Source organism: Halorussus litoreus, from assembly GCF_003382685.1.
Lineage (GTDB): Archaea > Halobacteriota > Halobacteria > Halobacteriales > Haladaptataceae > Halorussus > Halorussus litoreus.
This window is the reverse complement of sequence record NZ_QLVG01000051.1, coordinates 1-44,040: the sequence shown is the minus strand read 5'-3', so window position 1 is coordinate 44,040 and position 44,040 is coordinate 1. Positions and strand designations below refer to the sequence as shown.

Annotated in this window: 42 protein-coding genes; 24 read left to right on the top strand and 18 right to left on the bottom strand. The window is 66.2% G+C overall.

The window, feature by feature from the left end; all coding sequences use genetic code 11:
* Window positions 1-110 precede the first annotated feature (110 nt).
* Window positions 111-554, top strand: a complete 444-nt coding sequence (locus tag DPQ64_RS15240) for a pyridoxamine 5'-phosphate oxidase family protein (RefSeq protein WP_115865175.1) — start codon at window positions 111-113, stop codon at window positions 552-554.
* A gap of 77 nt (window positions 555-631) precedes the next feature.
* On the opposite strand, the gene DPQ64_RS15235 is transcribed toward DPQ64_RS15240, so the two are convergent.
* Window positions 632-1,801, bottom strand: a complete 1,170-nt coding sequence (locus DPQ64_RS15235; RefSeq protein WP_115865174.1) for a Vms1/Ankzf1 family peptidyl-tRNA hydrolase — start codon at window positions 1,799-1,801, stop codon at window positions 632-634.
* A gap of 536 nt (window positions 1,802-2,337) precedes the next feature.
* Here DPQ64_RS15235 and DPQ64_RS15230 point away from each other — a divergent pair.
* Window positions 2,338-2,595, top strand: a complete 258-nt coding sequence (locus tag DPQ64_RS15230; RefSeq protein WP_115865173.1) for a hypothetical protein — start codon at window positions 2,338-2,340, stop codon at window positions 2,593-2,595.
* Here the strand turns inward: DPQ64_RS15230 and DPQ64_RS15225 are convergent, their stop codons facing one another.
* Both DPQ64_RS15225 and DPQ64_RS18925 read right to left on the bottom strand, forming a co-directional pair.
* A complete protein-coding gene (locus DPQ64_RS15225; protein WP_115865172.1) occupies window positions 2,596-2,997 on the bottom strand; it encodes a hypothetical protein in 402 nt (133 codons plus the stop codon). It lies immediately after the preceding gene.
* A 25-nt stretch (window positions 2,998-3,022) separates the two neighbouring features.
* Complete coding sequence (locus DPQ64_RS18925; RefSeq protein ID WP_157971742.1) at window positions 3,023-3,202, bottom strand: hypothetical protein; 180 nt, start codon at window positions 3,200-3,202, stop codon at window positions 3,023-3,025.
* Between DPQ64_RS18925 and DPQ64_RS15220 the strand changes: the two genes are divergently transcribed.
* From DPQ64_RS15220 to DPQ64_RS15200, 5 genes are all read left to right on the top strand, one after another.
* A complete protein-coding gene (locus tag DPQ64_RS15220; protein WP_157971741.1) occupies window positions 3,201-3,587 on the top strand; it encodes a hypothetical protein in 387 nt (128 codons plus the stop codon). The two genes, DPQ64_RS18925 and DPQ64_RS15220, sit on opposite strands and share 2 nt — an antisense overlap.
* A 78-nt stretch (window positions 3,588-3,665) precedes the next feature.
* Window positions 3,666-4,031 (top strand): rhodanese-like domain-containing protein, encoded by a 366-nt coding sequence (locus tag DPQ64_RS15215; RefSeq protein ID WP_115865170.1) that lies wholly within the window; start codon window positions 3,666-3,668, stop codon window positions 4,029-4,031.
* Between the two features lie 347 nt (window positions 4,032-4,378).
* Window positions 4,379-4,639 carry a hypothetical protein gene (locus tag DPQ64_RS15210; RefSeq protein ID WP_115865169.1) on the top strand — a complete coding sequence of 87 codons (261 nt, stop codon included), beginning with the start codon at window positions 4,379-4,381 and terminating at the stop codon, window positions 4,637-4,639.
* Between the two features lie 98 nt (window positions 4,640-4,737).
* Window positions 4,738-6,897, top strand: a complete 2,160-nt coding sequence (locus tag DPQ64_RS15205) for a CapA family protein (RefSeq protein WP_115865168.1) — start codon at window positions 4,738-4,740, stop codon at window positions 6,895-6,897.
* 653 nt (window positions 6,898-7,550) lie between these two features.
* Window positions 7,551-8,246, top strand: a complete 696-nt coding sequence (locus tag DPQ64_RS15200; RefSeq protein WP_115865167.1) for a glycosyltransferase — start codon at window positions 7,551-7,553, stop codon at window positions 8,244-8,246.
* A gap of 517 nt (window positions 8,247-8,763) precedes the next feature.
* Here the strand turns inward: DPQ64_RS15200 and DPQ64_RS15195 are convergent.
* Window positions 8,764-9,117, bottom strand: a complete 354-nt coding sequence (locus tag DPQ64_RS15195) for a YoaK family protein (protein ID WP_115865166.1) — start codon at window positions 9,115-9,117, stop codon at window positions 8,764-8,766.
* A complete protein-coding gene (locus DPQ64_RS15190; RefSeq protein WP_115865165.1) occupies window positions 9,118-10,167 on the bottom strand; it encodes a zinc-binding dehydrogenase in 1,050 nt (349 codons plus the stop codon).
* A 368-nt stretch (window positions 10,168-10,535) separates the two neighbouring features.
* Here DPQ64_RS15190 and gpmI point away from each other — a divergent pair, with 368 nt between their 5' ends.
* The gene (gpmI, locus tag DPQ64_RS15185) at window positions 10,536-12,167 is read left to right on the top strand and encodes a 2,3-bisphosphoglycerate-independent phosphoglycerate mutase (RefSeq protein WP_115865164.1); all 1,632 of its coding nucleotides are present in this window, start codon (window positions 10,536-10,538) and stop codon (window positions 12,165-12,167) included.
* A 182-nt stretch (window positions 12,168-12,349) separates the two neighbouring features.
* On the top strand, window positions 12,350-13,306 hold the full coding sequence (locus DPQ64_RS15180; protein ID WP_115865163.1) for a diacylglycerol/lipid kinase family protein: 957 nt from the start codon (window positions 12,350-12,352) through the stop codon (window positions 13,304-13,306).
* Window positions 13,307-13,339: 33 nt separating this feature from the next.
* On the opposite strand, the gene DPQ64_RS15175 is transcribed toward DPQ64_RS15180, so the two are convergent.
* Window positions 13,340-13,561 carry a hypothetical protein gene (locus DPQ64_RS15175; protein ID WP_115865162.1) on the bottom strand — a complete coding sequence of 74 codons (222 nt, stop codon included), beginning with the start codon at window positions 13,559-13,561 and terminating at the stop codon, window positions 13,340-13,342.
* Between the two features lie 75 nt (window positions 13,562-13,636).
* Window positions 13,637-14,533 (bottom strand): hypothetical protein, encoded by an 897-nt coding sequence (locus DPQ64_RS15170; RefSeq protein ID WP_157971740.1) that lies wholly within the window; start codon window positions 14,531-14,533, stop codon window positions 13,637-13,639.
* Between the two features lie 1,124 nt (window positions 14,534-15,657).
* Here DPQ64_RS15170 and DPQ64_RS15165 point away from each other — a divergent pair.
* Window positions 15,658-16,296 carry a twin-arginine translocation signal domain-containing protein gene (locus DPQ64_RS15165; RefSeq protein WP_115865160.1) on the top strand — a complete coding sequence of 213 codons (639 nt, stop codon included), beginning with the start codon at window positions 15,658-15,660 and terminating at the stop codon, window positions 16,294-16,296.
* A gap of 69 nt (window positions 16,297-16,365) precedes the next feature.
* On the opposite strand, the gene DPQ64_RS15160 is transcribed toward DPQ64_RS15165, so the two are convergent.
* Window positions 16,366-16,899 (bottom strand): DUF5815 family protein, encoded by a 534-nt coding sequence (locus tag DPQ64_RS15160; RefSeq protein ID WP_115865159.1) that lies wholly within the window; start codon window positions 16,897-16,899, stop codon window positions 16,366-16,368.
* Between the two features lie 267 nt (window positions 16,900-17,166).
* On the opposite strand from DPQ64_RS15160, the gene DPQ64_RS15155 reads away from it, so the two are divergent.
* Window positions 17,167-17,523, top strand: a complete 357-nt coding sequence (locus DPQ64_RS15155; RefSeq protein ID WP_115865158.1) for a DUF5802 family protein — start codon at window positions 17,167-17,169, stop codon at window positions 17,521-17,523.
* A gap of 262 nt (window positions 17,524-17,785) precedes the next feature.
* Here DPQ64_RS15155 and carB read toward each other — a convergent pair whose 3' ends face one another.
* Window positions 17,786-21,112, bottom strand: coding sequence for a carbamoyl-phosphate synthase large subunit (carB, locus tag DPQ64_RS15150; protein WP_115865157.1), 3,327 nt, complete (start codon window positions 21,110-21,112; stop codon window positions 17,786-17,788).
* Between the two features lie 652 nt (window positions 21,113-21,764).
* Between carB and DPQ64_RS15145 the strand changes: the two genes are divergently transcribed.
* The gene (locus DPQ64_RS15145) at window positions 21,765-22,388 is read left to right on the top strand and encodes an NUDIX hydrolase (protein ID WP_115865156.1); all 624 of its coding nucleotides are present in this window, start codon (window positions 21,765-21,767) and stop codon (window positions 22,386-22,388) included.
* A gap of 37 nt (window positions 22,389-22,425) precedes the next feature.
* Here the strand turns inward: DPQ64_RS15145 and DPQ64_RS15140 are convergent, their stop codons facing one another.
* Complete coding sequence (locus DPQ64_RS15140) at window positions 22,426-23,085, bottom strand: MogA/MoaB family molybdenum cofactor biosynthesis protein (RefSeq protein WP_115865155.1); 660 nt, start codon at window positions 23,083-23,085, stop codon at window positions 22,426-22,428.
* 209 nt (window positions 23,086-23,294) lie between these two features.
* On the opposite strand from DPQ64_RS15140, the gene DPQ64_RS15135 reads away from it, so the two are divergent.
* Window positions 23,295-24,551, top strand: coding sequence for a DNA double-strand break repair nuclease NurA (locus DPQ64_RS15135; RefSeq protein WP_115865154.1), 1,257 nt, complete (start codon window positions 23,295-23,297; stop codon window positions 24,549-24,551).
* 585 nt (window positions 24,552-25,136) lie between these two features.
* Here the strand turns inward: DPQ64_RS15135 and DPQ64_RS15130 are convergent.
* The gene (locus DPQ64_RS15130) at window positions 25,137-25,487 is read right to left on the bottom strand and encodes a DUF7113 family protein (protein ID WP_115865153.1); all 351 of its coding nucleotides are present in this window, start codon (window positions 25,485-25,487) and stop codon (window positions 25,137-25,139) included.
* Window positions 25,488-25,568: 81 nt separating this feature from the next.
* On the opposite strand from DPQ64_RS15130, the gene DPQ64_RS15125 reads away from it, so the two are divergent.
* Complete coding sequence (locus DPQ64_RS15125; protein WP_115865152.1) at window positions 25,569-27,557, top strand: ATP-binding protein; 1,989 nt, start codon at window positions 25,569-25,571, stop codon at window positions 27,555-27,557.
* 69 nt (window positions 27,558-27,626) lie between these two features.
* Window positions 27,627-28,055 carry a universal stress protein gene (locus DPQ64_RS15120; RefSeq protein ID WP_115865151.1) on the top strand — a complete coding sequence of 143 codons (429 nt, stop codon included), beginning with the start codon at window positions 27,627-27,629 and terminating at the stop codon, window positions 28,053-28,055.
* A 64-nt stretch (window positions 28,056-28,119) separates the two neighbouring features.
* On the opposite strand, the gene DPQ64_RS15115 is transcribed toward DPQ64_RS15120, so the two are convergent.
* Window positions 28,120-29,661 (bottom strand): KaiC domain-containing protein, encoded by a 1,542-nt coding sequence (locus DPQ64_RS15115; protein ID WP_115865150.1) that lies wholly within the window; start codon window positions 29,659-29,661, stop codon window positions 28,120-28,122.
* A gap of 116 nt (window positions 29,662-29,777) precedes the next feature.
* Here DPQ64_RS15115 and DPQ64_RS15110 point away from each other — a divergent pair, with 116 nt between their 5' ends.
* The 4 genes from DPQ64_RS15110 to DPQ64_RS15095 all read left to right on the top strand — a co-directional run bounded on the left by DPQ64_RS15110 (window position 29,778) and on the right by DPQ64_RS15095 (window position 32,907).
* The gene (locus tag DPQ64_RS15110) at window positions 29,778-30,599 is read left to right on the top strand and encodes an NAD(+)/NADH kinase (protein ID WP_115865149.1); all 822 of its coding nucleotides are present in this window, start codon (window positions 29,778-29,780) and stop codon (window positions 30,597-30,599) included.
* A gap of 87 nt (window positions 30,600-30,686) precedes the next feature.
* Window positions 30,687-31,616 carry a GTP cyclohydrolase MptA gene (gene mptA / locus DPQ64_RS15105; RefSeq protein WP_115865148.1) on the top strand — a complete coding sequence of 310 codons (930 nt, stop codon included), beginning with the start codon at window positions 30,687-30,689 and terminating at the stop codon, window positions 31,614-31,616.
* 141 nt (window positions 31,617-31,757) lie between these two features.
* A complete protein-coding gene (locus DPQ64_RS15100; protein ID WP_115865147.1) occupies window positions 31,758-31,961 on the top strand; it encodes a hypothetical protein in 204 nt (67 codons plus the stop codon).
* 289 nt (window positions 31,962-32,250) lie between these two features.
* Window positions 32,251-32,907, top strand: a complete 657-nt coding sequence (locus DPQ64_RS15095) for an HAD family hydrolase (protein WP_115865146.1) — start codon at window positions 32,251-32,253, stop codon at window positions 32,905-32,907.
* A gap of 272 nt (window positions 32,908-33,179) precedes the next feature.
* On the opposite strand, the gene DPQ64_RS15090 is transcribed toward DPQ64_RS15095, so the two are convergent.
* Entirely contained in the window at window positions 33,180-33,584 is a 405-nt protein-coding gene (locus DPQ64_RS15090) for a hypothetical protein (RefSeq protein ID WP_115865145.1), read from the bottom strand.
* Window positions 33,585-33,627: 43 nt separating this feature from the next.
* A complete protein-coding gene (locus DPQ64_RS15085) occupies window positions 33,628-34,080 on the bottom strand; it encodes a DUF2240 family protein (protein WP_115865144.1) in 453 nt (150 codons plus the stop codon).
* A 686-nt stretch (window positions 34,081-34,766) separates the two neighbouring features.
* Between DPQ64_RS15085 and DPQ64_RS15080 the strand changes: the two genes are divergently transcribed.
* Window positions 34,767-35,693, top strand: a complete 927-nt coding sequence (locus DPQ64_RS15080; RefSeq protein WP_115865143.1) for an HFX_2341 family transcriptional regulator — start codon at window positions 34,767-34,769, stop codon at window positions 35,691-35,693.
* Window positions 35,694-35,801: 108 nt separating this feature from the next.
* Here DPQ64_RS15080 and DPQ64_RS15075 read toward each other — a convergent pair whose 3' ends face one another.
* From DPQ64_RS15075 to DPQ64_RS15065, 3 genes are all read right to left on the bottom strand, one after another.
* On the bottom strand, window positions 35,802-37,019 hold the full coding sequence (locus DPQ64_RS15075; RefSeq protein WP_115865142.1) for an outer membrane protein assembly factor BamB family protein: 1,218 nt from the start codon (window positions 37,017-37,019) through the stop codon (window positions 35,802-35,804).
* Between the two features lie 72 nt (window positions 37,020-37,091).
* Window positions 37,092-37,805, bottom strand: coding sequence for a DUF1405 domain-containing protein (locus DPQ64_RS15070; RefSeq protein WP_115865141.1), 714 nt, complete (start codon window positions 37,803-37,805; stop codon window positions 37,092-37,094).
* Window positions 37,806-37,924: 119 nt separating this feature from the next.
* Window positions 37,925-39,745, bottom strand: coding sequence for a formate/nitrite transporter family protein (locus DPQ64_RS15065; RefSeq protein WP_115865140.1), 1,821 nt, complete (start codon window positions 39,743-39,745; stop codon window positions 37,925-37,927).
* 167 nt (window positions 39,746-39,912) lie between these two features.
* On the opposite strand from DPQ64_RS15065, the gene pdxS reads away from it, so the two are divergent.
* From pdxS to DPQ64_RS15050, 3 genes are all read left to right on the top strand, one after another.
* On the top strand, window positions 39,913-40,821 hold the full coding sequence (pdxS, locus tag DPQ64_RS15060) for a pyridoxal 5'-phosphate synthase lyase subunit PdxS (RefSeq protein WP_115865139.1): 909 nt from the start codon (window positions 39,913-39,915) through the stop codon (window positions 40,819-40,821).
* Between the two features lie 104 nt (window positions 40,822-40,925).
* Window positions 40,926-41,114, top strand: a complete 189-nt coding sequence (locus DPQ64_RS15055; RefSeq protein WP_115865138.1) for a hypothetical protein — start codon at window positions 40,926-40,928, stop codon at window positions 41,112-41,114.
* A gap of 222 nt (window positions 41,115-41,336) precedes the next feature.
* Window positions 41,337-42,092, top strand: a complete 756-nt coding sequence (locus DPQ64_RS15050) for a glucose 1-dehydrogenase (protein ID WP_115865137.1) — start codon at window positions 41,337-41,339, stop codon at window positions 42,090-42,092.
* Between the two features lie 10 nt (window positions 42,093-42,102).
* On the opposite strand, the gene DPQ64_RS15045 is transcribed toward DPQ64_RS15050, so the two are convergent.
* A complete protein-coding gene (locus tag DPQ64_RS15045) occupies window positions 42,103-42,987 on the bottom strand; it encodes a homoserine kinase (protein ID WP_115865136.1) in 885 nt (294 codons plus the stop codon).
* Window positions 42,988-43,171: 184 nt separating this feature from the next.
* Here DPQ64_RS15045 and DPQ64_RS15040 point away from each other — a divergent pair.
* Window positions 43,172-44,040, top strand: an 869-nt coding sequence (locus DPQ64_RS15040; RefSeq protein ID WP_303645985.1) for a threonyl-tRNA synthetase editing domain-containing protein, incomplete at its 3' end; no start/stop codon positions are given.

The following is a 44,040-nucleotide window of genomic DNA, read 5'->3' as shown; positions in this document are numbered from 1 at the left end:
TGCGTTGGGGCCCGGCAGCCCCACCCCGTTCTGGCCCGGCGGCGGCGCGCTGGTAGCCAGCGCGCCGCCGCCGGGCCAAACGTTTTGCTCGCTCAGACCGGAGCGTTTCCATGGCCGACACTGACCAGTCCGGCGACACCGACCCGTCCGACGAGTCCGGCTCGCCCGACGACCCGGTCCCGCCCGAGGCCGAAGCGCTGCTCTCCGGTGCGCCCCTGATGGCCCACTTCGCCACGTGCGCCGACGGCAAGCCCCACGTCGCGCCAGTTTGGTACGCGTACGACGACGGCGTACTGGAGGTGCTCACCACCGGTCGAAAGCTGGCGAACGTCCGCGAGAACCCCCGCGTCGCGGTGTCGGTCGAGCAGTCGACCGACGGGCGCGCGGAGTGGATGGTCACCCTGCTCGGCACCGCGACCGTCGTCGAGGATCGGGCTGAAGCCGCCGCGGCCGCCGAGCGCATCAATCCGAAGTACGGCGCGACAGCCGACGAGTATCCCGAGAACACGCTGGTCTGGGTGGAAATCGGGTCGGCGCGCTACCAGACGTACTGACCGGCCGAGCAGGCTCAGTACGTCTCGACCGCGACGCCGAGCGACCGGAAGTCGGACGCGTCGTCGGTAAGCACGGACTACTCGATGGGGAACCGGAGTATCGCGGCCACGCCGCCGAACGCCTCACTGAACTGTCGCCCGCGGTCGAAGTCGGCCGGCACGACCACGCAGTCGCCGCCCTCGTCCGACGCGCGGCCCTCGTACGCCTGCACCTCGTCGACCGGCAGGTCCGCGGAGACGAGCACGGTCTCGACGGCGTCGTACTCCAGCGCCTCCTCGACGGCCTCGCGGCCGTAGACGACCTCCTCGGCGTCGCTGGAGTTGTCGTCCTCGCCCGCGGCCGATCCGTCGCTCGCGTGGAGCGCCTCGAAGAAGCGGTCGAGCGTCTCGCGAGTCTCCCGGCGCTCCTCGTCCTCGATGCGGTCGCTGGCCGCCTCGACCAGTTGTTGGAGGCCCTGCTCGGAGGCGTACTCCACCGAGACGGGGTCGCCGACCAGCCGGTCGTCGAGCCGGTGGTCGAGGTGGTCGCCCTCCCGGAAGTCGTCGACCGTAACCGAGGTGCCGCCGAGAATCAGGCCGTCGACGTCGGTGCTCGCGCTGGCCGACTCGGCACTCGTGTTGGCCGATTCGACGTGGTGGTCGCCGAGGAACGCGCGCTCGGCCTCGTCGGCGACCGTATCGAAGAACTCCTCCTTCTGACGCTCGCGCTCGCGGGCGAACCGCTGGGCCGACTGGCCGCCGGCCTTGGTCTTGCCCATCACGTCGCTGTCCATCGTCTCGATGGGTTCGACCTCGTCGCCGCGAGCGAGTCCCAGCGCGGCCCCGCCGCGTTCGACCACGAGCAGGCCGAACGTCTTCGAGGACTCCTCGACGCCCGCCAGCGGAGCGGTGTCGAACTCGTTGGCGCGCTTGTAGACGAACTCGCCGACGGGCGTCGGCAGGTCGTCGAAGACGTACGAGACCACTTCGCCGTCGACCACGCCGGCGTAGACGACCAGCCCCTTGTCGGGCGTGGCCGCCTCGCGCTGGAGGACCCGCCGGACGCGCTCCAGCGCCTCCAGATACGCGGCGTCCTCGCCTTCGGTGTCGATGTACTCGGCCTCCGCGCGGTCCTCCTCGACGCGTTCGAGCGCTTCGCCGAGGGGCTTGTCGGGCGGGACCGCGACGGTCACGAGGTCGCTCTCGCTCGCCTCGGCGGCTTCGACGCGCTCGATCCGGTCGTGGAGTTCGTAGGATTGGATGTCCATCGTTGTCGGGTGTCGCCGGCGATGATGCGGCCGAACGCGAGCGGGGACGCCGGCGACGGAACCCCTGCTCGAAGTCGGATACGCCGCGCGCGAAAGTGAGGGTTCGGGCCGAACCGACGGCCGGTGTTCGAGTTCGCCGAGCGGATAGTTGCAGTCCACGGGGATGCGCCCGGTGCGACAGACCACCGGCAGAAGCTCGGTGCGACAGACCACGGGGGAACCCGCAGTGACGCCTTCCACGGGGACGCGCTCGGTGATACATTCCCCTGAGGACGCGCTCGCTGGCGCAAACCACGGTCTGGGCGGACTGAAAGGGGCCGCCCGGTCGCGTTTACGTGGTCGCCTCCGGCGGCCCTATTCGGAGCGCCGAGCGGAGCGAGGCGCGAGAATATCCGCCGGAGCGACCGCGACCGGGCGGGGGCTTTCAAAACCGTCTTCGCTGGAATTCTGCGGTTGACTCACAACACCGCGAGAATCGCAACGAAAGGGTGCAGAAATCCTTTTCCGGACGTATGTGGTACTCGGACTGTTATTCCATGCCAGTCATCCACTTCGAGGCGGCCGACGCGGCCGAGCGCACCCAGATCGGCGAGGCGCTGGTCACGTTCGCGCGGTCGGCCGACCGGCTCGAAACTGGCCGCGCGGAGGGCAAGTACTTCCTGACCCACGCGGACGGCTGCGACGAGGGCGGCGAACCCATCGAGGCTGGCGACGAGTTCTACCTCGACACCGAGACGGGCGAAGTCCTCTGTGCGGAGCACGGCCGCGCGCGGCGCGAAGAGCGCGAAAAGTAGCTACTCCTCGCCCAGCACGTCGTCGACCTGCCACTCGGGCAGGACGAGCATCTGCTCGTTTGCGGCCAACTCGTCGCTGGTCGCGAACGCTAATTCGTCGCCGCCGACCACCGCGGTCCCGCCGCCGTACACGTCGTCCCAGTGGTCGAAGACGGCGTCGGGGACTCGCAGCTGTCGGCTGTCGTCAGCGATGGCCGTGCTCGTCACGAACCTCACGTTGGGAGCGTCCTCCAGCGGGTCGTAGAGCTGGGAGGCCACGACCGCGCCGTCAGTCTCGCGGACTGCCCAGTACACTTCGCCGCCGGACTTCACCAGTTCGAGATTGACGGCTTTCTGTGGCACCGGTAGCTCCCGGGAGTCACCGCTGACTGACGCGCTGCCGAGTCGGTCGTAATCCGTCATGGCAGAAGGGTCGGTGGCCGGGCGGTTAGGTGGTGTGGCCGGGGTGTCGGCAGATCATCGCGTGGCTGCGCTCGCTCGCGGTCGCGCAGAACTGCGCGACCGCGCGCAGTCGACCGTACGTGACCGTACACCGCGACGCGACCGTACACGACCGCGCGCAGCCGACCGACAGGCCGATTGTCCTGCGCGGCGTCGGTGGCCGCATGGCGACGAGTTCGTCCGCCGACTCCGGGAGCTCGGCCGACTCGACCACCGACCGGCGCGAGCGAGTCGATTCGACCGACAGCGGCGCGACAGATGGCGTCTCGGCTGACGACGCGAACCGCGACGCGAACGGCGAGACGAGGTCGAACAGCGCGGCCGAGTCGTCGGACTCGGCCGCGCTGTTCGACCGGCTCGAAACGGCGGCGCGGGCCGTCTGGGTCGCGTTCCTCGCGTTCGTTGTCGTCCTCGCGTTGATCCCGGCGGTCGCGCTCTGGTTCGGGGCCGTGCCGTTCGACCCGCCGCCGAGGACGCCGTACTTCGCATTGCTCGCCGCGACATTCGTCGGAGCCGCCGCGCTGATCGCCGGCGCGATCTACGACGTGTGAGTGGCCAGTCGGGCGTCGGGCCAGCGCGCATCGCGGTCGTGCGCGGGGCCTAAGTAGGCCGGTGCGATACTGGACTCCATGAGCAAGATTACGCCGTCGGAACTCGACGACCGGCTTCCCGACGAGGCGTTCGTCCTCGACGTTCGGCCGAGCGACGACTACCGGGCCGACCACGTCGACGGGAGCTACAACGCGCCGGTGTACCATGACCTGCGGAGCGGCGACACCGCGGCGCTCGACGACCACCTCGACGCGGTGCCCGACGAGAGGGAGGTGGTGACCGTCTGCAAGGCCGGTGTGGTCGCGCGGGACGCGACCGACCACCTGCAAGAGCGGGGCTACGACGCGGTGACCCTCTCCGGGGGGTTCACCGGCTGGCGACACTACGAGGCGAACACGCTAGTATACCGGGTCGCGTCGGCGGTGCGCGGGCTGTTCTCCTGACGCGCAGTGCTCGATCTCCTGCGGGTCCGCAGTGTTCAGATACGTGCCACCAGAGCCCATCTTCGCTCGGTGAATCAACCGACTTCCTGGTGGACTGAAAGGGCGAGGCGGGCTCGCGGCCGAAGGCCGTGGTCGACTCAGCGACCCCTATCTGACGCAACCACGTCCGTCAGATATGTCGCTGAGCGACGCGAGCGCGCCGAGGGCTTTCGAGGCTATCTCCTCTGGTTCTCCGTAGTCGAGTCACCGATGACTTCGGAGATCACTCATCGGTTCCAACTACGTACCGGAATCCCCACCCCGAGTCGGGCCGTACGCTTTTGGTGACGTACCGCCCTCGTTCGCGTATGCCCAAGACGCCCTTCCGCGACCGGATGTACTCCTGCGCGCGGTGCTCGCGCGACGTGCGGGTCTCCTCGGTGTTCTACCACTACCACTCGCTGCACGGCGAGACGCTGCTGTCGGTCGACCGCGACGGGGGCCACGCCTGTACGCTCTGCGGGATGGAGTTGCCGCCCGGCGACGCCAACAACGGCTGGAAGCTCCGGGTGCGCCACTTCCGGGAGCACCACGGCAAGCGACTGGTGGATACGGACGCGCTACGCTAATCGTCGGAGAACGAGCGTTCGGCTTGAGAAAGGCCACAGCACTCACGACCCACACACTACCACCTTGTTTATATCCTATAGGAATTGACTACACGACAATGGGTGAGTGGTCCCGGCGTGAATTTGTTCGACTCGCGACAGTAGGGGCGGGAATGGGTATTGCCGGGTGTAGCGGTCGTTCGCCGTCCGAGTCGACCGAAAACTATTCGCAGACAAGACAGACCAGTCAAAAACCCGCACGTAGCTCCGAGCCCGTATCGGGGCGAGTTGTCGACATAGATGGCGATGAAATCGCAGGTGCGACGCTGAATGGGATCGTTCCAACGAGAGGGTCCGTAGTCGAGACGACCACTGATAATCAGGGACGATTCGAAGTAGCGGAAGTCGACGAACCCATCTGGCTTCGCGCAACGAAAACTGGCTTTATCGGACGGACTGTCGCTGTGGCTCCGGGAACAACTCCTCGTATCAGACTCTCGCCTCGTGCGGGAACAGTCGCGCTCAGTTTCGGCGGTGACGTGATGTTCGGCCGTCGGTTCTACGAGGACGACGACCCCCTCGAACCGCACTTCCAGATTCGACCTGACGACCGGCTGGAATCACACCAGACGATACTACAGTACATCTCCCCCCTGTTACAGGACGCCGATATCACGTCAGTGAATCTCGAAACACCGCTGACGACGACGGCATGGAGACACCCCTCGAAACGGTACCACTTCGTCTCGCACCCGGACGCCGCACCTGCGATGGCCAGTGCCGGGATCGACTACGTCGCGCTCGGGAACAACCACACGTTCGACGCGCTGACACCGGGGCTGAACGAGACGCTTGAGGTTCTTTCCTCCGCTGGCATCGAACGTTCTGGTGCCGGCAAGTCCGGGACAGCAGCGTGGGAACCGGCGTACTTCGAGGAGCAGGGCCTCACCGTCGGCTTGCTCTCCTGTACCGCTCTGACGGGTGGCCAGTATGAAATCGACTGGGTAGCCGACGACGGCCAGTCAGAGACGTACTCGGTACCGGGAAGGGCCGCCGCCGGAGTGGCTGACGCCGAGGAACTGACAGTCTCCGGGAACGTCGGGACCGCAGCGGCGACTCATAACAGACTCTCCCGGGAGGTGTCCCGGGTCGACGCGAATGCGGACGTGACCGTCGTCCAAATCCACGGCGGCACCGAGTACCAGCGGGAACCGACCGACGAGATCAGACGTCTGACCGAAGCGGCGAGTGTGGCCGGCGCGGACGTAGTCGTCAATCACCACTCGCACGTGACCGGCGGGCTGGAACTGCGGGACGGGACACTGGTCGCCTGGTCGCTCGGCAACCTCGTCTTCGAGCAGGAGCTCTGGCCGACGTTCCCTTCATACGTCCTGAGCGTCCACGTCACTGCCGACGGCGTCACCAGAGCCTACGCCGACCCGCTCCTCCTCAAGGGGTACGTTCCGAAGGGGGTCGTCGGCAAGCCAAGGGAGTGGCAACTCCGCGAAACCGCCGCGTTGTCGGCGGACGATTTCTCGCTCTCCGGTGCCAGCCTCGAGTATGTTACAGGAGACGAGACGACGACCCGGACGGTTACCAGAACGCTGGACGGGGACGGGACGATTTACACTCGGAACGTCGGATGGGTCACCCGCGTCGTAGACAGAGAGAAGTCCGTAGAACTGGGTCGTGACCTGCTTCCCACTGGAACGTTCGACGACCCTGACGTTGACGATGAACGGCACGAAGGCCCACTGTGGCGATTCAGCCGTGGCGCGGACTCCAACGGTCCCGAGTTCGGATACGACGGGAGTGGCGGCGTTCGGCTCTCCCGAACCGCAGACAACTCACAGCGGTCGATCCTGACGACGACCGAACGCGTTCCGGTGACCGGCCCGACGACGCTTCTCGGCCGATACCGCCACGAGACGGACGCGCGGCTGGAACTGCTTGTCCGGTGGTACGAGTCGACAAGTAGCTCGGCACTCGAGTCAGTCTCGACTGACCTCGACCGGACGGCCGGCTGGGAACGGATCGAATGGTCTTCCTCGATACCCGAGAACGCCACCCACGTCCGGTTCTACTTCCGCCTTTACCCTCCCGACGACGGGGAGGAACGTGCCGCCACCGTCGACGATCTCCGGTTGGTCGAGTGGAGCGAAGCGGACGTCGGGGGTGGAAAAGACTACGATCACCTCCGCGTCCATGGGTCCGCGACCGTCCAGTTCTCCTCGAATAACCGTTCGGGCGACGATGTCACCTGGAACTCGCTCGAATAGTCACTACCCGCATTTCGTTTCGGCAACCGTAGCAGAGTATGAGTTCGTCAGGACAGATTGGGCCCTCCAACCGATTGACTCCACGGATTCGAAATCGTAAATCTCGAACCGGGAACCACCAGTCTCGCTCTCGGTCACCTGAATCGTCCAGCTATGCGCAGTGTGCTCTGTTGAATAGCGTTGTTATCGGGCAAAATCCAGTGTTTAGAATGGTTACGCCGGGGAATTCGGTCCTGTCCAGTGGAAATCGATATCCCCGACTTCGTGGAGGAGACTAGGAGTAGGCCCAGTATCCCTCCTCGGAAATTTCTTTTTAAGATGACATCCCCTATGTCACCGCATAGCGTGAGCTCAAATCAACCTCTATCGACAGCTGTCCTCTCTCAGAGGGTAGCAGCCGCGATTCGATGACGTACGGTCACTTCTCCTCGGAAATGTATGGGTAGAAAGCTGGCCTCGGCACTCATAGGGCTCGTCACGACTGGTTGCCGAGACCAGCTCGGAGCGCGCGCCTCGTCATCGGCCACGCGGCTCTTCTCGCTCCGGTGAAAAGACCCTTACTCCTCCCGGGCGAGCATCGACCCATCCCGAACACTCCCCGGCAGCCATGACCGAACCGCTGAAACCCCCGTGACCGATCCCGTGCAACACCCATGACCGGCCCCGTGGTCAGTTTCGTCGTGCCGGCGAAAGCGGAGGAGCGCTACCTCTCCTCGGCGCTCGCCAGCGTCCGCGACCAGCGCACCGACCGCGAGTACGAGCTCCTGGTCGTGGACGGCGACGGCGACGCCACGCCGGAGATCGCCCGCGAGTACGACGCCACGGTCGTCGAGCAGCCGGAGTCGGGCGTCGCCGACGGCGGCCGTACGCACCAGCGGTCCGCCATCGCCGACGCGCGCCATCGCGGCGCAGAGCAGGCCGCGGGCGACTGGCTGGCGTTCGTGGACGCCGACACCGCTGTCCACCCCGACTACGTCGACGCGATGCTGGCGTTCGCCCGCCGGGAGGACCTCGCGGCCGCGTCCTCGCGCTGCCGGCTGGTCGGCCCGGCGCGCGCGAAGCTGATGGAGGCGACCATCAACCACGTGTTCCCGCGGCTCGACCGGCCGATTCTCCCGGGGTTCAACTTCTTCGTCCGCCGCGAAGCCTACGACGCGGCGGGGGGCTTCCCGACCGTGCCGAACGAGGACACCGCGTTCAGCCGGCGGCTCGGCCGCGACTGGGCGACGGGCTACCATCCCGACGTGCTGGTCCGGACCTCCGCGCGGCGCATCGCGAGTTCCGGACTGACCGGGACGCTGTACCACTATCTCCGACTGGACTACCACCGGCTTCGCGCCGACTACTGAGATGGAACTGGACGCGTGGGACTCGATTGTTCCGAAGAGCGTGGGACGGCGAACTTGCTTTTCCCGGCGGTCCGCGCGCGAGCAACGCGCGCGAGGTCTGCAGGATCGTAGCGACTGCAGGCTCGGAGGACGCGGTTTGTCCGCCGGTGGACGAGGACCGCAGGCCGAAGGCCGAGGACCGCAGGAGGCTGGGGAGGTTCGAGGCTGCGGTGCGGTTGCGGTCGCGGTCACTCCTATGCCTCGGCAGTAGCTAGCTCGTCAGCCCTCGAACAGACGGAGACGGCCGAGTCAAGCTAGCTACTGCTTGAGCGTAGGCGACACCACACAGCACCGGCAGAGCTTGCTCTGGCGAGCCTGCGCTCACGTCCGTTCGCGCAGACACCGCAACCGCGGCCGCCTCGCCTATCGGAGCACGCGCTGTGTGAAGCAGTCGAACTGACTGAAGCAGACGAACCGGGTGAAGCAGTCGAATCGGATGAAAACATCGCAGATCGAGAAACGACGAACTGACGACGACTCACTCGCTCCGCTGGGCCGACCAGACCGCGACCGCACCGAGCAGGAAGGCGGGGATGAGCGGCAGGACGAGGTAGGCGAACCGGTACGGCCGGATCGGCGGGAGGACCAGAATCGCGGACGGAATCACCAGAAAGCAGAGCACGATGACGCCCACGAGGAGCCAGTCGCGCCAGCTCCACTCCTCGCGGCCGCGCTCGACCGGCGCGGCGGGGTCCGAAACCGGGTCGGGGTCGGAAACGCCGCGCTCGTGGTCGCCGTCGCTCGTGCGCTCACTATCGCTCTCGGTGTCCCCGCGGCCGCCGCGCTCCTCGGGTACCTCGCCGGGTCGGTGGGTGTACGTGTCGTCGGCCATCTACCGGCTCTCGTACTCGCTGTCGGGGACGACTACGACCTTGCCGAACCCCTCGCGGTCTTCGAGCAGTTCGTGGGCGCGGGCCGTCTCGCTCATCGGCAGTACCTCGCGGATTCGGGGCTCGAAGGTGCCGTCCCAGACGAGGTCGAGCACGTCGTCGACCTCGCCGGGGTTGGCCATCGTGGAGCCGATGACCGACAGCTGGTTCCAGAAGATGCGGTTGAGTCCCGCGCCGGGGTTCGGCCCGGTGGTCGCGCCGCAGGTCACGATGCGGCCGCCCTTCGCGAGGCTCTTGAGCGAATCGGGGTACGTCTCAGCGCCGACGTGGTCGACGACCATATCGACGCCGCGCTTGCCCGTCAGCTCCCGTATCTCGGCGGCGAAATCGTTCTCCGCGTAGTCGATGGCGTGGTCCGCGCCGATCTCCTCGGCGTAGTCGAGCTTCTCCTCGCTCGAGGCGGTGGCGTACACCTCGGCTCCGGCGTGGTCGGCGATCTGGACCGCGGCGTGGCCGACGCCGCCCGACGCGCCGAGTACCAGCACCGACTCGCCGGCGGTCAGGTCTCCGCGGTTCAGCAGCATCCGCCACGCGGTCTGGAACACCAGCGGCGCGGCCGCGGCGGTGTCCCAGTCGACGCCGGTCGGGACCTCGACGAGGTTGTCTTCGGGCACCGCCGCGCGCTCGCTGTGGACGCCCCGGACGTGCTCGCCGATGATGTGGTAGTTCACGCACATCGAGTACTCGCCGTCGCGGCAGTACTCGCACTCGCCGCAGTAGACGCCCGCAGAGACGGCCACGCGGTCGCCCGGCTCGAACCGGGTCACGTCCTCGCCGACCTCCACGACGGTCCCCGCCGCGTCGCTCCCGGGAATGTGGGGCATGTCGAGGTCGAGGCCGGGCAGGCCCTTGCGAGTCCACACGTCGAGGTGGTTGAGCGCCCCGGCCTTCACGTCGACCAGCACCTCGTCGCGGTCGGGCGTGGGGTCCGGGAAGTCGTCGTACTCGATGACGCTCCTGTCCCCGTGGTCGCCGAACTGGACGGCTTTCATACCCCGGATGTGGGCCGCCCGGCGTAAAACTGTACCTCAACGGGACCGGCCGGAGTCGGTCGAACGAACAAATATCGACCACCGGTTTCGGCCGGTGAAACAGCCGCCAATGTCGACCGCTGGACCGACCAACTGCGGTCCTGGTGGACTGAAAGGGCGAGGCGGGCTCGCGGGCCGCAGGCCCGTGGTCGTCTGAGCGACCCCTATCCGAGGTGAGCGAAGCGAACCGAGGATATGTCGCTCAGCGACCGCGAGCGCGCCGAGGGCTTTCGAGGACACGAATTCGGCCGACGAATCGCGGCAGTACACTCCCGTTCTCTCCCTCGAAAGCCGAAGGGTAGTTAGGCCGCGATGCCCACCGTTCGCGCATGAAGGCCGCGCTGATAATCCTCGACGGGTGGGGGTTGGGTAGCGAGGCGCAACGCGCCTCGAATACGTCGAGCGGCGGTACGCCGCGAGACAGTCCGAATGGAGGTCGAGACGCCATCGAGGCCGCCGACACGCCGAACTTCGACCGGTTCGCCGAGACCGGCGCGTACGGAACGCTCACCGTCTCCGGACGGCGGGTCGGCCTGCCCGAGGGACAGATGGGCAACAGCGAGGTCGGGCACCTCAACATCGGCGCGGGCCGGGTGGTCAAACAGGAGTACACCCGCATCACCGACGCCATCGCGAACGGCGAGCTGGGCGACAACGAGGCCATCGACGGCGCGTTCGAGCACGCGCAAGCGAACGACGGAACCGTCCACTTCTTGGGACTCGTAAGCGAGGGCGGGGTCCACTCGGACCAGAAGCACCTCTACGCGCTGGTCGAACTTGCTGCCGAGCGCGGTCATCGGACTACGTCCGATTGCTCGTCGGAACCGACGGATTCCGACGGCGGATTCGACGCCGTGACCCATGCGTTCACCGACGGCCGGGACACCCCGCCCAAGAGCGGCGCGGATTTCCTCGCGGAGCTACAGGAGGTCGTCGACCGCGCGGGCACCGGCGAGGTGGCGACCGTCTCCGGGCGCTACTACGCGATGGACCGCGACCAGAACTGGGACCGGACCAAGCGCGCCTACGACGCCATCGCCAACCGCGAGGCGAAGTGGAAGGCCGAGTCGGCCGTCGCCGCGGTCGAGGCGAGCTACGAGCGCGACACCACCGACGAGTTCGTGGAGCCGACGCTGGTGGACGGTGGAGTCCCGATAACAGACGGCGACGCGGCCGTCTTCTTCAACTTCAGAGCCGACCGGGGGCGACAGCTGACCCGGATGCTGGCGGACGTTCGGCCCGAGGACTGGCAGGCCGAGGGAATCGACACGTCCGCGCCCGAAATCGAGTTCACTACGCTGACCGAGTACGACGAGACGTTCGACCTCCCGGTCGCCTTCCCGCCGACCCAGCCCGAGGACGTGCTCGGCGAGGTGCTGGCCGACAACGGGCTGACCCAACTCCGCATCGCAGAATCGGAGAAGTACGCCCACGTCACCTACTTCCTCAACGGCGGCCGCGAAGTCGAGTTCGAGGGCGAGGTTCGCGAAATCGTCGAGTCGCCCGACGTGGCGACCTACGACCGCAAGCCCGAGATGAGCGCCGAGGGAGTCACCGACAGCGCGCTCCGACTCGTCGAGACCGACGATCCGGACGTGCTGGTGCTAAACTACGCGAACCCCGACATGGTAGGCCACACCGGCGACTTCGACGCCGCGGTCGCGGCAGTCGAGGCCGTGGACGAACAACTGGGCAGGCTCGTGGCGGCGGTCGAGTCCGCGGGCGGGCACGTCCTCGCCACCGCCGACCACGGCAACGCAGACGACATGGGCACCCCCGAGGACCCCCACACCGCTCACACCACGAATCCGGTTCCGTTCGTCTACCTCTCGCCGGAGGGCGACAGCGGGGGCAAACGCGTCCGCGAGGGCGGGTCGCTCTGTGACGTGGCACCGACGCTCCTCTCGCTCGTCGGCGTCGAACAGCCCACAGCGATGACCGGCCGGAGCCTGCTGGAGTAATCAGAGCGAGACGCGACTACTGCTCGAATTCTGGAATTTCCCGAGTGGGTGCCGCGACCGCACTGCACCGCAACCGCGACCGCACTGCACCGAACAGGTCCGCGAGCCGCGCACGCGATGAAGTCAGAGTAATACTCCTCTCACGCCAGTAGTCCTTTGGCTCTCGCTCCCGAACCGAAAACATGGTCGAGAGTGGGGGCCTGCGAAGCGACGGGGGCGAGGAGACGGAAGCGAATGGGGTCGACCGGGTACTCGTCCTCAATCCCGTCAGCGGCGACGCGAACCACCGCGAGCAGGTCAGAGAGCTCGCCGATCAGAACGGGTTCACCGTGCTGGAGACGCAGGGCGAGGGCGAGGCGGTCCGGTTCGCACGGCTCGCCGCGGCGTCGGGGGCGGACCTCGTAGCGGCGGCGGGCGGCGACGGGACGCTGAACGGCGTCGCTCGGGGGCTCGACGCCGCCGACGCGCTCGGAGAGGTGACCTTCGCAGTGGTCCCCTGCGGGACGGGCAACAACTTCGCCGGCAACGTCGGCGTCGAGAGCATCACCCACGCATTCGAGGTCATCGAACGGGGCGAGCGCCGCCGAATCGACGTGGCGACCGCCGACGGGCGGCTCTTCCTCAACTCCTGCGTCGCGGGGGTGACCGCCGACGCCAGCGCCTCGACAACGCCCGAGATGAAAGAGCGGTTCGGCGTGCTCGCCTACGTGGTCGGCGGTCTGCGCTCGGTCACGTCGTTCGACGGGCTCCCGCTCTCGGTCGAGGCGGTGGGGCCCGATTGCGAGGAGACGTGGTCCGGCGAGGCCGTGACCGTACTGGTCGGCAACGCGCGGCGCTTTCCCGTGGAGGGGCACACGCAGGCGAACGTCGAGGACGGGCTGCTCGACGTCACCATCGTCGAGCGGATGCCCTCGGCCGAACTGGTCGAGGAAGCCGCGATACAGCGACTGTTCGGCGAGGAGACCGAGCACGTGACTCGACTGCTGTCCTCGGAACTCCGGGTGGACGTCCGACGCGACGAGCCCGCCGAGTTCAGCTTCGACGGCGAGATGGGGTCCTACGAGTCGGTCAGAATGACGACCCGTACGCGGGAACTCGAACTTCCCGTGGGCGAGAAGTACGAGCCGACGCCGGAGTAGATTGGCGGACGGCAACGAGACGGCGAAGACCGTTCAGGTTTCGAGTCGGTAGCGGTACGGCGACGACTGGATGACCTGCACGTCCCGCTCGCGGGCCGCCCGACCGAGGACGGTGGCGATCCGGTGGGCGCTGTCTATCTGCTCGCCGTGGGCTTCGAGCAACTGGAGAATCTCGCGTGCGGTCAACGGCTCGTCGGGGTCGGCCTCGGCGAGGACGGTCCGAATCCTATCGTACTCCCTCGCGCTCTGAGCCATGCGTTCGTGTACCTATACGTCAGAATGACACTTAACCTTCAGTCAGACTGGCGTCAGACACGTATCGGTGCGTTTTCATGCGGCTGCGGAGCGGCGTGTGTGATAGAGCTTCACAGCTCCGATTCCGACACTCCAGCCGAGCGCCCCCAGAAGAATTCCGGCGGGAACGCCCTGATAGAAGACGTTCAAAAGCAAGGGCGGGAAACCGAACGTGGCGAACGCCATCCCGAGCAGTATGGCCGTCGGGAGTGCGCTACTCGTGACGACGTCACCACCACGAACCGCGTTGCCTGCGCCGATTCCGAGGAGGAAGACGACGACCAGCGGTGCGCGAACGAGATACAGCTCCAGGAAGAACACAATACCGCTGCGTGGTCGTCCAACCGTGCGTTCAAGATACACCGTCATCAGCTCCGCTCCGGTTACGACGACGTAGCCGGTGAACAGCAACACAACGAAGCTACCGAGGAGTGCCCCGATCCGTCGCTGGTCGGTCCACTGGCCGGACACAACCATGCGCAGGTCGTCGCTGGAGCGGTTCGTGACGACTGTTATCCCTGCCCCAAGAGTCCAACCAACAATCCCTGTGACGACGCCCACGGGGACGGACGGTTCAACCATCTCCAAAAGCGAGGAGTCCAAACCGAAGAGAGCAACTGCCATCCCTTGGGGGAGGGCCGTCGTTAGCGTGCAACACCAGAGCAACCCTCCGTTTCGAATCGCGGTAACTGTTGCAATTGCTATCAAAAATAAGACCAGAAAAGTTGCCTCTGCGAGGACCGTCTGAATTAACCACCATCCCCCTGCACGGGTTTCGGCAAAGCTAAAAGTCATCGATAGGTATTCTCTCGTTGGGACTACTGCGTTCGTAATTGCAAAACTTCCTATCAAGCACAATATAATCAGGACCAGTGATTGGACGTACTCCCCTATATTTATATCTGAAGAGCCTAACTTTGGATTATCGCTCATAGAATAATCTTCTCTTGTCTACATTTGTAGCTTTTATGGATGGTTAGTCCAATAATATCCTGTCTATTTCTATGAGCATATTAATGTTACGACTAAGTAGTATTTACATAGCTGATAGTGAGGACCCGGCCATAGATACTTTCTGTGCTTATGAAGTAATATAAAATATATAAATTATATTTAGAAGTACTTAAGTTAGTATTCTTATATTATACAGTATGGGAAAGAAGACTCATGAAAATGAAGGCAGGATAACGCGAAAGAAGATACTTAAAGGACTCGGAGGCGTAGCAACCACAGGCTCAATTACCGGTACGGCCACCGCGGAAGACAACCTACAAGAAAAACCAGGCGAGAAGAGAGAACAACTAAATAACGTTCGCGAATCGTACTCTGATACTGACTATTTGATGAAATACGTAAATAGTTATGGAACTTTCGTGAGACAGCTCGCCCAAGATGGCCTTCTGAAAGAAAACAAGGTGCAAATTCGAGGTCTCCTGAATGCTTGCGACTATCTAGATAGTGAATCTGGAACAAGGGTTTGGGGTGTTGATTATCCAAAAGATGGCAAACCAACTGCACATGTGACAATCCGACGAAAGACTCAAAACGGAAGACTCACAATCGCGTTCAACCCTGGACGGAATGACACGCGCCCGCGAGGTATTCTAAAACCGGACATCCCGAAACGAAACGGTGAGCGCGTCAAGGCAACTCACTACAGAATAACAGGAGCTTCGAATATAGATAAATCAAGGGTGGAAATTAATCCTAAACGCCCCGGTGAAATGGACAATGAAAGCGTATCTACATCAGACGATCCCTCTACGGAAGGTACAATTGCATACCTTTGCCGAAATCGCGGGAGTACCTCCTGTGGTAGTTACTCTTGCTACTCGTGGGAGAGTGAATGCTTCACTGAAACTTCTTGTGACATCTTAGACTGTACAGGGTCGGCGTGCTGTGACGGGTGTTGTTGCTGTCAAGATCAGGACCGCTGCTGTACAGTCTGTGGATCGTCGGGAGAATGTCACGAGCCACGAGGATGTTACCCGGACTCATATATATGTGGCGGCCCCGGTGGATGCACAACTTGCAATTACTAAAATGGAGGTCCAAACATGATCAATTCAAACTCACGACGAAACTTCTTAAAAGCAACGGGTGTTTCAGCCACTGCAATCGGTTCTGTTCCGCTACTCAGTAGCCAAGCCAGCGCGTACAGCGTTGACCTAGAAGTCGAGCACTACTACGACGATGACGAAATAGAATACATAATCGAAGTCGATACATCGAATTGTACCAAAGAGAGCAAAGCAAATGCTGGAGACGATGTGTACAACTACTCGAACTATTCGGTTATCGACGGGAAAGTCAAAGATGGAGGTATCGATACCTACAGCCATGACGGTCGCATCCGATATCTCGAAGTGAATAGCTGTGGGGCCTCGATAGCATTACGTGTATCTCAAAGTAATACGACATACGACCTAGAAGGTACTGTCGAGATTACGGCAGACGGTGGTCAGGTACACACTGACTTCTATACAACGGGAATGGTCTGTGGGACTGGCAGTGGTTCACTTGAATCAGGTGATAGCTACGACAAATCAAAAGCGTATGGAGATTCTGGAATCACTAATGGTGGCCACGACAAGTTCGACATAAATGGGGCGCTTGATCAAATCACGATGGAGGTGAACGGGGCCTGTTGTACAGGTTACTTCGACGTGAACTGGGGTGAATGGTTACAAGATTAACCTCGAATTTAGATAGATTAGTTTCCCCCCTCCAGAACGGAGGTGAAATAACGGTCTCGAACGCGGCCCTCACACCGCCTGATCGTGCGGTCCGGAGAACTCCCGCTCCTCGCGGTACTGCTCGACGAACGCTTCCACGTCGAAGTTCAGCATGTTCTCCTCGAACTGGGTCATCGCGGCGTCGTCCTCCGCGTGGCTGACGGCGTGCTCCATCAGTTCGACGAGGAGTTCGACCACGATCTCGTGGAGGCGCCGCGAGTCGAAGTCGGTGACCCACACCAGCGCGTACCCCACGTCCGAGTCCTCCTCGACGTTCTCGCTGACGACCTCGGTCGGGAACTCCTCGAGCACGACGCCCATCACGTGGGGCGTGCCGAACTCGCCGAGGTCGTCGTCCGTGTCGACCGTCTCCCGGAGCACCTCGACGAGGAACTCGGGGACGAACCGGGAGGGCGGGTGGACGTCCGTGACGACCGCGTGGCTCGCGCCGCACGTGCAGTCGTACTCGCGCATACCCATGTCGAGGTCGTGGACGTTGACCGACTCCCCGCAGGGCAGGTCGAGTTCGGCCCCGCGACCGCCCGGAACGCGCGGTTCTGCCATGGGAGTAGGGTTAGATTCTCGGGCGTTTAAAGCCCGCGACTCGGAGAACGCGCCGGCGCGTTCTCCGAGTCGCGGGCTGGCTGCCTCCGCGACGAATCACGTGGACCTCGTGACGGGTTATATGGACCTCGCGACGAGTCACGTGGCTCCGAAACGTGTCACGTGGATTCCGCGACGTTCCACGTATTGTTAAATAGTGTCTTTGCACGACTATATAAACCTTTACGAAAGACTTATGTCTGGTGGTGATATACGTTAGCGTGTCTCATGTTCGAGGAGTTTTCGAGCGGCTACTACCTTGGTCGGCTCTACGTCGAGCCGACCGACGGCGACCACGCGGCAATGCGCCGCGAACAGCACGAGCGCATCAACGAACAGCTGTACGCCTCCGGCGAGGGCATCGAACGACTCGACAACCCGCTCGTGATGAAGGTAGACAGCCACCACCTCGCGGTCCGCGGAGAAGACGACCTCCCGGAGGGAACGCTGGCGCTGCCCGAGAGCGTCCTCGACGACACGCGCATCCGGAACCCGCCCCAACTCAAGGAGGTCCTGCTGGCGAAGGCCGACCGGGCGGCCCAGCTGCTGGAGTACCAGCAACAGCATCCCGGCGTCGGGACCTGAGCGCGAGTCGGTCCTCGACCGAACAGCATCGCAACGCGAGCGAGGTTGGTTTCGGAAAGCGAATTTTCCCGCGGCCGGCAGAAGAAATACACCACCGGTGAGTCTATCCCCGGGCATGGGAACGCCGGTCCTCGGAACCGAGAACGAGTTCACGCGTCGGGAGCGTCACGAGACCGTCCTCGGCGGGGCGGTCGCGCTCGCGCTGTGCAACCGCGGGACCGCGATGCTGTAGGAAGAACAGTTACTCAGGCGTCCGGCTCGCTCAGCGACCCCAGTCGCGCACCTGCTTGACCCGGTCGCCGACCGGCTTCACGTGGAGCGGTTCGTCGCGCGAGTCGAGCGCCTCCAGCGCGGCGCGCGCGCTGGCCTCCGTGGAGAAGTAGGTCACCTCCTCCTCGACCGCGGTTTCGAGCACGTCGCGGTTCCGCGAGACGACCAGATCGAACTCGCCGTCGATTACTGCCTGTTCAGCGCGCGCAGTCCACTCCTCGGGGCTGTCGCCGAACTCGTCGGGCGTGACCACGTCGAAGTAGGTCGCGAACTCCTCGGTGCTGAAGTACTCGCCGAAGTCGTCGGTCAGGTCGACGAGTGCGGTGCCGTCGTCGGGGATGGGTTTGCCGGTCGAGTCCTGTGCCTTGTCGTAGGCCTTGCCGAAGGTGTCCGCGGTGCCCATCACCTCGCCGGTGGACTTCATCTCCGGGCCGAGACGGGGGTCGCTGCCCGGCAGGCGGTCGAAGGGCAGGACGACCTCCTTGACGCTGACCTGCTCTGGCACCTGCTCGCTGGGTGCGAGGTCGGCCAGCGACGCGCCGGCCATCACTTTCGCCGCGAGCTTCGCGATGGGGACCCCGGTCGCCTTCGAGACGAACGGCACCGTCCGCGACGAGCGCGGATTGGCTTCGAGCACGTACACCTCGCCTTCCTGGACCGCGAGCTGGACGTTGAGCAGCCCCACGGTGTCGAGCGCCACCGCGATGTCCTCGACGACTTCGCGGACGCGCCCGAGGGTGTCGTCGTCGAGCGAGCGCGGCGGGATCATGCAGGCCGAGTCCCCGGAGTGGACACCGGCGGACTCGACGTGCTCCATGATACCGCCGATGAGCACGTCCTCCCCATCTGCCACCGCGTCCACGTCCAGTTCCACCGCGTTCGCGAGGAACTCGTCGACGAGGATGGGTTTGTCCGGCGACACCCTGACGGCCTCCTCGATGTACTCCTTGAGTTCCGCGTCGTCGTGGACGACCTCCATCGCGCGACCGCCGAGCACGTAGGACGGGCGCACGAGCACGGGGTAGCCGATGTCGTGGGCGAGGTCGAGCGCCTCCTGCTCGCTCGTGGCCGACCCGCCTTCGGGCTGGGCGATCCCGAGGTCGTCCATCAGCCGGTTGAACCGGTCGCGGTCCTCCGCGAGGTCCATCGCCTCGACCGAGGTTCCGAGGATATCGCAGTCGAGTTCGCGGCGCTCCAATTCGGCTTCGAGCGGGTCGCCGATGTCGACCGAGGTCTGGCCGCCGAACTGGACCATCACGCCGTCGGCGTCGGTGGTCTCGACCACGTCGGCGACCTCCTCGGCGGTGATGGGCTCGAAGAACAGCCCGTCGCTCGTGTCGTAGTCCGTGCTGACCGTCTCGGGGTTGTTGTTGACGACGTGGGCGTCGATTCCCTGCTCGCGGAGCGCGCGCACCGCGTGGACCGAGCAGTAGTCGAACTCCACGCCCTGGCCGATGCGGATGGGGCCGCCGCCGACGACCACGACGCTCTCGGCGTCCCGGTCGACCCGCACCTCGTCGCGGCCGAGTCCGACGCCGGGCTGGCGCGAGGAGTAGTAGTACGGCGTCGAGGCCGCGAACTCGCCCGCGCAGGTGTCGACCTGCTTGAAGTCCCGGTCGGGGGCGTCCGCTTCGACTGTCTCGACGCTCGTTCCCGCCCCGTCGTCGCTCGCGCCGACCGCTCCGCCGTCGGTGACCGTCGCGTCGTCGGCCGCGGCATCACCCGAGGCTTCGTCGGCTGTTGCCGCGGGGAGCCACGAGGCGTGGGTGTCGTCGAACTCGCCGCCCGCCATCGCGGTGATCTCGTGGTCGGTGAACCCGACCGCCGCGGCGGACGCGAAGTCGCCGTCCTGGGCCGCGACCGCGGCCTCGGCCACGTTCGCGTAGCGCTCGACGTACCACTCGTAGATGCCAGTGAGGTCGACGACCTCCTCGACGGTGTAGCCGCGGTCGAACGCCTCGAACATCGCGTACGGCCGGTCGGGCGTCGGGGATTCGAGGTAGTCGGCTTCGAGCGTCGCGTCGTCGAGTGCGGCCCAGTCCACGTCCGGGTCGTACTCCGAGGACCTGAGCGCCTTCAGCAGGCTCTCCTCGAAGGTGCGGCCGATGGCCATCGCCTCGCCGGTCGACTTCATCGCGGTGCCGAGCTCGAAGTCGACGTCGGCGAACTTGTCGATGGGCCAGCGGGGCACCTTCGTCACCACGTAGTCGATGGCCGGCTCGAACGCCGCGGTGGTCTCGCCGGTGATCTCGTTGTCGATCTCGTGGAGGCGCTTGCCGAGCGCGACTTTCGCCGTGACTCTGGCGATTGGGTAGCCGGTCGCCTTCGAGGCGAGCGCCGACGAGCGGGAGACGCGCGGGTTGACCTCCACCACGCGGTACTCCCCGCCGGGCGTGCCGTCGTCGCGCCACGCGAACTGGATGTTACAGCCGCCCTGGATGCCGAGGTCCCGAATCACTTCGAGGGCCGCGTCGCGCATCTCCTGATGGCCGTCGTCCGGGATGACCTGCGAGGGCGTCACGACCGTCGACTCGCCGGTGTGGATGCCCATCGGGTCGATGTTCTCCATGTTGCAGATGATGATACACGAGTCGCCCGCGTCGCGCATCACCTCGTACTCCAGTTCGACCCAGCCGGCGATGGACTCGGTGATCAGCACCTCGCCGTTGCGCGAGAGGCGCAGGCCCTTCCGAACGCGCTCTAAGAGTTCGTTCATCTCGCTCACGACGCCCGACCCCGACCCGCCGAGGGTGTAGGTCGTCCGGGCGATGACCGGAAGGCCGCCGACCTCCTCGACCGCCACCTCGACGCGCTCGCGCAGGCTCTCCTCGTCCATCGCGGCGACCTCCTCGCCCTCGTCGAGCGTGATGGTGGTCGAGCGCGCGACGGGCTGGCCCAGCTCGCGCATGCGCTGGCGGAACAGATCCCGGTCCTCGGTGGCGTAGATGGTGTCCAGCGGCGTGCCCATGATGTCGACGTCGTACTCTTCGAGCACGCCCTCTTCGGAGAGTTCGGCCGTCACGTTCAGCCCGGTCTGGCCGCCGAGTCCGGCGATGACGCCGTCGGGGCGCTCCTCGCGGATGATCTCGGCGATGGCCTCGGTGGTGATGGGTTCGACGTACACCTCGTCGGCCATCTCGGGGTCGGTCATGATGGTCGCGGGGTTGGAGTTGACCAGCACGACTCGCGCGCCCTCCTCCTGTAGCGCCCGGCAGGCCTGTGCCCCGGAGTAGTCGAACTCGGCCGCCTGTCCGATCTGTATCGGTCCGCTACCGATGAGCAGGATGGTCCGTCCGTCGCCCGCGGTGTCGTCGGTCATCTGTTGATAGGACGAAGTTCGCTCATCGTAATAAATCCGACGATGAATTACGAGTTTCGGAACAAGATTTCGATTTTCGTATTTGTCACCGGTTGGCATGGGAGATGGCGCGACGAGACATCTGCCACCCTGCACGCGAGCGCGCCGGCGCGCAGTTCTGCGCGCCGGCGCGCGGGCGCTCGGTGATTTAATCCACGTGGCTTCGCTCTGTGGGGCTATCCACCGGCAAACGCTCGGTGACCGAGATCACCGTTTGGGTGGACTGAAAGGGGCCGCCCGCTCGCGTTCAGTTCGGTCGTCTCAGCGACCCCTATCCGAGCGGTCACGCGAGCGAAGCGAGTGTGACCTCGGCAGTCGCAGCCGAGGAGCAACGCGACGAGGACCGTCTGTCGGCGAGCGACAGCGAGCGAGGATATGTCGCTGAGCGACCGCGAGCGGGCGGGGCTTTCTAACCGTTTTCGACCCTGATTGTCACGGGAACGGCGCAGTCTTTCTCCACTTCCATCTGCCGGCGTAGTTGAAGGAACACGCAACAGCGACCGCACCTGCATCCGCGACCGCAGACACAACCGTGACCGCATCAGCAGCCACATCGACCACCTACCGAATCGTATCGAAGACGGTTTCACCCGGCCCCTGCAATTCGACCACAATGAGCACTGACGCCGACGATGCGGCCGCGGACGCCAGCACGGCCGCCTCCGAGGACCGCCACGAGAACGCCCGCCAGCACGTCGTCACCGTCGACGAGAACGACGAGAAGCAGGGCGTCGCCAACCGCCTCGACGCCCACACAGGCGACGGCATCCGCCACCGGGCGTTCACCGCGCTGGTGTTCGACGGCGACGGCAACATCTTGCTGGCCCAGCGCGCGCCGGGCAAGCGCCTCTGGGGTACGTGGTGGGACGGCACGGTGGCCTCTCACCCCGTAGAGGGCCAGTCTCAGGAGGAGGCCACCCGCCAGCGTCTCGAAGAGGAACTGGGCGTCACGCCCGACCAGTACGACGACCTGCGAGTCACCGACCGGTTCGAGTACAAGCGCTACTTCGAGAACGCGGGCGTCGAGTACGAGGTCTGTGCCGTGCTGAAGCTGACGCTTGAGGACCTGTCGCTCGACCCCGACGAGGAGGAGGTCGCGGGCCTGCTGTGGATGCCCTACGAGCGCCTCCACGAGCATCCCGAGTGGTACCGCCAGCTCCGTCTCTGCCCGTGGTTCGAGATCGCGATGCGCCGGGACCTGTCGCCCGACCACACGCCGCCGGCCGGCCCCTACTGAGAAGAACTGCGGATTCTACTCGTCCCGTCTCGCCGTCCTACTCGTCCCGACTCGCCAGCCCCGCGAGGTGGCCCGCCTCCTCGACGATGATCTCTTCGACGCCCAACTTGGCGGCGTTCTCGCTTCCCGGGAGACAGAAGACGACCGCGCCGTCGGCGACGCCCGCAGTCGCGCGCGTGCCGACGACCTTCGTGCCGATCTCGTCGTGCGAGAGCAGTCGGAACAGTTCGCCGAAGCCCGGCAGTTCCTTGTCGAACAGCCGCGTCACCGCTTCGATGGTGACGTCGTCGGGGGTCACGCCTGTCCCGCCGGTCGTCACCACCGCGTCCACGTCGTCCCGGCTCACCAGCGCGTTCACGGAACTCTGGACGCCGTCGAAGTCGTCGGCGACGAGGTCCCGGCTCACGACCAGGTGGCCCGCCTCCTCTAGCCCCGCGACCACCGCGTCGCCCGAGGGGTCGTCGGAGAGGCTCCGAGACGACGAGACGGTGACGACCGCTACGCCGAGCGAGTCCACGTCGTGGGCGTGATGGTCGTGGCCGGTTTCGGGGTCGTGGCCGTGCTCGTCCCCGCCGTGGTCGCCGCCCTCGTCGCGGCCCGGTTCCGTGGTGGTCCCGGACTCCTCGGGGTCGGGCGCTTCGTCCTCGTCCCCGTCGTCGCGTCGGCGGCGCGTGTCGCGGGATTGGAAATCGACCATACCCCCGTATTTGTGCGACAGCAACTTAAATCAACGCCGCGACGTTTCAGCCGGACTATCGTTCCCGAGGGGGCCGTTCGAGCGAGGTCGAGGCGAGCGGTTGAACGGAGGCGAGCGGTCGAACGGAGGCGAGCGGTTGAACGGGAGAGCGAAGTGCCCGGACGCGACCGAACCCAACCCTTTTTCGGGGACCGCGAGAATCCCCGTCCATGACCCTCGACCCGGTGCACTTCGACGGCATCGCGGGGTTGGCCGACCGCATCGACTACGACGCCGAGGACGAGGACCACCGGGACGCCGCCGAGACAGTCTGGGAGCACTTCCTCGACCCGCTCCGCGCTGACGGCGACGTCGTCGTCGAGCCGCTGGACGAACTGTCGCGTCGCCGTGTGCCCGCCGAGGAGGTCGCGCTCGAAGACGCCCCGTTTCCGACGACCCACGGCGTCGACGCGGGGACGCTCAACCCCAAGCCGTTCAAGAACGGGCTGGTGCTCGACGTGGCCCACGCCGCGATGAGCGCCACGCCGTCGGATCTGGAGCTCCACGACCGCCGGACCGTGGTGAAGGCGCTCCACTCGAACGACACCTCGACGGACTTCGGCACCGAGTGGGAGTCGTACGACGAGGGGAGTCGGCGTCGGATCGTCCACACCCACCTCCCGCAGAACCAGTACGAGGAGGACGTTGTCCACGCGCTCGCGCTCTACCTCGCCGAGAGCAGTCACGCCCTCGAACACGCCGACGCGGTGGAGGACTTCCTCCTCCTCGACGGTCCTATCTATCCGAAGGGCGTTCTGCGGTGGTACTACCGGAGTTCGGTGCTGACCGACCTGTTCGAGGAGTCGGACCACGTCGCGCGCATTCTCGACAACTACGTCGAACTGGTCGAGACGTTCGTCGACCGGGGCCGGCCGTTCGCGGGATTCGTCAAGAACGTCTCGGCGAAGTCCATCGTCCGGACGCTCAAGCGCCAGAAGGACTTCGGCCCGGTTCCCTGGGCCCACGACGCGGGCCTGTTCGCCCACCTGCTCGAACGACGCGAACTCGTCGACGGCGAGTTCGAGCGGCTGACCGACGAACTCACCCTGACGAACTGGTTCGTGTCGTACGCGGGGATGGACCGCTTCTTCGGCGAGTCGGACAACCGCCACCTCGACCACGATCTCGACCCCGACCAGTACCGCGTGACGTTCTGCATCGTCTACGACCCGCGCCGGGACCTCGTGTTCAAGGTCGAATCACCGTACGCGTTCACCAAGGACTCCGACACCCGCGAGCGGATCGAGCGCCAAATCCTGACCGAGGTCGCGCTCCAGCGCGGGCCGCCCCGCGCGGTCGCGAAGGCCGACGAACTCGCGGCCATCGACCTCGGGAGCGCCGACTCGCTCGTCAAGTCGTTCGAGCAGTCGCTGGACACCGAACTCGACGAGAACTACAACGCGGTGCGGTGGGGTCGGGACTACTGAACGACGACCTTTTTCTTCGTCGGGGTCGCGCCGGTTCGGCCGTCCGCGGCCGAACCGGCGCGAACCACTCCTCGAAAAACGTCGATGAAAAAGGCCGACGACTCGGCCTTCGGCCTCGCCGTCGGTGAAACGCCTCGCTTCGCTCGGCGTACGCGTTCCGCACACGGCTACGCCGTTCTGGGCGCAACGAAACGTCGATTAGCGACGGCGAGCCGGTAGGTACGTTTCGGGGCCCGCTCAGTGCGACGGTCCACCGGGACGCGCTCGGCTCATTATTCATCAGTCGGGGTGGACTGAAAGGGGCCGCTCGCTCGCGTTCTACTTGGTCGCCTGTGCGTGGCTACTATCTCGCGGGCGCAGTTCTGCGCCCGCGAGATATCCCGCACAGCGACCGCGAGCGAGCGGGGGCTTTCAAAATGTTCTCGTTCACAATTGTCGCTGGTGTGAGGAGACTGGCCAAAGGGTCTAGCGAGCGGGCGGGGGCTTTCGAGACCTCTCTCGCAGACCTCTCGTCGATACCTCTTACTGGACAGTATCTTCACTGCGTCAAACCTCGAAAAACTCGACTGTCTGACGAAAGCTATCTCACTGCGGCTCCGCGGCCTCGACGTCCTGCTTCTCGACCGTGATCTCCACGTCCTCGGCGTCGACGCCGATACGGGCGAACTGGGTCCGGACGTGCTCGTCCGCGGCGTCGAGGGCCTGCTCTTTGGTGTCGAAGCCGCGGGGCATCGGCGACTCGAAGGCGACGTTGACCTCCTCGCCGTCGACCTTCTGGACGGTCCCGCCGCTCTCGACCGCGTAGAACTCGTCGCAGACCCAGACGTACGGGGCGTCCTCGTCGGGCGCGCCCTTGAACCGCGGCGCTCGCTCCCCCCGCTCGTACAGCGTGCCCGTCAGGGTGGTGCCCCCGCCTTCGCCACGGATGAGTAGCATGGACCGGTGGTAGGAGACGCGGAGGTAAAAGGGACGCGTTAGAGGGAAACCTGTTTGTCGGATGCGCTCATTGCCCGGGACATGACCGACCTCGGCGACTTCAGTAGGTCCGACGCGGACGACGGCGCGAGCGATTCCGACGCCGACCTCGACCCCGACCATGCCGATAGCGCTGACGATGCTGACGGCTCCGGGTCGGTCGCGGCGGAGTCGCGCGACTCCGCCGCGACCGACCCGGACGTGGGCGACTTCGAGCCGGGATCGGGGTGGTACGCGCGCGCGCCCGACGACGACCGGTTCGACGCGATGGCCACCGACCCGGCGGGCAGCGACCGGGGGATCGGCACCCTCTCGGCGGCCGATGGGCTCCGCATCGGCGAGCGCGACGACGACACGCACCTACAGGCGTACGTGACCGCGGACAACCGCGAGGACGTGCGCGTTGGCAAGTACCTGCTGGTGCCCTACCCCGACGGCGAGAAGCTGTTCTGCAAGGTGGCCGCGCTGGAGTACCGCCAGGAGTACCGCGTGGACGACGCGACCGAAATCCACGCCCGGCGCGCGATGCGCCGCGACGACATCGAGGAGGCCGACTACAAGCTGCTGGCGGATCTGGAGCCGGTCGCGGTGCTGTACGAGGACAGCGAGGCGCAGAGCGCCTCGGAAGAGTCGAGCGGCGGCGAGCCGCGAGACGGCGAGGGTGCAGACGCCGAACTCAAGCGCCGGATGACCGACCGCGTCCCGAAGCCCAAGTCGGTCGTCCGCGAGGCAGACGACAAGGCCGAGATCAAGACCGGGCTGAAGATGCCCGAGAACGGGGTGTTCCTCGGCCACCTCTCCGTGGGCGGTGAGAAGGTCCGCACAGCGGCCGAACCGCCGACCATCGACTACCGGCTCAAGGACGACTACGAGGACGGCGATCCGCTCGTCTTCCGCCACACGCTCGTCGCCGGGGGCACCGGCTCCGGGAAGACCCACGGCGCGAAGAACGTGCTCCGGCAGTTCCTCGCCGAGGAGCGCCGCTACGAGATGGAGGACGGCGCGGAGCGTCGGGCCGCGGTCGTCCAGTTCGACCCGCAGGACGAGTACGCCCAGATGCACGACGACAACCCGGACGTGACCCGCGAGGACAAGCGGCGGTGGGAGTCCGAGGGCGTCGCCTGCGGCGGCCACGACGACACCGTCGCGTTCGTGCCGAAGGTTGGAAAGGGCAGTTACGCGGCTGACCACCACCGCGCCGAGCAGGTCGAGTTCACCATCCCGTTCTCGATGGTTAGAACTCGGCCTTGGCTCATCGCTGGTGGGTCACTTAGTGACAGCGAAAACCAATACCATGCATTACAACATCTCGTCCGTCGGTTCTTCGGTGAATACGACACCACGACGTATGAGAAGTTCCTTAACTTCCTTGATGACCCGGCACTTCGTGAGGAATTAAACGATAGTGGACAGGTACACGAAGCAACCTACGACGCAGTTCGTAGGAAGACGGACACATGGGCGTTTCGTCAAGTGTTCGACCAAGATGCGAAGCCTATCACCGATCAGATAAAGTCGTTCGTCAAGCCCGGACAGTTAACAGTCGTACCAACCTATCATATTAACAATTCTCGCGCCTCTGAAGTCGTGGTGTTAGCACTTTCGAGTTTACTCGTGGAGGAAAAACTGTCCAACGATCCCTTCTACCAACGAATCAAGGAAACGCCTCTCATAGTCGGGATGGACGAGGCCCACAACTTCCTCACCGACGCCGAGAGCGTGCAGGCCCGGAAGGTCATCGGGAAGTTCACCGAGGCCGCCAAGCAGGGCCGCAAGGAGCGACTCGGTCTCTTCCTCATCACGCAGGACCCACAGGACATCCACGACGCGGTGTTCAAGCAGGTTAACACCACGGTCGTACTCAACCTCGGCGACGAGGACGCCATCAAGGCGGTCAACATCCCGGCGGAGCTGGAGGGGAAGGTGCCGTACATGGAGAAGGGCCAGATGGTGGTCTACTCGCCGGACAACTCCGAGCCGGTCGAGATCATCGGCCTCTCGAAGTGCGTGACCAAGCACGGTCGGGACTGAGCGGTTCGAAGGTCTCACCTCGCGGGAATTGCCTGAAGTATTAAACGAACGGCGAACCTACCTTCGACCATGACGAAGAACATACTCGTTCCCATCGACGGATCGCCCCAGTCCGACGACGCGCTCGACTACGCCTTCGAGGAGTTCAGCGACGCCGACATCACCGTCCTCAACGTGATCGACCCCATCGACGCGGGGTACAGCGCGCCGGTTGGGATGCCCGGCGGGTCCGAGGAGTGGTACCAGAACGCGACCGAGCAGAGCGAGGCGCTGTTCGAGGACGCACAGGCGAAAGCCGACGAGTTCGGGATCGAACTCGCCAGTGCTCACGAGATGGGCAGGCCCGCCCGGACCATCGTGGAGTACGCCGAGGAGCACGACTTCGACCAGATCGTGATGGGCAGCCACGGTCGCTCGGGCGTCTCTCGCATCCTGCTCGGGAGCGTGGCCGAGACGGTCGTCCGGCGCGCGACGGTGCCGGTGACGGTCGTGCGGTGACCGAACCAGAGTCCGGTCTACTTCCGTTCCGACAGACGGCGAATCGTAACGCCGTTCGCAGCCGTCAAAATATGTTGGCTTGCCGATAGACGCTGATGCCCTCGTTCGTGATGGCGTACGGCTTGATCTCCCGGGAGTGGTTGGCGTCCCGAATCTTCTGGATCTCGACCGCCAGTCTGGTCTCCCGGAAGTCGTCGCCCGACCGGATGTACTGCAGGACGAACACCGCGTCCACGAGATACTCGATGATGCCGTGCCGGGAGGCGTACGGCGTGTCCTGGCTCGCCTCGCTGGTGAGCATCGTGGTCACGCCCGCCTGCTTCAGGCTCTTGGTGAAGTCGTACACCTCGTTTCGCCGGGTGGCCTGGTCGTCGTACATCATCTCCAGCAGCGACACCGAGTCGAGCACCAGCCGGGTCGCGCCGAACGCCTCGATCAGTCGCGGAAGGTCGTTGCGGATGGAGGTGAGGCTGTTGGCCATCTCGATGGGGTCGAGGTCGATGACCGCGAGCTGACCCTCCTCGACGTAGTCGTCGAAGTTCCAGCCCTTCTCGGTGGCGGTGTTGACGATGCGCTCGTGGCTCTCCTCCAGCGTGATGAACACGGCGTTCTCGCCCTGTTCGAGTGCCTCGTGGAGGAACTGGAGTCCGAAGGTGGTCTTGCCGGTCCCGGCCGAACCGATGGTGGTCATCAGCGAGCGCTCGGGGACGCCCCCTTGGATCATGCTGTCGAGCCCCTCGATGCCGATATCGATGCGCGGGATCGACGACTCGAACTCCTCGTCGTCGAAGTCCTCGTCGAACGACTCCCCGGAGTCGCCGAAGCCGCCGCCGAAATCGTCGCCCGATCCCATGCCGAACTGTCCGTCACCACCGCCGCCGAAGTCGTTGCCAGCGCCGAACGCTCCGCCGCTACCCCCACCGAACTCCTCACTGCCACCACCGAATTCCCCGTCACCGCCACCGAACCCACTTGCAGAGCCGCCACCGCTCGCAGGACCACCGCCGCCGGGCGCGTTCTCGAAGGCGCTGGCGAAGTCGTCCTCGAAGAGGTCCCCGTCGGCGTCGTCCGAGCGCTCCTGACCCTCCGACGAGCCGACCCCGCCAGCGTCGTCCTGCCCGTCGCGACCGCTCGACTGGCTTCGGTCGTCGGTGCCGTAAGGAGCGGCGTCCGCGAACCCCCCGGGCGAGGAGTCGTCCGACTCCTCGCCCGGGGGGTTCGCGGGGTCGTTCGGCTCGGTCGCGTCATTCGGTTCGGTCGCGTCATTCGGTTCGGTCTCGTCGGCCAGATCAGTCTCGCCGTCCGCGTCACCCCCGCCGAATGCCGCGTCGCCGCCCGACTCGCCAAACGCCGACTCGTCGTCGGCCAACTCCCCGAAGTCCGCCTCGAAGTCGTCCTCACCGTCGGCTGTCCCCGCCGAATGGGGGTCCGAAGTTAACGAGTCCGGGATCGAAGCCGACGAATCGGAGTCCGAAGACGGTGAACCGGGTTCCGAAGCCGACGAGTCGGAGTCGGAACTCGGCGAATCCGCGTCCGATTGCGCACCGTCGTCGGACTCCTCCTCGTCCTCGCGGAGCGCGCGCTCGAACCAGTCGTCATCCGACATGGTCTCGACCTCCGGGACGGGCGCGGTACACGTCCGGTGTCTCGGACCGCCCGCATTTCAATGTTTCTCGCCGGCGCGTCGGCGGACTTTTGGCGGCCCGGCGAGAATCACCGACGATGAACGTCGGCATCGTCGCCCAGAAGGGCAACGAACGGGCCGCCTCGCTCGCCGCGCGCATCAGCGACAGGTTGCCGAGCGAGGTGACGGTCCGGTTGGACGCCGAGACCGCCGACCGACTCGGAGCGGACGGCTACCCGGTCGACGAGATGGACGCCTGCGACCTCGTGGTCTCCATCGGGGGTGACGGCACCTTCCTGTTCGCGGCGCGCGGCGCGGCGGCCACCCCGATCCTCGGGGTCAACCTCGGCGAGGTCGGCTTCCTGAACGCCGTCCCGCCGGACGACGCCGTCGAGACGGTCGCGGCGGTGGTCGCCGGGTATCGAGAGACTGACACGATTCCCTGCCGGGAGGTGCCCCGCGTCCGAGCCGTGGGCGAGGGCGACTGGAGCCTCCACCCGGCGATAAACGAGATCGTGGTCCAGGGGCCCCAGCGCGGCCACGGACGCGGGCTCGACTACGAGGTCCGGGTCGACGGGCACGAATTCGACACCGGCCACGCTGACGGCCTGCTGGTGTCGACGCCGACCGGAAGCACCGCCTACAACCTGAGTGAGGGCGGGCCGCTGGTCCACCCCGACGTGGACGCGCTGGTCGTCACGGAGATGAGCGCCGCCGAGTCGATGCCGGCGCTGGTCGCGCGCGACGACGCCGAGGTCGAGATTCGGGTCCGCGGAGCCGACTTCGGCTACGTCAGTAGCGACAGCACCCGCAAGCGCTTCGAGATGCCCGAGCGAGTGACCGTCCGGGCGGCCGAGGAGCCGACCCGCATCGCCGAGCCCGCCAGTGACTTCTTCGAGGCGCTCGGGAAGCTGGACTGACGTGTTGGGTCGACGCTGGGCCGAACTCGCCCCGCAGTTCTTCCGGAAAGGAAAGTCCTAATCCCGCTGACTCGCTAGAACGGGACAATGGACGAGCAACTGCCGGACGTGCAGGCGTCCGAGCCCGACGTGAGCGTCGGTCTCAACCGCGTCGGCGTGACGGGCGTCAAGAAGCTGGTCGAACTCGCCCGGACCGACAAGCGACCCATCGTGCTGACCGCGGAGTTCGAGGTGCTGGTCGACCTGCCGGGCTGGCGGAAGGGCGCGGACATGAGCCGCAACATGGAGGTCGTCGACGAGATCCTCGAAGACGCGGTGAGCGAACCCACCTACCGCGTCGAAGACGTCTGCGGCGAGGCCGCCGAGCGCCTGCTCGAGAAGCACGACTACACCACGAAGGCCGAGGTCCGGATGGAGGCCGAGTACATGCTGAAAGACCGCACGCCCGCGAGCGACCGCCCGACGCAGGCCACCGCCGACATCATCGCCGGTGCGACCGCGACCGAGGAGGGGACCCGCGAGGAGATCGGCGCGCGCGTCACCGGGATGACAGTGTGTCCCTGTTCGCAAGGGATGATGAGCGCGACCGCCCGCGAGAAGCTAGCGGAGTTGGGCGTGGGCGAACAGGAGGTCGAGGAGTTCCTGCAGGAGGTCCCGCAGGCGGGCCACTCCCAGCGCGGGCACGCCACCCTCACGGTCGAGAGCGGGGGCGCGCCCGAGGTGAACCTCGACGAACTCATCGCTACTGCCCGCGACTCGATGAGCGCTCGCATCTACAACCTCGCCAAGCGCCCCGACGAGGACCACATGACCTTCGAGGCCCACGCGAACGCCAAGTTCGTCGAGGACTGCGTGCGCGACATGGCCAAAGGCGTGGTCACGACGTTCCCGGACCTGCCCGACGACGCCGTGGTGACGATGAAGCAGAGCAACGACGAGTCGATTCATCAACATAATGCTCACGCCGAGCGCGTCGCGGAGATGGGGTCGCTGCGAGAGGCGCTGGCCGAGAACTGACCGGCGCTCGTTTTTCGATGAGTCGCGATTCCGACTTCCGATTGGTTCACTCTCGGGGCCCGACCGACTCGTTTCGAATGCCGTGCTATTTGCCCACACACTCATACGACTCCAAGTCCGATTACGAGAACGATACGAACCATGAGCGTCACCGGGCTCTGTCAGATCTGCGAGAGCAACGAAGCCGAGCACTCGTGTCCCAACTGCGGCACCCTCGCGTGCGAGGACCACTGGGTCGAGGCGCGGGGGCTCTGCGCGCAGTGCGCCGCGACCGTCGAGCGCGGGAGTGACGAGGGGGCTGTCGACCCCAGTGACCTCGACGATGATGACGTGATGCGGTTCTAATCGTAGTGAAGCCGCTGACTGGAACAACGAACAGGTCCTCGAAAGCCCTCGGCGCGTTCGCGGTCGCTGAGGAACATATCCGACGGACGTAGTTGCGACGGATAGGGGTTCCTCGGCGACTGAACTGAACGCGTCTCGCCCTTTCAGTCCGCCAGGGAGTTGATTTCGTCACCTGCTGACGCCCGTGGTCAATCGCGCTTCTCCGAGCCCTGCTGTCCGGACCGTCGCCCGCGCCGAAGACAGAGTCACTCCCGCAGGTATGAAGAGGTCGTCGGCCCAAGCCCGACCCGTGACCGTCTCTGCCGTCGTCTTCGACTTCGACTACACGCTGACCGTCCCGGACCGCCCGCGTCAGGAGGTGCTCGACGACGCTACTGCGGCGGTGGGCGCGCCCGACATGTCCCGCGAGGCGTATCTGGAGGCCCACTCGCGGCACCTCGACAGCGACACCCGGATTCCCATCTTCGCCGAGCTGCTGGGCGAGGACTCGGCGGTCGCGCCCGAGGCGCTGGCCGACGCCTACCGCGAGAAGGTCGCCGACTCGCTGGTGGCAGTCGAGAGCGTGCCCGGCCTGCTCGCGGACCTCCGCGAGCACTACGCGCTCGGGTTGCTCACCAACGGGCCGGGCGACGCACAGCAGAGCAAGCTCGACCGCTTCGACTGGGTCGACGCCTTCGACGCGGTCGTGATCACCGGCCACATCGAGGCGGGCAAGCCCGACGAGCGGGCGTTCCGCGCGGTGCTCGACGACCTCGGCGTTGCGGCTGAGGAAGCCGTCTACGTGGGCGACGACCCGGAGGCCGACGTGGAGGGCGCGAAGAACGTCGGCATGCACGCCGTGCAGGTCGTCTTCGAGGGCGGCCCGGACCGCCATCCCGACGCGGACGCGTACGTCGAGCGCGACGCACTGGCGACCGACCTGCCGGGAATCGTCTCGCAGTTGTAAATTGTTTTCAGGCGATGTGTCCGACCGTCCGCCGGTTTCGGCAGGTGAATCAGCTGTCAGTTTCGACCGGTGAACCAGTTGCTCCCCTGGCGGATGAAAGGGCGAAGCGCGCTCGACCCGGCCCGGACGAAGTAAGCACCGCAGGCCGAAAGCCGAGGAGCGCAGCGAGTCCCGGCCGGTCGAGCGCGCCGAGGGCTTTCGAGAACTTGGGTGCTGTTCGGTTGTCGGAGAGCGCGCCGAGGGCTTTCGAGAACTTGGGTGCTCTAACCCGATTACTTCTCTAAATCCTTCTCCTCCAGAACCGCCACGACCACGTCCGTCGCGCGCTTGACCTCTCCGCCGTCCTCGACGAACACCAGCGTTCGCGGGGGCCGAACCGCCTTCGGGCGCACGCGCAGACCCACCGCCTCGGCAGCTTCGGCCGCGGCGTCGACGCCCTCGCGGAACTCGACGCGGATGCGCTCGGGCTGGACGTACACCTCGGCCAGTGCGTCCGAGTCCGCGTCGCGTTCGTCACGAACGACCTCGTACGCCAGTTCGCCGTCCTCGGACGGCTCCACGTCGGGGTCGGCGTTCGCCACGTCGAGCGCGTCGAGGCCGGAGTCCTCGCGGCCCGACACCTCCGAGGAGAGCAGTTGGGCGATGCGCGTGCCGTCGGTGGTTCGGTCCTCGACCATACCGAACGTTCCGGCCGCGACGGAATCAGCCTTCGGCTTTCGGTTAGCCTTCGGCTTTCAGTTCCTCGCGGGCCTCGGCGGCCTCCGCGCTTGCGTCGATGCCTCGACGGCGGGCGTACACCACCGCGGCGGCCTCGATGGTCACGCCGAGGCGACTCTGGAGGTCGTTGATCTCGGCCACCGCGGTCTGCTTGTCGGTGCCCGCCGAGACCACCTTGTCGAGCACCTTCTCGAAGGTCGACTGCTCCTGCAGGATGGACTCGTCCGGGACGAAGTCCTCGGGCACGTCGACATCGCCCGGCTCGAACTCGGCGACGACCTCGCCGTCCTCGTGCGCGAGCAGGCCCTGACTGGTCGCGACGGTGACGAGGCGCTCGGCCTGATCGGGCGAGAACCAGTCGCGGTCGAGCGACAGTGCGACCACGTACTCGCTCTCGGGCATCGACTCCTTGCCCTTCTGCTGGAACGGGGCGGCGACTGCGCTTCGGAGGGACATTCGATTCGAGTGGTGTGGGTAATCCGCGTAAAGGTGGCGGTTCGTCTCGGTTCGGAAGTGTCTGTCTTCGCGGTTGTCGTCGCGGGTACAGTTGTTGTTGCGGGTGCGGTTCTCCGAGACTCAAGTGTACAGGCAGTCGCTGTGGCTGTTGCTGTCACTGATGCTACTGTCGTTTCGGTTACGGTTCTCGCCGATCCGACGGACAGAGCTGTCTTGGTTACGACAGGCATTGCAACAACCGGTTAGAAAGCCCCCGCCCGCTCGCGGTCGCTCAGCGGGATATTCGCGGCTCACTCCGCACCGCCCGAGCCGCGAATAGTGGCCGCGCTGAGACGACCACGGGCCTGCGGCTCGCGAGCTGGCGGCCCCTTTCATCCACCCAAACAATCAGCTGGTCGGTCGAGCACATCCCGGTGGACAGTGGCACCGAGCGCGAGCCTCAGACCTCCCCAGCCTCCTGCGTTGCTCAGTCGTCGCTACGCTCCTCCTTGCGCGACTCGTCCCTCGCACGCATGGGCGCGCTCACGAGGAGCGCGCCAGCGCGCGCCGGGGTGGAGGACGAACCAGCGCGCGCCGACGGTGGGAATCAGGGCGAGCGTCTGAGTGGACCACTCGGATGCACACCACACCGGTCCGGAGCCCAGCGAACGGTTGGGTTTAACCCCTCGTCACCGCAAGGTGGGCGTATGCAAACCCACGTCGTTCCGGTCGGGTTCGACTACGACCGGCTCATCGCGCCGCTCGTGCGCGACCAGTTGAACGTCGACCGGGTCATCCTGCTCGAAGGCGCGGTCGGGAGCGAGGCCAACGTCGAGTACTCGCGGAACCTGACCCAGAAGCTCGAACAGGACTTCCGGAACCTGCTCGGAGCCTCGACCGAGCGCGTGGTGGTCGCGGACGTGTACGACTACGACGCCGCGTTCGAGCAGGCCTACGACCTCATCAACGCCGAGTTGGACGCGGACAGGGAGGTCTGGGTCAACATCTCCGCGATGCCCCGGACCGTCAGCTTCGCGTTCGCCACCGCGGCCCACTCCGTGATGGTCGAGCGCGAGGCCGACCGCGAGAAGATCCACACCTACTACACCGCCCCGGAGAAGTACCTCGAAACCGAACTCGCCGAGGAGCTCCGCACGCAAGTTGACCTGCTCGAAGACCTCCGCGGTGAACTCGACGAGGACCCCGGCGACGCCGGTGACGACCACGCCGACCGCGTCGACGAGCGCCTCGACAGCGCCCGGGACCTGCTCGCGGAGTTCGACGAGCGCGGGACCACCATCGGCGCGAAGGAGATCGACGGCAGCCACATCGTGGAACTCCCGGTCGCGTTGTTCTCGAACGTCAAGCCCTTCGAGGAGGTCATCCTGTTCAAGCTCGGCGAGGACGGCGAGTTCGAGTCGGTGTCGGAACTCGCGAAGGCGCTCGCTCGCGAACTCGGCGAGGAGTACACCGACAGCTTCCGGTCGAAGGTCATCTATAACGTCGACCGGCTGGGACCGGGCGGCAAGGGGTACATCGAGCAGGAGGAGCGCGGGAAGTCACACCGGACGCGGCTCTCCCGCATCGGGGAACTCTGGGTCCGAGCGCACGCGGACAGCGAGGCCGAAACGTAGTGTCGGCCTCGAACTGTGAGCAGGACGACGCAACCGGAACTGAGACGAAACCTGCGGTGCTTTCGTCACCTCGACCCGACTTAGGTGATACCCACCTCGACAACGCGGCTATGCCGAGTCTTCGAGCCCGTACAGCAATCCGTCGCCGGTCCCGACGAACAGTCGGCCGTCCGCGGGCACCGGCGACCCGCTCACCGGCGGGTCGATCCGGACTCGCCAGCGCTCTCGACCGTCGTGGGTCCACGACGTTAGCTCGCCGTCGGTGCCGACCGCGTAGACGCCGCGTTCGCCGACAGTCGGGCCGCCGTAGTACTTCTCGCCCTTCGCGGTCCACTCCTCCTCGCCGGTCGCGGCGTCGACCGCCCGGAGCGTCCCGTCGAGGCAAGCGACGTAGAGAACCCCGTCGGCGAGCGCGGGCGAGGCCTGCACGCCGTCGGGCGGGTCGAGTCGCCACGCTTCCACACCCGTTTCCATCTCCAGCGCGACGAGCGGACCGGTCCCGGTCGGCACGTAGACCAGATCGTCGCCCGCGACCGGCGCGCCGACGGGATTGAACCGCGGGGACTCGCCCAGCGCGCGCGACCACACCTCCTCGCCGTCCGCGAGGTCGATGGCGTGGACGGTCCCCTGCGTGTCGGGGTCGCGCTCGTCGTCGTCGCGGGCCGCGGCGTAGACGGTGCCGTCCGCGACCGCGGGCGCGCCCCAGACCGACGTTGCGACCGGGAACTCCCACCTGACGCTCCCGTCGTCGAGGTCGACCGCGGTCACGCGACCGCCGCCCGACGAGTGGCCCGCCATCCCGATGCCGGCGAGGAGGACGGCGTCGGCGACCGTTGGAGACGACTCGGGATAGGTGAGATCGGTGCGCCAGCGCCCGTACCCGACCGACCGGCCGAGCGCGCGGAACCCGCCGCCGGCCGCGACCGCCCGGACCCCGTCGCGGTGCGGGAGCGCGAGCGTGTCGTCGGCCAGCGCGGGCGTGAGCGCCTTGTAGCCAGTCGAGTCGTGCCACCGGACGGACCCGTCTGCGGGAGCGAGCGCGTACAGGCCGTCGTACGCGGTGTTGGCGTACACCGCGTCGCCGACCACGGGCTGAGTCGAGTTGCGGTAGTAGCTTCCGCCGGCGTGGGCCCACGCCACGCGAGGCTCCTCGCGCGGCCCCTCGGCGTCGGGGTTGTGGGCGGCGTTGGTCGCGTCGAAGCCGAACTGGGGCCAGCGCTGGGCGTCCGGAACGGCGTTCGAGCCGGTGCAGCCCGCCGCGGCGGTCGCGCCGAGCGTCGCGCCGGCCGCGAGGAAATCGCGCCGGGAGAGCGTGGTGGAGGGCATCGATTTTTGGATGGAAGCGTCCGAGGAAAAGGATTTCGTCGGCGTCGCGCTGCAGCGTGCCTGCCGAAGCTTCTATCGACCGTCGGCCTCCAGTTTCTTCACCCGGGTCGCGAGCGCCAGGAAGATCGCCGCGAACGTAATCACGACAGCCCCGGCGGCCGCGATCTCGTGGGTCGGCGACGGGTGTGAGAAGCCGTTCGCGAGCACCTCCTGTCCGGGAAGCGTGGTGTGGTGGGGCGTGCCGACGATGGGGACGAAGTAGTCCACCACGTCGTTGAGCCCGTACCAGACCACGGCGACGAACACCGCGCCGACCGGGAAGTCGCTGTAGCGATGGATGACGAACGCCTCGGCGACCATGCCGAGGTGGCTCCAGAACAGGAAGTTGTACATCAGCACGGAGTTGTGCGAGAACCCGTCCATGAACGCGAGCAGGGTGAACGGCGTCCAGAGCCCGAGTTTGAGACAGCCGAAGAACGCGAGCGCGTTGAGTACCTCGGAGTTCCGGCCCAGTTTCCAGAGCGCGAGGCTGCCTGCGATGAACAGGGTCGCCATCGGGCTGTCGGGCACGAACGGCCACATGACGGGCGGTTCGGCCGCGAACTGCCACGTGATGAGCGGCGTCGAGAGCGGCAGCGGGTGGAACCCGTAGTACCAGAAGCCGAACGCGGTGCCCGCGAGGTTGACGGTGACGATGACCCACGCGTACCGCAGCGCGAGGTCCTCCAGTCGCTCGGGCAGCGGGGCGACGTACCGCGGCAGAGCCGCGCGACTCGGCAACGACATGTGGAAGCGCTCTCGCCTCCGGCGCAAAGCTTTGGCGGTCTCGCACCGGGGCGAGTCTGCACTTCGGCAGTCTCGCGCCGCGGCGGCTCCCCGTCGACCCCATGCTGGGCCGATACGTGCTATCGGCCGAACAGTCGCTCGAAGAGGCTGCGGTCGGTCGCTCGCTCGGCCAGCAGCAGCGAGGTGTCGATGCGGTCGAGCACGTCGAAGTGCAGCGACCCGGTCACGAGCCGCGCGAGCAGTCCCTGCTCGGTCGCGCCGACCAGCAACAGCGTGTGGTCGTCCGCCTCCCGCGAGATCGCTCGCTCGACGTCACCCGTGTCGTCGACCACGCGCGCCGCGTCTTCGAGGCCGTGGTCGGCGGCCCAGTCGGCGAGGAACTGCTCGCCCGCCTCGCGCTCGTCGGAGCCGTCGACGACCCGCATCAGCGTGACCGCCGTCCCGGCGGCCCGCTGGAGCGCACGCGCGACCTCGGCGTTCAGGTCGGCGTGGGCGTTGTCAGCGACCGGGAGGAGGACGCGCGAAACGTCGAATCCGCGGTCTTTGAACACGAGGAAGTCGGCCGGCAGTCGGCTGGCGAGTTCGTCGATGGGGCGCTCGGCCCGACCGGCCGACCACAGCCGGTCTTCTCCCCAGCCCATCACGACCACGTCGGCGCGCTCGCGCTCGGCGATATTGAATATCTCCTCGAACGAGCGGTGGGAGACGACCGTCGAGGTCTCGCAATCGACGTCGTAGCTTCCCGCGATCCCGCGCAGGCCCTCCATCTGTGCGTCCGAGGTGTCGACGATGCGCTCGGTCCGGTCGGCGTTGTAGCCCCGCGGCATTCGCTTGGGCATCTGGACGACGTGGACGATGTGAACGCTCGCGCCCTCCTCCCGGCTGGCGAGCGTACACGCCAGTTCCACGAGGTTGGTCTCGGCGCGGGGGTTCGAGATCGGCACGACGACCCGGTGGCCGCCGGGGTGGTCGAGTTCGGTCCCCTCGCCGGTGTCGACCAGCGGGACGTACGAGCGCCCGGCGAGCCCGCCCAGCAGCCACTCCCGGATCGAGAGCTGACGTTGTGCGCCCTCGAAGCGGGCGGACTCGAGCCGGTGTTCGGTCGTCTGGAAGTAGTTGACCACGGTGACGAGCAGGACGCCGCCGAGGGTGTTGCCCAGCAGGACCGGGAGGACGAACTCGACCATCCCGACCGCGAGCGCGAGGTCGCCGAGCAGCACCAGATACGTCATCTCCGTGAACGAGACCACGGAGTGATAGAGGTTGCCGAGCGGGATCGACAGGAATGCGATGTACACCACGGCGAGCCGGGAGATGGTGTCCCGCGCGGCGTACTCGACCCAGACGACCCCCGCCACGATGAGCCCGGCGAACGCGGCCTTCGCGAACAGGCTCCACCATCCAGTTTCGACGCCCTTGTGACCGAGGTCGGCCGCGACGGCGGCGGCTTCGGGCGAGAGCACGCCGCCGAACGCGAGCGCGGCCGCGCCGAATGCTCCGCCGACGAAGTTGCCGGCAAGCACGACCGCCCAGTTGCGCAGGAGCGCCGGGATGCTCGCGAGCCGTTCGAGCGTCAGCGCGACCGGCGGGAGCGTGTTCTCGGTGTACAGCTGGTAGCCGCCGATGATGATGTAGATGAACCCGAGCGGGTACAGCAGCGCGCTCAACACCGGGTCGCCGCCGGTCGAGACGGTCAGCGAGACGTACAGCATGAACGTGATGGTGATCGCGAACCCGGCCGCGAGCGCGCTGAAGAACAACTCGCGGCTGCTCGAGGTGATCTCCTCGTCGGCAGCCGCGATGATCCGCTGGAAGATCTCGTCCGAGGAGAACCGGTCGCGGACGACCGAGCCGACCGCCGGCGCGCCACTCCGGGAGCGTTCGACGGCCTCTCGGACCGACTCCTCCGGGTCGGGGACATCAGCGTCGGAGTCGCTCATCGTCGGAACTGTCTTCCACGAGGGACTAATCGTTTGGCATCCGAGTTCCACTACGGGTCACCCACGACGGAGTCCAGTAGACGGTCCGGCCGAGCGTCGAACCGGACGACCCCGGCAACGTTCAGGACAATCGGTACGCATTAACCGCTCCCCTCGAAACCTCAGGTATGGCCGAAGCGACAGACATCGAGGAACTCAAGCGAGGGAGCGAACTCGTCAAGCGAGGGTTCGCGCAGATGCAGAAAGGTGGGGTCATCATGGACGTGGTGAATCGGGAGCAGGCCCGGATCGCCGAAGACGCGGGTGCCGTCGCGGTGATGGCGCTGGAAGCCGTCCCAGCGGACATCCGCAAGCGCGGCGGCGTCGCGCGGATGGCCGACCCCGCCGACGTCGAGGCCATCGTCGACGAGGTGTCGATCCCGGTGATGGGCAAGTCCCGCATCGGCCACACCAAGGAGGCCCAGATCCTCGAAGCCGTGGGCGTGGACATGATCGACGAGTCGGAAGTGCTCACCCCGGCGGACGACCGCTACCACATCGACAAGCGCGAGTTCACCTCGCCGTTCGTCTGCGGCGCGCGCAACCTCGGCGAGGCGCTGCGCCGCATCGAGGAGGGCGCGGCGATGATCCGCACCAAGGGCGAGGCGGGCACGGGTGACGTGAATCAGGCTGTCCACCACCAGCGTGCCATCAAGGGCGCGATCCGGAAGACCGAGGGGATGACCCACGAGGAGCGCGAGGCGTTCGCCCGCGAGATCGAAGCGCCCGCTCCGCTGGTCCACGAGACGGCCGAGGCGGGCCGGCTCCCGGTGGTCAACTTCGCGGCTGGCGGTATCGCCACCCCCGCAGACGCCGCGCTGATGATGCACCACGGCTGCGACGGCATCTTCGTCGGCTCGGGCATCTTCGGCGCAGAGGACCCCGAGGAGATGGCCGACGCCATCGTGGCGGCGACGAACAACTGGGACGACCCCGAACGGCTCGCCGACATCAGCAAGGACATCGGCTCGGGCATGAAGGGCGAGGCCAACGCCGACCTGCCCGAGGACGAGAAGTTACAGGGCCGCGGGAACTGAACAGTACACGCGGATAAACGCCGTTTTCTCGAAACCGAGTCGAACAGCGGTCGCTGCGAACCCACATGAAAGCTATTAAACAGTAATACTCAATTGACATTGCTATGGACTCGAACTCTGATAATCCGGTCTTGCGCTACGGAATGGCCTTCAGCAGTGCCGCGATACTCGTGTTCGTCGCGTTCGCCTTCCTCGAAGGAACCATCCGGTGGCTCGTGTTGGGACTCGCGGTCGTGGAAGTCGTGCTCACGCCGAAGTTCCTGAAGTGGGCGAACGAGCAGGACGACGACTAATCCGCTCCGCGGGCGGGTCTTTCCAGCGCAGTTGCGGGCGCGGCGTGCGAGCGCGGTCGCGTCCGCGACCGCGCTCGCAGGACGACTTCCTTGCTATCGCCCGCGGATTCCTTCGACATCCGCAGCCGAACCCGTCACCGTCCCGCCACGACTACCGTTTCCGTTTTCGACGCGCGGGAATCGACGCCGGCCTACATGGTGGTTTGGGTGGTAGCTTCGGGCATGTCGTACGACCTCACCGACAAGACAGCAATCGTGACCGGCGCGGCGTCCGGAATCGGCGCGAAGACGGCCGAACGGTTCGCCGAGGAAGGCGCGAACGTCGTCGTCGCGGACGTGCTGACCGAGGGCGGGCGCGAGACCGTCGACCGCATCGAGTCGGCCGGCGGCACCGCCACGTTCGTCGAAACCGACGTGAGCGACCCCGAGGCGGTCGAGGCGATGGTTCAGGCGGCCGTCGACACCTACGGGAGCGTAGACGTGGCCCACAACAACGCGGGCATCGAGGGCGACGACGAGCGGTTCGACCAACAGACCGAGGACAACTGGGATCGGGTCGTCGACATTAACCTGAAGGGCATCTGGCTGTGCATGAAGTACGAACTCCGGGCGATGGCCGACGACGGTGGCGCTATCGTGAACACGTCGTCCATCGCCGGGCTCTCGGCCGCGGGGCCGACGCCGTACGTCGCCAGCAAGCACGGCATCATCGGCCTGACGCGCGTGGCTGCGTCAGAGTACGCTCGGGCCGACGTTCGGGTCAACGCGGTCTGCCCGGGAGTCATCGACACGCCGATGGTCGACCGCTCGGCCGCGGACAACGCCGACCAGATAGAGCAGTTCGTCGGGATGCAGCCGCTCGGCCGGATGGGCACGCCCGAGGAGGTCGCCAACGCCGTGGTGTGGCTCTGCTCGGAGGAAGCGTCGTTCGTCACCGGCAACGCCTACCCGATCGACGGCGGGTACATGGCGCTGTGAATCGCGAGAGCTACGACCGGAAAACCTCCGCGCCGCCTCCGATCTCGGTCCGGTACGCCCGGGCCTCGATTCCCTCGTCGCCGAACGCGCCGACCATCGCCGCGGCGACCGCGCGCCGCCGCGACTGGCTCCGGCAGATCGCGAGCACCGACGGGCCCGCACCCGAGATGGTCACGCCGGTCGCGCCCGCGTCGCGTGCGGCCTCCGCCACCGCGTCGTAGCCGTCCACCAGCGCAGAGCGCGCCGGCGTGACGACCGGATCGGTCAGGCCGCGGCCGACGAGCGCCGGGTCGTCGCGACACATCCCCGCGACCAGCGTCGATGCGTTGCCGACCGTCTCGACCACGTCGTCCATCGCCATCGAGTCGGGGACCACGCCGCGGGCGTCGTGGGTCGACACCACCGTCTCGGGCAGACAGACCACGACCGGCAGGCTGGCGTCGACCGTCGTCACGCCATCGTCGGTGACGACTGTGAAGCCGCCGAGGATGGAGGGTGCGACGTTGTCGGCGTGGGCGTCGCCCGAGACGACCGCCTCGCCCTCGGCCGCGACGCGGACCAGTTCCTCGCGGGAGAGCCCGCAGTCGTACAACTCGTTCAGCGCGACCGCGGCACCCGCGGCGCTGGCCGCCGACGAGCCGAGTCCCGAGGAGGGCCGGACCCCTTTGTCGATGTGGATGGTGGCCGGGGCGTCGAGTTCGCGGGCCACCACGCCCGCCGTGTTCTTCTCGGGGTCGGTCGGGATGAAGTCCTCGCCCGCGCCGGTCACCTCGATGGTGGTCTCCTCGGCGCGCTCGACCCGCACCACGTCCGCGGGATGGGTCAGCGCCACGCCGAACACGTCGAAGCCGCTCCCGAGGTTCGCACTCGTCGCCGGAGCCCGCACCGTTAGCATATACGTGGGTTGTGAAGGCGCGAGCAAAAACCCTCCGGGGACCACTCCCGCGGTGTACCCGCGGACGGTTCGGAACCGGACCGGTTTCGCTATTCGGCGTCCCAATTCCCGAGCCGTCCCCGAATCATCGCTCCGCTCTCGACTCCTCGACATCCTTTTGGCCCGCGGGCCGATGTATCGGTCCATGCGCCTGCTGTTCGTCCACGCCGACCGCTTCGCGTTCGAGGCCAGCGGGGCCGCCGAGGCCGAGAACGAAGCCTCTGACGCGAGCGAGGGCGAACCCGACGGCGAGGAATCCGCGGACGCGTCGACCGCGGGACGGATGGACGAGTGCGTGGTCGCGTTCGTCGCGGTCGAGCGGACGGACGCCGTCGACCTCGACGCCACGGTCGAGAACGCCGCCGCCGAAGTCCGGGGGCTGGCCGACCGATTGGGCGTCCGGCGAGTCGCGCTCTACCCCGCGGCCAGCCTGAGCGACGACCCCGCAGACAGCGACGCGGCCCGGACCGCCCTCCGGGGAATCCACGACGCACTCGCCGACCTCGAGGTCCTGCGCGCGCCGCTCGACCGGTACACCTCGGTCGACGCGTCGTGGAAGGGCCACCCGCTCTCGGAGGTCGCCCGGCGGGTGGGTCCCGACCGCGGCAGTGTCGAGCGCGAGAGCGACCGCCGCACCGAGAGCGGGTTCGCGGTGATCTTCCCGGACGGCGAGGTCGTCGATGGCGGCGAGATCGGCGACGACAACGCTGGCGACGCGACGATAGCCGACCGCGTCGGCGACGGCCTGCGCGCACTCGTCGACGCGGCGAGAGAGAACGGGCGACCCGAGCCAAGCGAGCGCTCGCTGCCCGTCGAACTGCTCCGCGAGCACGGACTGGCCGACGAGGTCGCAAGCGGCGATGCCGACGAAACTACTAGCGACAGGACCGACCGACTTCGGTGGTTTCCGCGCGGAAAACTGATGACCGACCTGCTCGCCGAGCGCGTCGCCCACCTCGCGGTCGCGGAGGGTGCGATGCCGGTCGGTCCGGCGGTCGGGCGCGGCCGCCGAGC

What these genes read in the sequence shown, in the direction of transcription:
- DPQ64_RS15235 (WP_115865174.1), bottom strand. Translation starts at nt 1,801, where the DNA reads ATGGACATCCAATCCTACGAACTCCACGACCGGATCGAGCGCGTCGAA.
- DPQ64_RS15210 (WP_115865169.1), top strand. Translation starts at nt 4,379, where the DNA reads ATGCCCAAGACGCCCTTCCGCGACCGGATGTACTCCTGCGCGCGGTGC.
- DPQ64_RS15155 (WP_115865158.1), top strand. Translation starts at nt 17,167, where the DNA reads ATGTTCGAGGAGTTTTCGAGCGGCTACTACCTTGGTCGGCTCTACGTC.
- DPQ64_RS15110 (WP_115865149.1), top strand. Translation starts at nt 29,778, where the DNA reads ATGAACGTCGGCATCGTCGCCCAGAAGGGCAACGAACGGGCCGCCTCG.
- gpmI (WP_115865164.1), top strand. Translation starts at nt 10,536, where the DNA reads ATGAAGGCCGCGCTGATAATCCTCGACGGGTGGGGGTTGGGTAGCGAG.
- DPQ64_RS18925 (WP_157971742.1), bottom strand. Translation starts at nt 3,202, where the DNA reads ATGCGGCCACCGACGCCGCGCAGGACAATCGGCCTGTCGGTCGGCTGC.
- DPQ64_RS15220 (WP_157971741.1), top strand. Translation starts at nt 3,201, where the DNA reads ATGGCGACGAGTTCGTCCGCCGACTCCGGGAGCTCGGCCGACTCGACC.
- DPQ64_RS15050 (WP_115865137.1), top strand. Translation starts at nt 41,337, where the DNA reads ATGTCGTACGACCTCACCGACAAGACAGCAATCGTGACCGGCGCGGCG.
- DPQ64_RS15075 (WP_115865142.1), bottom strand. Translation starts at nt 37,019, where the DNA reads ATGCCCTCCACCACGCTCTCCCGGCGCGATTTCCTCGCGGCCGGCGCG.
- DPQ64_RS15175 (WP_115865162.1), bottom strand. Translation starts at nt 13,561, where the DNA reads ATGGCTCAGAGCGCGAGGGAGTACGATAGGATTCGGACCGTCCTCGCC.
- DPQ64_RS15205 (WP_115865168.1), top strand. Translation starts at nt 4,738, where the DNA reads ATGGGTGAGTGGTCCCGGCGTGAATTTGTTCGACTCGCGACAGTAGGG.
- DPQ64_RS15080 (WP_115865143.1), top strand. Translation starts at nt 34,767, where the DNA reads ATGCAAACCCACGTCGTTCCGGTCGGGTTCGACTACGACCGGCTCATC.
- DPQ64_RS15165 (WP_115865160.1), top strand. Translation starts at nt 15,658, where the DNA reads ATGATCAATTCAAACTCACGACGAAACTTCTTAAAAGCAACGGGTGTT.
- DPQ64_RS15170 (WP_157971740.1), bottom strand. Translation starts at nt 14,533, where the DNA reads ATGAGCGATAATCCAAAGTTAGGCTCTTCAGATATAAATATAGGGGAG.
- DPQ64_RS15160 (WP_115865159.1), bottom strand. Translation starts at nt 16,899, where the DNA reads ATGGCAGAACCGCGCGTTCCGGGCGGTCGCGGGGCCGAACTCGACCTG.
- DPQ64_RS15115 (WP_115865150.1), bottom strand. Translation starts at nt 29,661, where the DNA reads ATGTCGGATGACGACTGGTTCGAGCGCGCGCTCCGCGAGGACGAGGAG.
- DPQ64_RS15055 (WP_115865138.1), top strand. Translation starts at nt 40,926, where the DNA reads ATGGACTCGAACTCTGATAATCCGGTCTTGCGCTACGGAATGGCCTTC.
- DPQ64_RS15120 (WP_115865151.1), top strand. Translation starts at nt 27,627, where the DNA reads ATGACGAAGAACATACTCGTTCCCATCGACGGATCGCCCCAGTCCGAC.
- DPQ64_RS15065 (WP_115865140.1), bottom strand. Translation starts at nt 39,745, where the DNA reads ATGAGCGACTCCGACGCTGATGTCCCCGACCCGGAGGAGTCGGTCCGA.
- DPQ64_RS15190 (WP_115865165.1), bottom strand. Translation starts at nt 10,167, where the DNA reads ATGAAAGCCGTCCAGTTCGGCGACCACGGGGACAGGAGCGTCATCGAG.
- DPQ64_RS15085 (WP_115865144.1), bottom strand. Translation starts at nt 34,080, where the DNA reads ATGTCCCTCCGAAGCGCAGTCGCCGCCCCGTTCCAGCAGAAGGGCAAG.
- mptA (WP_115865148.1), top strand. Translation starts at nt 30,687, where the DNA reads ATGGACGAGCAACTGCCGGACGTGCAGGCGTCCGAGCCCGACGTGAGC.
- DPQ64_RS15225 (WP_115865172.1), bottom strand. Translation starts at nt 2,997, where the DNA reads ATGACGGATTACGACCGACTCGGCAGCGCGTCAGTCAGCGGTGACTCC.
- DPQ64_RS15100 (WP_115865147.1), top strand. Translation starts at nt 31,758, where the DNA reads ATGAGCGTCACCGGGCTCTGTCAGATCTGCGAGAGCAACGAAGCCGAG.
- DPQ64_RS15240 (WP_115865175.1), top strand. Translation starts at nt 111, where the DNA reads ATGGCCGACACTGACCAGTCCGGCGACACCGACCCGTCCGACGAGTCC.
- DPQ64_RS15045 (WP_115865136.1), bottom strand. Translation starts at nt 42,987, where the DNA reads ATGCTAACGGTGCGGGCTCCGGCGACGAGTGCGAACCTCGGGAGCGGC.
- DPQ64_RS15195 (WP_115865166.1), bottom strand. Translation starts at nt 9,117, where the DNA reads ATGGCCGACGACACGTACACCCACCGACCCGGCGAGGTACCCGAGGAG.
- DPQ64_RS15090 (WP_115865145.1), bottom strand. Translation starts at nt 33,584, where the DNA reads ATGGTCGAGGACCGAACCACCGACGGCACGCGCATCGCCCAACTGCTC.
- DPQ64_RS15135 (WP_115865154.1), top strand. Translation starts at nt 23,295, where the DNA reads ATGACCCTCGACCCGGTGCACTTCGACGGCATCGCGGGGTTGGCCGAC.
- pdxS (WP_115865139.1), top strand. Translation starts at nt 39,913, where the DNA reads ATGGCCGAAGCGACAGACATCGAGGAACTCAAGCGAGGGAGCGAACTC.
- carB (WP_115865157.1), bottom strand. Translation starts at nt 21,112, where the DNA reads ATGACCGACGACACCGCGGGCGACGGACGGACCATCCTGCTCATCGGT.
- DPQ64_RS15180 (WP_115865163.1), top strand. Translation starts at nt 12,350, where the DNA reads ATGGTCGAGAGTGGGGGCCTGCGAAGCGACGGGGGCGAGGAGACGGAA.
- DPQ64_RS15125 (WP_115865152.1), top strand. Translation starts at nt 25,569, where the DNA reads ATGACCGACCTCGGCGACTTCAGTAGGTCCGACGCGGACGACGGCGCG.
- DPQ64_RS15130 (WP_115865153.1), bottom strand. Translation starts at nt 25,487, where the DNA reads ATGCTACTCATCCGTGGCGAAGGCGGGGGCACCACCCTGACGGGCACG.
- DPQ64_RS15200 (WP_115865167.1), top strand. Translation starts at nt 7,551, where the DNA reads ATGACCGGCCCCGTGGTCAGTTTCGTCGTGCCGGCGAAAGCGGAGGAG.
- DPQ64_RS15140 (WP_115865155.1), bottom strand. Translation starts at nt 23,085, where the DNA reads ATGGTCGATTTCCAATCCCGCGACACGCGCCGCCGACGCGACGACGGG.
- DPQ64_RS15145 (WP_115865156.1), top strand. Translation starts at nt 21,765, where the DNA reads ATGAGCACTGACGCCGACGATGCGGCCGCGGACGCCAGCACGGCCGCC.
- DPQ64_RS15070 (WP_115865141.1), bottom strand. Translation starts at nt 37,805, where the DNA reads ATGTCGTTGCCGAGTCGCGCGGCTCTGCCGCGGTACGTCGCCCCGCTG.
- DPQ64_RS15215 (WP_115865170.1), top strand. Translation starts at nt 3,666, where the DNA reads ATGAGCAAGATTACGCCGTCGGAACTCGACGACCGGCTTCCCGACGAG.
- DPQ64_RS15230 (WP_115865173.1), top strand. Translation starts at nt 2,338, where the DNA reads ATGCCAGTCATCCACTTCGAGGCGGCCGACGCGGCCGAGCGCACCCAG.